This window comes from Streptomyces sp. NPDC031111, from assembly GCF_055570675.1.
Window position 1 is genome coordinate 57,228 of the sequence record NZ_JBVIGS010000022.1, and the last position, 55,302, is coordinate 112,529.

Below are 55,302 nucleotides of genomic sequence, written 5' to 3' on the forward strand. Positions count from 1 at the left end.
CGGCGGAACCGAACCGGGCCGGCTGCGCCGGCCCGGTTCGAACACCAGCGGTACGACGCTAGCGGCCGATCTTGTCCAGCTCGGAGAGGTCCTCCTCGGAAAGGGGGAGTCCCGCGCCCGCGACGTTCTCGCGCAGGTGCGTCACCGACGACGTGCCGGGGATCAGCAGGATGTTCGGTGACCGCCGCAGCAGCCAGGCCAGGGCGACCGACATCGGGGTCGCGTCCAGCCGTGCGGCGACGGCCGTGAGCGTCGCGGACTGGAGTGGGCTGAAGCCGCCGAGCGGAAAGAAGGGCACGTAGGCGATGCCCTGCTCGGCGAGTTCGTCGATCAGCTCGTCGTCCTGGCGGTGGGCGAGGTTGTACATGTTCTGCACGCACACGATCGGTGCGATCGCCTGTGCCTCGGTGACCTGTTCCGGCGTCGCGTTGCTCACGCCGAGGTGCCGGATCAGGCCCTGCCTCTGGAGTCCGGCGAGCGTCTCGAAGGCCTCGGCGAGCGAGCCGGGCCGGGGGCCCTGGGCGTCGCCGAGCCGGAGGTTGACCACGTCCAGCGTGTCGACACCGAGGTTCTCCAGGTTCTCCTCGACGGCCCGGCGCAGGTCTTCGGGCCGCCGGGCCGGGGGCCAGCCTCCCCGCTCGTCCCGGGTCGCGCCGACCTTGGTCACGACGTGCAGTGAGTCGGGGTAGGGGTGTAGCGCCTCGCGGATCAACTGGTTGGTGACGTGCGGCCCGTAGGCGTCGGCGGTGTCGATGTGGGTGATGCCGAGCCCGACGGCCTCGCGGAGGACGGCGAGTGCTCCGTCGCGGTCGGCGGGCGGGCCCATGACCCCGGGGCCGGCGAGCTGCATGGCGCCGTAGCCGAACCGGGTGACGGTCAGGTCGCCCAGGGCCCAGGTGCCGCCGGGAAGCGAGGCGGAGGGGGTGCTCGTGCTCATACCGTGCCTTTCGTATCGCGCCAGATCGTGGTCTCTGTTGGCGCCTTGCACCACTATTGGTGTGCAGCTTTCGGACGGGAAGTAGGCACTTCGGAGTGCGTAGGGCACCCGCGGGTGAGAGGAGCGGTGGATGGCGACGAAGACGGCGACCCAGCGGAGGGCGGAGGCCAAGGCGGAGTACGACGCCTTCCTGGCGGCCTGCCCCAGCCGCAAGCTGCTCGACCGGATCTCCGACAAATGGGTCGCGCTGATCCTCTCCGCGCTCGGCGGCAGCGCGCACGAGCCGGGCACCGACTGCTCCGGCGAGCCCCGGTCGATGCGCTACTCGGAGCTGCTGCGTCTGCTGGCCGGCGTCAGTCAGAAGATGCTCACCCAGACGCTGCGCTCCCTGGAGCGCGACGGCCTGGTGTCCCGCACCGTGACACCGACCGTGCCCGTCACGGTCTCCTACGAGCTGACCGAACTCGGCCTGTCACTCCGCGAATTGATGCGCGGCCTCAAGGCCTGGGCCGAGCTGAACATGGACGATGTGCTCGCCCACCGCGAGACCTACGACAGCCGCGCCGCAGGAGAGAGCGGTACCTGACGACGTCCGTTCTGCGGCTGTCGCGCCTCGGTCAGGCGCGGGGCCGCGGCACCGTGGCCAGTTCGGCCCACACGATCCGTCCGGTCCGGCCCGGAGCGCGGGTGACCGCCCAGTCGCTGCTCAGGGTGTCGACCAGAAGCAGGCCGCGGCCGCTCTGGTCGTCCGGGCCCGGGCGGCGGAGCATGGGCAGCTCCGTGCCGCGGGCCTGGTCCTCGACCTCGATGCGGAACCGGTCCCCCAGCACACGCAGTCGGCAGACGATCCGGTCGCCGGCCGCGTGGGTGAGCGCGTTGGTGACGAGCTCCGAGGCCACGAGGACAGCGTTGTCGCACACCTCGTCGGCGACGCCCCGCGCGCGGAGCAGCTCGCGCACGCCGGCACGGGCGGTACGGACGGAGGCGGGGGTCGCCGGCAGGTCGAGCGTGCGGGTCCTCGTCCGGGTCGCGGCCTCGGAGGGCCCGGAGGCGAGACGGCCGGGGCCGTCCGGCTGGGGGAGTGGAGCCGCTGGATCGCCTCCGGGCGGTCTGGGGGAGAGCTCGTGCCCGGCAGGGTGCAGTGGCCTGGATAAGGGAAGCCGAGCCATCGCCTGGGCCTTTCTTCTACCTGCGCATGGGGGGTTCCGTCATGCACCGGCCGTGGTCGATCGGCCGGTCCGACACGGCCCTTCAGCGGGCCGGGGGGACGGTGCGACCACTCTGGCACCTGTCAACGGCGGCTCGCAACCGGCAAGTTGAAAATTGCAATCGGCTACGTGCATGCTGCTTCCGCCGACGAGTGATCGAAGGTGTCCGTGCCGGGCGATCGCATGAGACGGTGAGCCCGGAACACCGGATGCGAGGGGGCAGGACGTGACCGCGGAGACCGACTGGGGCGGTGCCCCCTCCGTCCTGCGCATGATCCTCGGCCGACAGCTCGAGGAGTTACGGACCCGGGCCGGTCTCACCTACGAGGAGGCGGGCGCGGCCATCGGCGTCAGCCACTCCACGATCCGCCGGATGGAGGCCGCCAAGGTGGCCCGGCTCCGGCTGGCCGACACCGAGAAGCTGCTCCGCGTCTACGGAGTGACGGACCAGCAGGAGATCGACACCTTCCTGAAGTCGGCCCGTGAAGCCAACAAGCGGGGCTGGTGGCACACCTACCGCGATGTCATGCCGGACTGGTTCGCCGCCTATCTGAGCCTGGAACAGGCGGCCCTGCACATCCGCGCCTACCAGAGCCAGACCGTCCACGGACTGCTCCAGACGGAGGCGTACGCCCGCGCGCTGCTGGGCGCCGCCAACCCGCACGCCCCGGCCGGGGCGACCGAGCGGCGGGTCGCCCTGCGGATGCGCCGCCAGGAACTGCTGCGGCGCGAGACCCCACCGCGGGTCTGGGTCGTGATGGACGAGACGGTGCTCCGCTGGCCGGTCGGCGGCCCGGACGTGATGCGCGCCCAGATCGACCACCTCATCGAACTGCACCGACTGCCCCAGGTCACCCTCCAGATCATGCCGTTCGCCAACGGCCCGCACCCGGCCATGCGCGCCGGATCCTTCCAGCTCTTCCGCTTCCGGGCCCGTGAACTGCCCGACGTCGTCTACCTCAACGGCCTGGTCGGCGCCGTCTACCTGGACAAGGGCGACGACGTCGTGGTGTACCGCGAGGCCCTCGACCGGGTCGGCGCCCAGGCGACACCCACGACCAGGACCGAGGCCGTCCTCGACCGCATCCGCAAGGACCTCTGAACGGCGCCGCCGCCCCCAACACGCCCCAGATCCACGACTCCAAGGAGACACCAAGGTGCCCGAGACCGGATGGTCGGCCGACCGCATCGACACCGAGAACGCGCACTCCGCGCGGATCTACGACTACATCCTCGGCGGCAAGGACTACTACCCGGCGGACCAGGAGGCCGGCGACGCCATGGCCCGTGAGTGGCCCGCCCTGCCCGTCCACATGCGTGCCAACCGGGACTGGATGAACCGGGCGGTCCGCTGGCTCGTCGAGGAAGCGGGGATGCGCCAGTTCCTCGACATCGGCACCGGCATACCCACCTCCCCGAACCTCCACGAGATCGCCCAGTCCGTGGCCCCCGAGTCTCGCGTGGTCTACGTCGACAACGACCCCATCGTCCTCACCCTCTCCCAGGGACTCCTGGCCAGCACGCCCGAGGGAAGGACGTCGTACATCGAGGCCGACTTCCGCGACCCGGCGAGCATCCTGGACGCCCCCGAACTGCGGGAGACCCTCGACCTGGACCGGCCGGTGGCCCTGACGGTCATCGCCATCGTGCACTTCGTCCTCGACGAGGACGACGCGGTCGGCATCGTCCGGCGGCTGCTGGAGCCGCTTCCCGCGGGCAGCCACCTCGCCATGACGATCGGCACGGCGGAGTTCGCACCCGAGGAGGTGGGGCGGGTGGCCCGCGAGTACGCGGCCCGCAACATGCCGATGCGGCTGCGCACCATCGACGAGGCCCACGAGTTCTTCGAGGGCCTCGACCTGGTCGAGCCGGGCATCGTCCAGGTCCACAAGTGGCACCCGGACGGCACCGGCGAACAGGGCATCCGTGACGAGGACATCGCGATGTACGGAGCGGTCGCCCGCAAGCCGTAGCGTCACGCGTCCGGACCGGGGTGCCCGTACGGACCGCGGGCCCCGCGCCGTCACGAACCCGCGCGGAACTCGTCGGCCGTCATCCGCCACACGACCTCGATGCCGATCTCCCCGGGCGCCGTCGGCCCCTCGGGCGTCGGGCGGCGTTCGACCTCCGTGAGTCCGGCGCGGCGGGCCACGCCGGCGCTCGCCGGGTTGGCGGCGTCGTGCCGGATCTCGATATGACTCACCCCGTCCAGCCGGAAGCCCTGCCGGACCAGCGCCGAGACGGTCATGGTGGCCAGCCCGCGCCCGGTCCGGCGGGGGTGCAGCCAGTAGCCGATGTCCAGTCCGCCCGGACCGATGCGCCGGTAGAGGCCGCAGCTGCCGACCAGCGCGCCGTCCGACGTGATCCCGTAGGCGTAGGCCTGCCCGCTCTCCCACTGCTCCTGGTTCCGTTCGAGGAACTCGGCCAGCTCCTCCCGGCTCGGCGGGTCGGACGCCCAGGGCATCCACGGCAGCAGATGGTCCAGCGACTCGCGGATCACCCGTTCCAGGGCGTCGAGATCGCCCGTACGCCAGCGGCGCAGCACGACCCGGTCGAAGGGGAGGACGTCGGCAGGCTCTCGCATGATCAGATGTTCTCCCGGGCCACCGTCCCCACGTCAACCGACTATCGCCTCCCGGGCGGGGGACGCGCGGTGGACCGGGCCGTCCGTCGCCGACAGCCGGCCGCCGAGGCCGCCGTGCCGCAGGAGCAGTATCTCGGAGGCGATGGACAGTGCCGTCTCCGCCGGACCGGCACCGCCCAGGTCGAGCCCGGCCGGCGAACTGAGCCGCGTCAGTTGTTCCCGCCGCAGTCCCGTGGCCGACAGGGACGCCCTGCGTCGCTCCACGCTGCGCCGGGAGCCCAGGGCCCCGACATAGGCCAGGTCCATCCGCAACGCGGCCTCGAGCAGGGGAACGTCGAACTTCGGGTCGTGGGTGAGCGACACGACCACGGTTCCGCTGTCGGTCCGCCCCGCCGCCGCCTCGGACGCCAGATGGCGATGGGGCCAGTCCACGACGACCTCGTCGGCGTCCGGGAAACGCTCGGGCGTGGTGAACACCGGTCGCGCGTCGCACACCGTGACCCGGAAGCCGAGCAGCGCGCCCTGGCGGGCGAGGGCCGAGGCGAACTCGTTGGATCCGTAGACCAGCATGCGGGGCGGGGGCGCCAGGCAGTTGACGAACACCCGGGGGCCGCTCGCGGGGTCGCCGTCGGCGGACTCGGTACGGACCGTGCCGGAGCGCCCCCGCGCGAGCAGGCCCCGGGCCGCACGGGCCGTGCTCGCGTCGAGGGCGGGGTCCCCCGTACTCCCGCTCGTGCCTCCCTCCCAGCACACCAGGTGCGCCCCGGCGCGTACGGGCCCGCCACCCTCTACGACCGTCGCCACGGCGGCGGCGCCCCCGGCCCGCAGCTGCCGCAGGAGGACGCCCAGTTCGGGGAAGGACTCCCGGTCGACGCGCTCGACGAACACCTCGATGGTGCCGCCGCAGGTCAGGCCGACCGCTTCGGCGTCGTGGTCGCTCACTCCGTAGCGTTCCAGCACCGGATCGCCGTCCTCGACGGCCTGCTGTGCCAGGTCGTACACGGCACCTTCCACACAGCCGCCCGACACGCTGCCGATGACGGTCCCGTCCGGAGGGCAGATCATGACGGCTCCCGGCCGGCGGGGCGCCGAGCCGTACGTCGACACCACCGTGGCGAGCCCGCAGGGTGTGCCCGCCTCCCAGAGGCCGTGGAGACGCTCCCACTGGGCGTTCGTCACGCTTCCCCACCCCTGATGATCTTGTCCTGGGTGATGGGCAGGTCGCGGACGCGGCGGCCGGTGGCGTGGTGGACGGCGTTGCCGATGGCGGCGGTCATCCCGGTCATCGGTGTCTCCCCGAACCCGCGCGCGCCGAGGGAGTCGCGGTTGGCCGGGTCCTCCTTGTCCACGAAGCCGATGTGGATCTCGGGGATGTCGGCGTTGACGGGCACCAGGTAGCCCGACAGGTTCGGGTTGACGATCCGTCCCTGGTACGGGTCGACCATGGTGTGCTCGGACAGGGTGAAGCCGACCGCCCACACCGCGCCGCCGATCGCCTGGCTGCGCAGCGTCCTGCGGTTGAGCACCGTGCCGGCGTCGAAGACGCCGTGCATGCGGGTGACGCGTACCTGGCCGAGCCGAGGGTCGACGCGTACCTCGGCGAAGACCGCCCCGGTGGAGTAGCCGGGCGGAATGACAACGGGTTCGGCCGTCGCCTCGACGGGCTCGCCGTGCCGGGTGACGACCGAGCGGACGCTGTCACGGAGCCTGGGCCGGCTGGTGTCGTACAGGAACCCGCTCTCGACGGTGATCCGGTCGGCCGGGAGGCCGTGGAGCGGGGAGCGCGGGTCCGCGACGGCGATGTCGATCAGGGCCCCGCGGGCCGCGCCGCAGGCCCGGTTGACGGCGGCGCCGACACCGGGGGCGGTGGCGGACGCGGCGGAGGCGAAGGCGAACGGGAAGTCGGTGTCCCCGAGTTGGAACTCGACGTCGTCCAGCTCCAGCCCCAGGCTCTGCGCGGCCACTTGGGACATCACCGTGTAGGTACCGGTTCCGATGTCATGGGTGGCGACCTGGACCACTGCCCTTCCGTCGGCGGAGAGCACGACCCGGGCGCCGGCTCCCGGGCGGCCGCCGGCCGTGTGCGCCGCGGTCGCCATGCCCCAGCCGATCAGGGTGTCGCCGTCGCGCATCGACCCGGGGCGCGGATCGCGCCTGCTCCAGCCGAATGCGGCGGCACCGCGCCGGTAGCACTCCTTCAGGTGCTTGCTGCCGAAAGAAGCGCCGTTGTCCGGGTTGACCGTGGCGTAATTGCGCAGCCGCAGCTCGATGGGGTCCATGCCCAGTTCGTAGCTCAGTTCGTCGAGAGCCGTTTCCAGGCCGTGGGAGGCGACGACCTCGGGTGAGCGCATATTGCTCGGCGCGGGCAGGTGGAGCTTCACCGCCTGCTGGGCGACATGGACGTTGGGGCAGGCGTACAGCATGCGGGTGGGTTCGCTGGTGTTGAACAGCAACTCCTCGGTGCGGCTGACCTGGGAGGTGGTGACGTGGTCGATGGCCGTGAGCGTGCCGTCCCGCTTGGCTCCGATCACGAACCGCTGATGGGCCTCGGGGCGGTGGCCGTTGTTGGTGTAGGTCTGGGCACGGGAGAGCACCAGTTTGACCGGACGTCGAAGCTCGCGGGCGATGGCAGCGGTGATCAGGGTGTGCGGCCACACCGGGCCCTTCGCTCCAAAACCTCCGCCCAGGAACGGGGACAGCACGCGGATGTTGTCGCGAGCCACGCCGAGCGCCTCGGAGAGGCTGAGCCGGGTGGCGTTGATGCCCTGGGCGGTCTCGTGCACCGTCAGCTTCGCGCCGTCCCAGACGGCGGTCGTCGCCGACGGCTCGATGGGATTGTGGTGGTGCATGGGAGTGGTGTAGCTGACGTCGATACGGACGTCGGCCTGGGCCAGCCCGGCCTCGGGGTCCCCTCGGGTGATCTCGTTGGCACCCTCCAGACCCGTCTCCGGCACGAACGCCTCGTCCATGGCGTCGGAGAGGGAGGCCTGGGGTGTGCGCGCCTCATAGGAGACGTCGACGAGTGAGGCGGCGTGCTGGGCCTGCTCCAGCGTCTCGGCCACCACATAGGCCACGGGCTGGCCGTGGTGGTGGATGTCCGCGTCTTGCAGGGGGACGACACGTTTCCAGTACGCCGCGCCGACCGAGGTGGGTACGGCGATCCGGGGCATGTTCCGGTGGGTGAAGACGGCGACCGCACCGGGCGAACGCTCGGCGTCCCGGGTGTCGATGCCGGTGACGCGCCCGTGGGCGACGGTGCTGAGTACGAGGAAGCCGTGCAGGGCGCCACGGACCTGAGTGTCCGCAGTGTAGGTGGCCGCGCCGGTGACCTTGGCGCGTCCGTCCACCCGGGCTATGGGGCTGCCGACGATCGGGCTCATTTCCGGCCTCCGAGGTCCTCGAGGATGTCGGCCAGGGCACGCTGCACCAGCTCTACCTTGAACGCGTTGTGCTCGCGCGGCCGCGCGCCCTCCACCAAGGCCCGGCCGGCCGCCGCGATGGTGGATGAGTTCAGCCGGTGACCGCGCAGGGCCTCCTCGGCCCCGGGCGAGCACCACGGCCGGGTGGCGATGCCGCCGAAGGCGAGCCGGACACCGGTGACCACCCCGCGCTCCTGGGTGAGGGCGGCGGCCACGGAGACCACGGCGAACTCGAATGTGGCGCGGTCGCGCAGCTTGAGGTAGCGCGAGCGGGCCGCAATGCGGCTCTCGGGTATCTCGACGCCGGTGATGAGTTCGCCGTGCCGCAGCGCGGTCTCCTGGTGCGGGGTGGAGCCGGGCAGCCGGTGGAAGTCCCCGATGGGGATGGACCGGCGGCCGTCCGGGCCGAGGGTGAGCACCGTGGCGTCCAGGGCGCTCAGGGAGACGGCCAGATCGGACGGGTGGACGGCGATGCAGTGGTCGCTGCCGCCGTGGATGGCGTGCCAGCGGTTCTGTCCGTCGAGGGCGGGGCAGCCGCTGCCGGGCTCGCGCTTGTTGCACGGGCTGCCGGCATCCCGGTAGTACCAGCAGCGGGTCCGCTGCATGAGATTCCCGCCGATGGTGGCCCTGTTGCGGATCTGCGGGGAGGCGGAAGCCAGCAGCGCTTCGGAGACGACGGGGAACCGCTCACGGACCACGGGGTGTTCGGCGACCTCACCCATCCGGGCCATCGCCCCGATCCGCAGTCGGCCCCTGCTCACACCGATGTCCGACAGGTCCAGTCCGTTCACGTCCACGACGAGGTCCGGGGCGAGGACGCCGTCCTTCATGAGATTGGTCAGTTCGGTCCCGCCACCGATGAACGCGCCGCCGGGGTGGCCCGCGACCAGGTCGACGGCGTCGGAGACACGTGACGCCCGTGCGTAGTCGAAGAGCTTCACTGGTTGGTTCCCTTCGCCGCGTCGCGCACCGCTTCGACGATGTTCGGATAGCAGCCGCACCGGCACAGGTTGCCGCTCATCCAGTCGCGGATCTCGGCGTCCGAGCCCGCGTGGCCCTCCTGGATGCAGGCGACGGCCGACATGATCTGCCCGGAGGTGCAGAACCCGCACTGGAAGGCGTCACGCCGGATGAACGCCGCCTGGACGGGGTGCAGTTCGTCCCCATCGGCCAGACCCTCGACCGTGGTGATGTCCCGGCCGTCCTCCATGACGGCGAGTGTCATGCACGACTTGACCCGCTCGCCCTCGATGAGGACGGTGCAGGCGCCGCACTCGCCGCGGTCGCAGCCCTTCTTCGGCCCTGTCACACCCAGACGCTCACGCAGTGCGTCGAGCAGGGTGACGCGGGCTTCGACCGTGAGGTGCCGCCGGACTCCGTTGACGCGGAGTGTCACGTCGGCCCTCGGGGCCGGGGACGGCGGGGTGATGTCCGCGCCCGCGGGTCGGGCGAGCGCCGGCGGAGCGATGCCGCCCGACGCGGCCACGGCGGCACCGACGGCGCCGGCCTTGAGCACGTTGCGCCGACTGTGCTGGTCGGTTGGGGGGTCGTCATGATGGGACACGGTGAGTGTCTCCTCGTGAGTAGGTGAGGGCGGGTCTGTGTGGTCCATGGCTCCGACCGCTGGTGCGGGCCCGGTCAGCGCTCGCTGATCTCGACCCGGAGGATGCGGTCGTCGCCCGCGCGTGGTTCGGTGCCGCCCCAGGTGGCGCGGTCGGTGTTGGAGGTGACGAGCCACAGGGCTCCGTCGGGGGCGACCTCGACGGTGCGGATGCGGCCGTAGTCGCCCTCGAAGTGGGCGATCGGGTCGGCGGTGGCGGCCTCGCCGGCGACGGGGAGCTGCCAGAGCCGCTGACCCCCGAGGGCGCCGATCCACAGCGACCCCTCGGCATGGGCGACCCCGGAGGGGCTGGCGTCGTCCGGGTGGATCACCGCGATCGGCTCCTCGCCCCTCGACCCCTCCGTGCCCTCGGTGTCCGGCCACCCGTAGTCGGCGCCGGCCCGGAGCACGTTGACCTCGTCCCAGGTGCGGTGCCCGAGTTCGGACGCGTACGCGGTGCCGTCCGGCCCGAACGCGATGCCCTGCACGTTGCGGTGACCGCTGGAGTAGACCGGCGAATCCCCCGGGTTGTCCTCGGGTACGGAGCCGTCCACCGCGATGCGCAGGATCTTGCCGTTGAGGGAGTCGTCGTCCGCCGCGTTCTCGGGTTCGAAGGCGTCGCCGGTGCCGATCCAGAGGTGGCCGTCCGGTCCGATCTCGATCCGGCCGCCGTGGTGGCGGTCGGCGGTCCGGATGCCGTCGAGCAGCACCCGCTCGATGTCGAGGGAGCCGTAGTCCTCCGCGATCGTGAGGGCCACGACGCGGTTCTCCCGCCCTCCGGACACCGAGGCGTAGACCGTGCGGTCGTCCGCGAAGCCGGGCGAGGCGGCGATGCCGAGCAACCCTCCCTCCGAGGTCGCGTTCACACCGGGTACGACACCGACCGTCCGTGCCCGTCCGCCGTCGGCGGGGACGCGCAGGATCTCGCCCGTGATCCGTTCGGATACGAGTGCCGATCCGTCGGGCAGGAAGGTCAGTCCCCAGGGCGCGTCGAGTCCGGTGGTCAGCTCGGTGGGCTCACCGGGCGTCGCGACCTGGCCCCCGCCGGACGGGGCAGCGGTCGTCGGCAGCGATGCCGTCGGCCGCCGCGGCTCGTCGGACGATCCGGTGCAGCCGCTCGCCAGCAGGCCGAGACACAGGATGCCGCTCGCCAGGCTCACGGCCGTCGCGCGGGCCCGCGGGACGACGTTCATCGCTTCGGCTCCGGTGTCCGGGCGCGGCCCCGTCGCCGCACGATCAGCACGGTTGCCATCTCCGTCCCCCCTCCTTCCGCCGTCCCTCTCTCAGGCCATTCCGCCGTTGACGTGGAGCACCTGGCCGTTCACCCAGCGCGCGGGGCCGGCGAGGAAGGCCACGGCCTCCGCGATGTCCTCCGGGGCGCCCAGCCGCTGCATCGGATTGGCCTGGGCGATCTGATCGACCGTCTCCTGGCTCTTCCCGGCCAGGAACAGCGGCGTCGCCGTCGGGCCGGGAGCGACGGCGTTGACCGTGATGTTCCGGCCCCGCAGCTCGCGGGCGAGGATGAGGGTCAGGGCCTCGACCGCGCCCTTGGACGCGGCGTAGGCGCCGTAGCCCGGGAACTGGAGTCGCGTCACCGAGGTGGAGAAGTTGATGATCGCCCCGCCCTCGCGGACGCGCCGCGCGGCGAGCTGGTCGACGACGAACGTGCCGCGCACGTTGGTGCGCTGGACGCGGTCGAAGGTCTCCAGGTCCATGTCGGCGATGGGGGAGAGCGGCATGATGCCCGCGGTGTGCACGACGACGTCGACTCCGCCGAACTCCCGCTCCGCGGTGTCGAAGACGGCGGTCATCGCCGTCTCGTCCGCGACGTCCCCGCCCGCGGCGACGGCTCGGACGCCGGCGCGGGTGAGCGCGGTCGCCGTCTCCTCGGCGCGGTCCTTGGCACCCGCGTAGTGCACGAGAATCGAGAAACCGTCCGCTGCCAGGCGCTCGACGGCCATCTTGCCCATGCCGCCGGAGCCGCCGGTGACGACCGCGACGCGACCTGTGGTGTGTGCCATGGCCCGGACCTCCGTATGATTGATATGGACGAGCTGTCCACTAATTACGGTACACAGAAATGTACAACCAGTCCACAAAGGAGGTTGGTCATGGCGGAGAACACGGCCACACGCCGGGGGCGAGGCCGCCGACCGGCCGCGGAGGTGCGCGCCGCCGTACTCGAGGCGGCGGGCCGCATCCTGCTGAGGGACGGCCTGCGAGCCGTCACGTTCGACCGCGTCGCGACGGAAGCCGGGTCCAGCAAGATGACCCTCTACAAGTGGTGGCCGTCGCCCGGCGCCCTCGCGGCCGAGGCGTACTTCGCGCAGAGCAGGCCGGTCCTGAGCTTCGCCGACACCGGTGATCTGCGCGCCGATCTGATCGCCCAGCTCGGCTCGTTCATCCGCTGGATGACGGACGAGGGTGTGACACACCCCGTGCTCGAGCTCATCGGTGCCGCCCAGATGGACCCGGACCTCGCCCGCGCCTGGTCCGAGAGCTACGCCCAGCCCCGCCGCGAACTCGCCCGCGTCCGTCTGCGCACCGCTCAGCAGCAGGGGCAGCTGCGGGAGGACGCCGACCTCGACATCATCGTCGACCACCTGTGGGGCGCCTGCTACCACCGGCTCCTCGTGCTGAAGGTCCCCCTCGACGACTCACTCGCCGAGCGCCTCGTCGACCAGGCGCTCCGCGGCGTCGCGCCGTGAGGCGCCCGAGTCCTTCCGGTACCGGGAGCGCTGCTCGGGCGCACCGGCCGCGGCGCGGGCGTACCGGCGCGCAAGGAGCGCGAAGGCGTCCTTGAGCTCCGGTGGGCCGACGACCTCGATGCCGGCGTCGAACCGGCCGACGGCGGCGGCCAGGGCGGGCCACGACCAGGAGCCGAGGACGAGCCGGCAGCGGTCCGGCCCGAGTTCCTCGACGACGGCGTCGTGGGCGTGGCGGGAGACCGCGGCGGCGGGCAGGTCCAGGATCACCTCGCCTCGGCAGGGCCACTCGCCCGTACCGTCCGCGCCCCGGAACCTGCCGGTGACGAAGGCGGCCACGTCGCCTCCGGGCAGTTCGCGCGGAGTGAAGCGGGGACCCGTCGGCGTGCGCGGAGTGATCCGGTCGGCGCGGAAGATACGCCAGTCGGCGCGGTCGAGGTCGAAGGCGACGAGGTACCAGCGTCCGCCCCGGCTGACGAGATGGTGCGGCTCCACCCGGCGCGGCGGGCCGGCGTCGACCGCGGAGCCGTAGTCGAAGCGCAGCACCTCACGGGCGTGGACGGCGGCGCCCAGCGTCATGAGGAGCGCGCCGTCGACGGCCGGACGGGGCGCGTCGGGGGACGGCTCGACAGCGTCGACCCGCAGGGTGTCGACGCGATGGCGCAGCCGCGCGGGCATGACCTGCCGGACGGTGGCCAGCGCGCGGGCCGCGTCCTCCCGGATGCCGGCACCCGTCGCGGCGGCGGTCCGCAGGGCGACGGCGAGGGCGACGGCCTGCCCGTCGTCGAACAGCAGCGGCGGCAGCCGGGTGCCGGCGTCCAGCCGGTATCCGCCGTCCGGGCCCTTGAACGCCGCGACGGGATAGCCGAGTTCACGCAACCGGTCGACGTCGCGGCGCACGGTCCGCGGGCTCACGCCCAGCCGCTCGGCCAGCAGCGCCCCCGGCCAGTCACGGCGCGCCTGGAGCAGCGAGAGCAGGGACAGCAGTCGGGCGGAAGTCTTCGGCATGACATCGATGCTGCCCCGGGAAGAGGACACATCCTGACCGCTTCCCCTGCGACGGTTCTCCCGTGTCCGACCACGACGACCAGAAGGACCCGATCTCCGTGACAGCCACCACCACGCCCCGGCCCGCCCTCGACGCCGAGCGGGCCGACCTGCTCGACGCGCTCGCGACCGCGCGGGCCTCCCTGACCACCACCGTGCGCGGACTCGACGACGAACAGGCCGCCGCGCGCCCCACGGCGAGCGCGCTGTGCCTGGGCGGACTGATCAAGCACGTCGCGTCCATCGAGGAGGCGTGGATGGCGTTCGTCACCGAGGGCCCCTCGGCGATGCGCCACGACCTGCCCGACGGCGTCACCTGGGCCGACCTCGCGGCCGGCACCGCACGCGAGTTCCCGCAGTGGGCCATCGACCACCAGAACAACTTCCGGATGCTGCCCGGCGACACCCTGGACGGCATCCTCGCCCGCTACGAGCGGGTCGCCGCCCGCAGCGAGGAGATCGTCGCCTCCGTACCCGACCTGTCGGCGACGCACCCCCTGCCCGAGGCGCCCTGGTTCGAGCCGGGTGCCGTGCGCAGCGTGCGCCGGGTGCTGGCACACCTCGTCGCCGAGACCGCGCAGCACGCGGGCCACGCCGACATCCTGCGGGAGACGCTCGACGGACAGACGTCCACCTGACCGTCACCGCACACACCGGACCGGACGGACGGACGACCTCCGTCCGTCCGGTCCGCCACCCCGAATCCGCTACCGAAGAGAACCCATGACCCCGCTCACCACCCGGGCGCTCAACCGTGCGACGCTGGCCCGGCAGTCGCTGCTCGACCGCGCCCGCACACCGGTCCTGGACGCCATCGGCCACCTGTGCGGCCTCCAGGCGCAGGAACCCCAGGAGCCGTTCGTCGGGCTCTGGTCGCGGCTGGCGGCCTTCGACCCGGCCGCGCTCTCGGACCTGCTGCGGGAGCGGCGCGTCGTCCGGGCCCACCTCATGCGCCGCACCGTCCATCTCGTCACCGCCTCCGACGCCCTCGCCTGGCGTGCCCGCCACGACGCCATGCTGCGCCAACGGGTCCTCGGCGTGTACCGCCGCGAGCTCGCCGGAGTGGACCTGGACGAGCTCGCCGCCGCGGGCCGGGCGGTGCTCGCCGAGGGCGTGCCGCGCTCCATGGGTGAACTGGGGCGCGCGGTCGCCGGGCGCTGGCCGGAGCCGACGCCGCGGGCCCTGGGCGAGATGCTGGTCGGCGCGCTCCTGCCGGTGGTGCAACTGCCGCCCCGAGGACTGTGGCGGACGACGGCGGGGGCGCGCTACGAGCTGCTGGCGTCCTGGCTGGGCCGCGACATCGACCCACTGCCCGAGGACGCCTCCGACCCGGTGGGCCGGACACTGGTACGCCGCTACCTCGCCGCGTTCGGCCCCGCCGCCTCGGCCGACCTGCGCGCCTGGTGCGGCCTGGCCGGGCTGCCGGCCGCCGTCGCCGCCGTACGGGAGGAACTGGTCTCCTTCCGCGACGAGCGGGGACGGCACCTCCTGGACCTTCCCGACGCGCCGCGCCCCGACCCCGACACACCGGCCCCCGTGCGGTTCCTGCCGGCCTTCGACAACGCGATCCTCGGCTACCACGACCGGAGCCGGATTATCGATGACGCCCACCGCGGCCTGTCGGTCGCCGGCGAGCGCGTCGTCCTGGTCGACGGCCGGGTCGCCGCCACCTGGACCGTCGCCGACGGAGCCATGACGGTCACGCCGCTGCGCCGGCTGTCCCGGGCGGACCGGACCGATGTCGCGGAGGAAGGGCGGGCGATGGCCGCCTTCCTCTCCGGCGACGGCGGTCCCCGCGTACGGATCACCGACTGACCGCACCCGACGGGCGCGGTCCGGCGGGGTCAGCGTGCGTGCTGCTGTCCGACGAGGACCGCTGTCAGCAGTTCGGGATCGAACACCGAGACATCGGCGAGCCGGGTGGGGGCGGCGAGGGAGTTGAGCATGGCCTTGGTGACCCGCACGGCGGAGGCCGGCCGCCGCAGGACGGGCTTGGCCCAGGCCATGACGGCCGCGTCGAGCGCGTCCGGCGACACGACCTTGTGCAGGACCGACAGACCGAGGGCCTCCTGGGCGTCGAAGACCCGTGCGGTGAGGATCAGTTCGCGCACACGGGCCACGCCCACCTCACTGATCAGACGGGGGAGCAGCCCGCCCCAGGCGGGCGGCACTCCCAGGGCGAGCTCGGGCAGCCGGAAGGTGGCGGTGTCGACGCCCACGCGCAGATCGCAGGCGAGGACGAGGCCGACACCGGCGCCGACGGCCCTGCCCTGGACACGGGCGATGGTGACGGCCGGATTGGCGGTGAGGGCCTCGCACACCCGCAGGGCCTTCGCACCGGAGACGCGGATGCCGCCACCCGCGGGATCGTCCGCGAGGTGCCGGGGGAACTCGCGCCGGTCGCCGCCCAGGCAGAACTCCTCCCCGGCGGCGGCCAGCACCAGCACCCGTACCGCGGGATCCTGGTCGTCGAGGACGGTGAGGAGGTCGTCCAGCATGGCGTCGCCGACGGCGTTGCCCTCTTCGGGAAGGTTCAGTTCGACGGTGAGGAGAGGACCCTGCCGGTAGGTGCGCAGGGTCTTGAGTATCCGGTCGGCGGGGAGTCCGGCGAGGGGCTGGGCGTTCATTTCGTCACCTTCAGTGAAGTGATACGGCGGAAGACGAGGCGGGAGTTGTCAAAAGTGGGGGGACCGACCGGCCGGAGGGTGGGGAAGCGCTCCAGCACCTGGGCGACCATCTCGCGCGCCTCGAAGCGCGCGAGGGCCGCGCCGAGGCAGTAGTGGGGGCCGCTGCCGAACGTGATGTGGCCGCCTCCGCGCAGGATGTCGAAGACATGCGGGTCCGGGTTGCACCGGGGGTCGTGGGCCGCCGAACCGTACAGGATGTGGACGGTGGTGTCCTTGGCGATGGGCGTGCCGGCGAGGACGGTGTCGTCGGCGGCCACATGGGAGTTGAGCCAGACCGGGGGGTCGTAGCGCAGGGTCTCCTCCACCAGGTCCTCGATGTGCTCCGGGTGGGCCCGCAGCCAGTCCGCACGGGCGGGCTCCTCGGTCGCGAATCGCACCGCGTTGGTCAGCAGCACCGCGCTGGTCTCCAGCGACGCGATGGTGATGAACATGGTCAGGTGGTAGATCACCCGGGCCGCGGCGGCAGGGTCGTGCGGATACTGGGCGTCCCAGTAATGGATCCAGCCGGTGAGGACATCGTTGCCGGGGTGCGCCCGCCGGTCGCGGATCAGTTCACCGAAGAACTCCCGCATCTCCAGGGTGGCCCGGCCCGCCTGCGCCAGTTCCTCCTTGGTGGGCAGCAGTTCCTGGGCGTAGGCCTGCCGGTGGGCGAAGTCCAGGATGTGCGCGTGGTGCTCCTCGGGGATCCTGAGCCACTCACCGACCGTACGGACGGGGAGGAGTTCGGCGACCGTCCGGACGAAGTCGGCCTCCCCTTCGGCACGCAGGCGTTCCTCCAGGTCGTCCAGGAAACCGGAGACGAGCGCGGCGATCCGCGGACGCATGCTCTCCAGGGTGGCGCGGTCGAACGGGTTGCCCAGGGCGCGGCGCTGACACGTGTGCGTCGGGGCGTTGATGCGGGACAGGGTGCCCGTCAACTCCTGGGTGGCGAGTTCCTGCCAGCGCCTCGGGTCGGGCTGCCGCTCCTGCCACGCGAAGTCCGGCACCAGCCAGTTCCTGCCGCGCAGGACCTGGCTGCATGCCTCGAACGAGGTGACGAAGTACGCGCCCCAGGGGGCGCGTACCACGTCCCCCAGGGCGCGTAGCCCCTCCCACACGGGGAGGGGGTCGGCCTGGCCCTCGGCCGAACGCAGGTGACGGAGGAGGGAGATGACGGCTCGGCGGTCGTTGATCGTCCCGCGTATGTCGCCAACGGCGGTCACGTGGAGCTCCTTCGGATGGACGCTACCGTTACCGCCGGAACCTACCCCTCCACCCACCTGCGTCATGTGTCGTTGTGTGTTGTACCTGTCACATGCCGTGCCATCAGACACGGAAGATGTCCAGGAAGCTGCTCCAGAACCCCTTCCTTCGCGCAGGGTCCTGCCGGGCCGGCCCGGACGCGGCCGCCGGCGTGGGCTGAGCACTCGGAGCCGAGGTCCGGTCCCGGAGCGCGGCCGCCGTGCGGGTGGCCGGTGTGGGACTGAACGTCACGGGCAGCGCGACCAGGGCACGGTGGAACGGCCCGGGCCGCCACTCGAGTTCCTTCTCCGGCACGGCCAGGGTGAGGTCGGGCAGCGCGTTGAGCACCCGCTCGATCGCGGTGGTCGCGATGACCTGCGCCGGGTCCTTGGCGGGGCAGGCGTGCGGTCCCGCGCCCCACGCCAGGTGGGCGCCCTTGCTGTGCGCGCGGCGGGCCTCCGCCAGCGCGGGGTCGCCGTTGGCGCCCGCGAAGGAGATGACGACCGGGGTGTTCGCCTCCGCCACGTGGCCGCCGAGATCGACGTCCTGCACCGGGTAGTGGGTGGCGTAGTTGGCGATCGGCGTCTGGTTCCACAGCACGTGGTCGAGCGCCTCCTCGATCAGCATGCCGCCCGACCCGGACAGCAGCAGCATCAGCGTGCTGCTGATGAGGCTGCGCTCGGGTTCGATGCCGGCACCCATCAGCAGCACCAGCTGGTCCTTGAGCTCCTCGTCGGTCAGCCCGGCCGGGTGCTGGATCAGCCAGGAGGTGACGTCGTCACCGGGCTGTCGCCGCTTGAGCGCGATCAGCTCCATGAGGCAGGCGGTGAGCTCCTCGTTGGCGCGGATCGCGTCCCTGCCGTCGAAGATCGCCGACATGGAGGTGGTGATGGTGTCACCGATGTCCGCCGGGCAGCCGAACAGCTTGTTGAACAGCAGCAGCGGCAGCAGCTTGGCGTAGTCGCTGAGCAGATCGGCCCGGCCGCGCTCGCTGAACTGGTCGATCAGGTAGTCGGCGATCGGCTCGACGTCACGCCGGATCCGCGTGGTGTTGAGCCGGGCCAGACTGTCCACCACGGCCTTGCGCAGCCGCAGGTGCACCGCGCCGTCGGTGAACAGACAGCTGGGCCGGTACGCCATCATCGGCAGCACCGGGCTGTCCAGGCCGACGCGGCCCTCGTTCAGGGCCTTCCAGCGGCGGGCGTCACGGGCGAACAGCTCCGTGTTCTGAAGCACCCGCAGCGCCATCTCGTGCCCGACGACCAGGGTGGCGTCCACACCGGGAGCGAGTTCGACCGGACCGGCCGGGGCCTGTTCGCGCAACCGGTCGTACACCTGGTGGGGATCGGTGGCGAACCCCGCGTCGTGCATGGGGCATCTGCCGGCGGTCGCCGCAGACGTGGAGTGAGGATCCATGAAGTCTTCCTTACTGGTCCGGGGACCGAAGTCCCCGGGCCGGGCGGACACGAGGAGGTCAGGCGGCACGCTCGAGCAGGTGCCGCACCAGCGCGATCAGCGCCTTGGCGGAGGACTGCTGATCGCGGGCGTCGCAGTAGACGACGGGGGTGTCCGGGAGCAGGTCGAGCGCCTCCCGCACCTCCTCCTCGCCGTAAGTGGCGGCCGGGTCGAAGCAGTTGACGGCGATGGCGTACTCCAGGCCGTACCGCTCGATGAGGTCGATGACGGGGAAGGTCTCCTCCAGTCGCGCCGGGTCGACGAGGAGCAGTGCCCCGAGCGCGCCGCGGGCCATGTCCTCCCAGAGCTGCATGAAGCGCTGCTGTCCCGGGGTGCCGAAGAGGTAGAGCACCAGGTCGTCGCTCAGGGTGAGGCGGCCGAAGTCCAGGGCCACCGTGGTGGTGGTCTTGTCCGCCACCCCCCTGAGGTCGTCGATGTGGACGGACGCCTGGGTCATCTTCTCCTCGGTGCGCAGCGGAGTGATCTCCGACAGCGAACCGATGAAGGTCGTCTTGCCCACGGCGAAATGCCCGACGACCAGGATCTTGGCGGCGTTGGTCACCGCGCTGGAGACGTAGATGGACTTCTGGGCCGTCTCAGCCGATGAGGGATTGGAGTCCATTCAGAACCTTCTCGAGGGTCGCTCTGTCAACGTTCTGGGCCCGGGGCGGCTCGGCCCTGCGCAGCAGGTGCCCCTGCTCCGATAAATCGGTGAGCAGCAGCCGGGCCACCCCTACGGGCAGGCCGAGGTGACCCGCCACCTCGGCGACCGACAGGTAGCCACCCGCGCACAGCTCCCAGATCGCCCTGACCTCGGGACCGGCCCCCAGCGGAAGCGTCCGCTCGGGAGCCAGGGTGACCAAGGTGTGCAGCGCCAGTTCATCGGAGGACGGCAGGCTCCGCCCGCCGGTGATGACGTAGGAGCGGACGAAGTCACTGGTGACGGGTGCGTCCTCGCCGGGCGTCGTCATGCGCCGCCGCCGTGGTCGGAGCGCGGCGCCACGCTCATCGCCTTGCTCAGCGCCGTCACCGTCTTCTGCATACGGAACGACATGGCCTCCATGTCGACGTCCAGCGCCGCCGAGACCGCCAGGTAGGCACCCTGTCCCGCGGCGATCAGGAAGATCCAGCCGCCGTCGTACTCCAGCAGCGTCTGCTTCCAGATGCCGTGCCCGGCCCCGACGAAGCCAGCGACTGCCCGGCTCAGGGACTGCATGGAGCTCATCGCGGCGGCGTTGGTCTCCGCGTCGTCGCGTGAGATGTCGTCCGAACGCTGCAACAGCAGGCCGTCACCGGAGACGAGGACCGCGTGGCGGGCTCCACGCACCTCGAGCACGTCGTTCAGCACCCACGACAGGTCGGTGTTCACTGGTGGTCAGGTCCTTCCGTGGTGTTCGTGTTCCGCCCGAGCTGGGTTCCGCGCGCGAACGCCCCCAGGCGTGACGCGGTCACCTCACCGGTCGACTCGGACGTCTGCTCATCGAGGGCGGGCTCCGGGGCCGGCACCACCGAGATGGGCCCCTGACGCCGGCGGCGCTTGGGCAGCCCGCCGGAGGTCGTGCCGACCACGTGCGACGGTCCCACCGGGACGGGCGCCAGCCGCTGCGGCGCGCTCTCCGCCCCCGCGTCGCCGGTCTCCCTCACGGGCTCCGCGGGCGCGACGGACTCGGCCGCCAGAAGGCTCTCCGGTACTCGGATCACTGCGCGCACTCCGCCGTAGGGGGACACCGAACCGACCGAGACCGTGAAGCCGTAGCGGGCGGCGAGCATGCCGCACACCGCGAAACCGAACCGGGGCGGGTCGCCGAGACCGGTGATGTCCACGGGGCCGTCGGCGGACAGCAGCGTCGCGGCCCGGTCCTTGGTCTCCTGGTCCATGCCCAGACCGGCGTCGTCGACGATGAAGCACACACCGGTCGGCACGGCCTGGATGTTGACCTCGACCGGAGTGCCCGGGGCGCTGTACGTGGTCGCGTTGTCCAGCAGTTCGGCCAGCACCACCGCCACCGGCTCCACGGCCTTGCTGGTGACGCCGACGCTCGCCTGCGCGTGGATGCTCACGCGGTCGAAGTCCTTGATGCGCCCCTGCGCGCTGCGAGCCACGTCGTAGACGGTCGCCACGCCCTCGCGCCGGCCCAGCCAGCCGCCGCACAGCACCGAGATGCCCTTGGCCCGTCGGCTGAACTGGCTGCCGGTGTGGTCCACCGACATCAGATCGGCCAGCACCTCGGTGTCGTCGCCGTACTTCTTCAACAGCCCGTCCAGCAGCAGCTGCTGCTCCTCGGCGAGCGACTGGAGCGTGCCCATGGCCGACTTCAGCACGGCCTTGGTCGCCGACTCCGCGTCCGCCCGCACGTCCGCGAGGTCACCGCGGTGCTGCGTGTCCAGGGCGGCGATGTGCCCCTGGAGCTGGTCGATCCGGCCCTGGGCGTTGCCCAGTCCCGTCTCCAGGTCCTTCTTTGTTCTTCGGAGCGCCAGATTGGTTCTCCGGGCCCGCTGCACTGCGAACGCAGCAGCGACGAGCACCACAATCAAGATCCACAGCAGTGGATCCCCGGTCAATGACGTCATGAGACTCTCTTCAAGTCGCATCGCGCCGGGAGTGCGGGACGGTCCGCGCATGCGTGGGACGGGTCCGGGCCGTGGAACGGCGCGGGCCTGCGGCGGACCAAGCCTCAACTCCTCAGCGATGGGGCCTTAGAGACTGTCCCCCGTACGCGTTCATGACGCGCCGCCAGCCTACTGAAAGTTCGATGATCTTATCAGGTCGGTAGGGGTAACCCGCCGGTTCCGGGCGGGACTTGGTGACCCTCACGAGACCCACACACCGCGCCGCGGTCCGATGTCGCGGAGTTCGTGTCGTTGTCGCGACATGTCCCATCCGTGCGCGTGGACACCACGGAAACGTGGGGCGACGACACGCATGCGGCTCGCCGGGGTCGGCTGTGAACCGCCGGGCGGGCCTCAGCCCGTGCTGAGATCCCGCAGCATCCGCCGCTGGTGACGGTGACCGATCGTCTCGAAGCCGGCCACGGTGACGAACGGGGCCAGCATCACCACCAGCAGGCACACCGCCGTGCCCACCCCGGCGGCGGCGAGGAGCACCGCGGCGGCCAGCACCGCGAGGGTCAGGGAGATCAGCAGCAGATGGAACCGGTCTCCCGCGGACAGCAGCAGGGTGTGCAGCAGATAGACCATCAGCAGATAGAGGCCGACCGGCAGGGCCAGCGACAGCACCACGGCCACGGCGCCGATCTTCGCGTGGTGCTCCATGTACAGGCCCGCCACGTGCAGCCCCGCGCCCGCTCCGGCGATGCCCATGAACAGAGGGATGTGGCCGTACCCGAAGAGATACCCGCGGCTGCGGCGATGCACCAGGATGTCGCCGAACGGAGTGGAGAAGTACACCCACCACATGCCGAAGGTCAGCCCCACACCGGCGACGACGACGGCGACCGCGTTCGCGCTCCAGTCCGTCCCGGCCTCGCCCCCCAGGAGATCACCGGACGAGGCGACGGTGCCGACCACCGACTCGCCGAGCGTGATGATCGCGAACAGGCCGTACCGCTCCGCGACGTGGTGCGGGTGCCAGGGGGTGCCGCCCGCGCGGCCCTGCGCGAGCAGCGGCAGCACCAGTTCCATGACCCCCAGCACGGCGAACGCGACGAACGCCACCCCGAGCGTCGGATGCGTGAACCCGACGGCGATCCAGCCGAGTTGGACCAGCACGGTCCACCGGATGTTCCGCATCCCCACGACATGGAACGGGGGAGACTCCCGGGCCGCACGCCACCATTGCAGCACCATGGCGACCCGCATCACGACGTACCCGATCACCATGGCGCGCAGTTCGAGGTGCTCGCCCTCCTCGATCGAGTGGAACATCCCCGGCAGGCCCAGCGAGAAGACCACCACACCGATCATCTGCACCATGGTCAGCACACGGTAGAGCCAGTCGTCGGTGGCGAACGCGGAGGCGAACCAGCTGAAGCTGATCCAGGCGACGCTGATCGCGAACATCGCCAGGGTGAAGGCGGTGACGGCCTCGAGGGCGTGATCCTCCGCGACCATCTCCGCGAAGTGGGACGCCGCGGTGCCCACGGCCACCACGAAGGTCAGATCGAACAGAAGCTCGAGAGGGGTGGCGGCCCTGCCCCGTTCGTTCGGATCACGGCCCGTCATCGGCCTCCGGCTGTGCGCCAGCCTGCCACCGCCGACCGGGCTGATGTGTTCGGCGTCACTCATGGGCAGCATGATGACGCATGGGCCCCAGGCCCTGGAGCAGGCCGCTCCAGTGGCTCCGGAAACGGGTCGGGCCGAGCAGGACGATCACGTTCCGGTCACCTGAACACCCACCGCCACGGCGGGCCGCAGGGCCGCTCGGCGCGGGCCGATGGGACGGACGGCCCTCGCCCCCCGCAGCACCGCGACGGACGCTGGAGACCACGGGCAGCCCCCTCCACACCGGAGGTTCCCCGGAGAGCGAGGAGCCACAGTGCAGACCGAGGAGATCGACGCCACCGCGCTGGAGACGTTGCTGGCCGCCGCCGTGGCCGCGCCGTCGATCCACAACACCCAGCCCTGGCGCTTCGGCTTCGACCTGGGCAGCCGCGCGGTCACCGTCCACGCCGACCGCAGCCGGGCCCTGGCCCTGGCCGACCCGCACGGGCGCGCCCTGCACCTGTCCGCCGGCTCGGCCGTCCTCAACCTACGGGCCGCCGCCGCCCACCTGGGCTGGGAGCCCGTACCGCACCTGCTGCCGCACCCGGACGATCCGGATCTGCTGGCCACCGTGCAACTGACGGTCACCACGGACCCCTCGCCGGCCTACCGCGCGCTGTACCCGGCGGTGGCACGGCGCCACTCCAGCCGGATGCCGTTCACCGGCCGCCCGGTGCCCGAGCCGGTCGTCGCCGACATGGCCGCCGCCGCACGGGCCGAGGGAGCGCACCTGTACGTCCCGGACATCCTCCAGACGCGCCGGCTGCTGCGGGTGACGTCGGCGGCCGAACTGCGCAACAGCACGGACGAGGCCCGTACGGCCGAGAGCCGCGCCTGGGTCGCCCCGCCCGGTTCGAGCCCGTACGGCATTCCGCTCACCACGTCCCGCCCGCTGGACGCCGCAGGGCGCATGCCGATGCGCGACTTCACCGGGCGGGTGCCCGTGCCGGGGCGGCCCCGGATGCGCTTCGAGCGGCACGCCCAGGTCGCCCTGCTGTGGACCGTCGGCGACCGCCCGCGCGACTGGCTGGCGGCGGGTCAGGCGCTGGAGCGGGCGCTGCTGGTGGTCACCGCGCACGGAGTGCGGACCTCACTGCTCCACCAGGCCATGGAATGGCCCGACCTGAGGGAGGCCATGCGCGTCCCCGGCACCAGGTGGTGCCACCCGCAGGTGCTGATCCGCTTCGGCTACGGCCCCGAGGCCAAGGCCACCCCGCGCGCCCCGGTTCACCCGCCCGGTGCCGCCCGCCCGAACTGATCCGTCCGACGGGCTGGGACCGGCCCGTGCCCCGGCCGGACGGGTGCTGCGGCCGGGGCACGGGCGTGGGGCGGGTCAGTCGCGGGTGACCTGGGGAGCGATGTCCTCGGCGAAGCCGCGGGCCGGGACGGTGGGCTTGACGGTGGCCGGGCCGGAGCCGCAGAACGAGGCGTCCAGTGTGCCGCCGAGGGTGGCGTTCACGGTTCCGTTGTTGGAGGTGTTCGCCAGGGAGGTCATGCTGCGGGTGCCGTCACTGGTGGTGAAGGCGTAGGTGTAGTAGCCCTGGACGGTGCCGGTGTGGCCGTAGACGGTGGTGCCGCAGGAGAGCTTCCGGGCCCGCAGGCCCAGCCCGTAGGACTGCTTTCCGTCCGCGGTGACCGGGACCATGGTGGTCATCTCCTCCAGTTGCGCGGCGGGCAGGAGTTCGCCGGACAGCAGCGCGGAGAAGAAGCGGTTGAGGTCCTTCGCGTTGGAGATGACCGCTCCGGCGGACTGGGCCCAGGAAGCGGTCTGTTCGGTGGAGTCGACCAGCGGCAGGGTGGTGTCGTCCGGGCGGAGGTAGCCGCGGGCGTAGGAGCCCGAGAGGGCCGTCCGGGGGTGGACGTAGGAGGTGTTCCGCAGCCGCAGTGGCGCGAAGACGCGCTCCTGGTACTGGGTGGCGACGGGGGTGCCGGTGAGGTGCTCGATGAGCTGCCCCAGCACGACGAAGTTGGTGTTGGAGTAGCTGTACGCGGCGCCCGGTTCGTTGTTCAGGGGGCGCTCGGTGGACAGGTCGATGAGCTCCTGGTAGCTGAAGACCTTGTTCCGGACCGCCTCGAAACCGGGGACGGTGTTGTAGAACATGTCGTTGGTGTAGTCGTACAGCCCGCTGCGGTGGCTGAGCAGGTGCCGCACGGTGATGCGGTCGTCGGGCAGCGGTACGGGCAGGTAGCGGTTGGCCGGGGCGTCGAGGTCGACGCGTCCCTCGGCGGCGAGTTGGAGCAGCACCACCGCGGTGAAGGTCTTGCTGACGCTGCCCACGCGGAACCGGCGGCCGGTGTCCATGCCGGTGTGGGCGCCGGTGTCGGCCTCCCCGGTGGCCACGTGGTACCGGGTGAAGCCTTCGTCGATCCGGGTGAGTGCTCCGGGAGCGCCTTGGGAGAGAGCCGTGTTGTGCACGGTGCGCACGGCGGTGAGGTCGGGGGCGGGAAGGGAGGAGCCGTCGGCGAGGGCCGGGGAGGCCCCCAGAGTGACGATCAGGGTGGAGCCGGCGAGCACCAGGCTCACATCTTTGATCCGCATCCGCATCTTTCCTGATTGTGGGGGAATCGGGATGCCCCCACGACCCCGGATCGGCTCAACTCCCCCTGTCCGCAGGGAAGTCGGATGAGTCACCGGGGACCGGGGCGGCACCGCAGGCATCGTAGTGCACGGATCAGTACTCCCGGCCGATGCCGGGCCGCCCGGGTGGGCCGGTCCGAATCGACGGAATGCTCAAGACAGTGTGACGGGAGGCATCACACTGTTGGCGGAACCGCGGGAAGAGAGTCAGGAGCGCTTGGCGCGGTACAGACCCCGGCCGCTGCGCAGGATGCGGGAGGTGCCGACGAGGCGGTCGAGCGTGCTGCGTACGGCGTTGATGGTCCCACTGTCGGTGTCACGGCCGAGGGCCGCCGCCACATCGCGGGCCCGTACGTCCACGTCTCCCACCGTGGCGAAGTAGTCGAGGATCTGCTCGGTGAGCTTGCCGTACTTCTTCTGCCCGTCCGTGTCGGCGGGGGCGGCGGAGGTACGGCGGACCTGGGCCGGAGTCTTCGTGGTGACGTCCGTGGACGTGGACGCGGGGGAGGGCTCGGTGTCCGCCGGGGCCCCGCCGGCCGCCGGGTCCCGCATGAGGACCTGGAGGGCGCTGAGAGCCCGCTGAACGGAGCCCAAGTGGGCCACGACGGCGGCCAGTTCCCTCTCCAGCGCCTGCTTCTGCATCTCCAGGCGGTCCAGATCCTCCTGAAGGCTTTCAGCGGTGACCTCGATGTTGTGCGCCGCGCGGGTCCCAGAGACCATGTGTTCCCCTATTCTCAATCCTTCCCACTGCATCATAATCCCCGCGCGGGGGACCGTGTCAGCTCCGGACAACCCCGCGTCGTCGCCCCTGACGATCGTGTGACGGTACGTGCGACGCTACTTGCTGAGCCAGAGGTCGGGCCCGAACACCTCGTAGTGGACGTCCCTCGGGCTGAGCCCCTGGGTGAGCAGGTCGCCGCGTACGGCCTGCATGAAGGGCAGCGGGCCGCACAGGAAGGCGCTGACACCGTCCCGCAGCGTCAGCCCGGTCACGTCCGCCCGGCCGGCGCGGACGTGGGGCGTCAGCGGCTCCTCCGGCGACTCGTACCACAGGTGCAGTGCGGCGTTCGGAAGCCGGCCGACGAGTTCCTCCATCTCCAGACGGTGTGCGTGGTGGGCGGGGGAGCGGTCGGCGTGGAGGACGGTGACGTGACGCTCGGCCGAGGTGTCGACGAGATGGTCCAGCATCGACAGCATCGGGGTGACGCCGATGCCGGCGGAGGCCAGCAGCAGCGGGCTGTCGCCCCCGGGAAGCACGAGGTCGCCGAAGGGGCGGGAGACCTCCAGGGTGACGCCCGGGCGGGCATGGGCGTGCAGCCAGGACGACACCTCCCCCTCGGGTGCCCGGCCGTCGGCGGAGCGCTCCCGCTTCACGGTGATCCGCCAGGTCTTGCGGCCCGGGGCGGTGGAGAGGCTGTACTGGCGTATCTGCCGGGCGCCGTCGGGGAGCTCGACCCGGACGCTGACGTACTGGCCGGGGGCGAACGGCTCGGTGGGCTCGCCGTCGGCCCGGCGCAGTTCGAAGGAGGCGGCGTCGATCGACTCCTCGACGCGGTCGGCGATCTCCATGTCCTGCCAGACGGCGCCGTCCTCGACGCCCGCCCCGGCGTACAGCCGTGCCTCCATGGCGATCAGCGCGTTGGCCATGAGCCAGTACACCTCGTCCCAGGCGGCAGCCACCTCAGGGGTGACGGCGTCCCCGAGCACCTCGCCGACCGCCCCCATCAGGTGCCGTCCCACCAGGGTGTACTGGTCGGATGTGATGCCCAGGGAGGCGTGCTTGTGCGCGATGCGTCCGAGTATGGCGTCCGGACGCTCACCGGGCCGCTCGACCAGTGTGGTGGCGAAGGCCGCGACCGCCCCGGCGAGGGCTTCACGCTGTGTGCCGCTGGCCTGGTTCGCACGGTTGAAGAGCGTGCGCAACAGCTCCGGGCGCTCCTCGAACATGCGGCGGTAGAACAGCTCGGTGATGCGGCCGAGGGAGGCCCCGACGACGGGCAGCGTGGCGCGGACGACCGGGACCGACTGGCTGGAGAGCATCCTGTGGCTCCTTCAGGGAGTACTAACGTGCTTCGTTGATCGCACAACGGCATGCTAGTTAATTGGTATCTCAGATTCCTATTTAAAAGAGTGTGATCTGCACGACTCTCCCGTGCCTCGCCTCGGCTCCCCTGTCACACCTGAGCGGAGCGACCGGTCTCTCATGCGTAGGACCGTGATGCGTGCGGACGAGGAGGGCCGGCCGTGGACTGGCGTGAGAAGGCGAGCTGCCGGGACGCGGACCCGGACCTGTTCTTTCCCATCGGCAACAGTGGCCCGACGCTGCTGCAGATCGACGCGGCGAAGACGGTGTGCCATGGCTGCCCCGTCATCGAGGAATGCCTGGTCCGGGCCCTCGGGGCCGAGCCCGTCGAGGGGATATGGGGCGGCACCACCGAAGGCGAGCGCCGCGCCATGAGACGCCGACTGGCCCGCACTTCCGGGACCACGGCCGCCCCGGCGTGATCGGCACCCCCCGTGGGCCGGGCCGCTGTCACAGATCCGCGCCGCACCCGGTCAACACGGAAAGACACCATGGTGGATCCACGGAAGGTGCGACACAGTGTCGGACAAGCACGCAGGACACATGCACGGCGCCGGTGAGCAGGGCGAGCAGGCGAGCTGGATGAAGGCGGCCCGGATGATCCAGGACGCCTCGCCGATCACCGTCCCCGAGGGCGCGTCGGCGATGACCATCGAGGTCGAGTGGGAGCCCGGCGACCCCGGAACCCCTCCCCACCGTCACTCGGGCCCGGCGTTCGGCTACGTCGTCGAGGGCGCCGTCCGCTTCGAACTCGAGGGCGAGCCCGAGCGTGTGGTGGAGGCCGGCGGGACGTTCTGGGAGCCCGGCGGCGACGTCATCCACTACCAGGACGGCAACGCGCTGACCGACGCGCGCACCCGGTTCGTGGTGACCATGATGTGCGCGCCGGGCAAGCCCATGCTCGAACTGGTCGACGAGGAGGAACTGTCCCGGCGGGCCCATCTGCGCGCCCCGCGCCCCACCGGCTGAGCCGTGGCGGGTCCCCGCGAGACCACCGGCCCCCGTCCCCTCCGGCAGCGGAGGGGACGGGGGCCGGTTCACTGTCCTGGGGCTGGTTCGCCCTCACCGGACCGACAGGTGCCCGGCAGGGCGGATCAGCCGAACTGGCCGGGCTGGTAGTCGCCGGCGGGCTGCTGGTTGATGACGTTGATGCGGTTGTAGGCGTTGATGATGGCGATCAGCGAGATCAGCGCGGCGAGCTGGTCCTCGTCGTAGTGCTTGGCCGCGTTCGCCCACGCCTCGTCGGTGACACCGCCCGCGGCGTCCGCGATGCGGGTGCCCTGCTCGGCCAGCTCCAGAGCGGCGCGCTCGGCGTCGGTGAAGACCGTGGCCTCGCGCCACGCGGCCACCAGGTTGAGGCGCTGCTGGGTCTCGCCCCCGGCGGCGGCGTCCTTGGTGTGCATGTCGGTGCAGAAGCCGCAGCCGTTGATCTGGCTCGCGCGGATCTTCACCAGTTCCTGGGTGGCGACCGGCAGTGTCGAGTCGTGCACCACCTTGTTCGCCGTGTTGATGTGCTTGAGCACCTTGCCCGCGAGGGCGTTGCCGAAGAGGTTGATACGAGCGTCCATGGTGTGAGCCATCCTCCGTAGTGCGGTTACACCCTGATGACCGGAACGACCATGCGACGTGTGACACCCATGGATGTGACGTGCGTCTCATCGTTCGGCGCCGGGCTCCCGTGACCGGCCTGTCACTTTCCGGCACTTGACGGGTGCGGGCGCTGAAAATATCTTTCAGCCTCAAGTGACGTACCAGAAAGAAAATTTCGAAACCGGAGGAGGCATGAACCTCGTGCCCGCCGCAGACGCCGTGGGGAACGGCCGGTTGCGTGAGCAGTTGGCCACGATGACCACGGAGGCGTACCGCCCCGAGCTGGCGGACATCGACCGCCTGCCCACCCTCGACATCGCCCGCTTCATGAACGCCGAGGACGCGACCGTCACCACGGCCGTCGCGGCACAACTCCCCGCGATCGCCACCGCGATCGACGCCGTCGCCGAACGGATGGCCCGCGGCGGCCGGCTCGTCTACGCCGGCGCGGGAACGGCCGGCCGGCTCGGCATCCTCGACGCCTCCGAGTGCCCGCCCACCTTCAACACCGACCCGTCCCAGGTCGTGGGCCTCATCGCGGGCGGCCCCGCCGCCCTGGTCACGGCCGTCGAGGGCGCGGAGGACTCCGAGGAGGCCGCCCGCCGGGACCTGGACGCCCTGAACCTGACCGGCGACGACGTGGTGGTCGGGATCTCGGCCTCCGGACGCACCCCCTACGCCGTCGAGGCGGTGCGCCACGCCCGCTCGCGCGGTGCCCTCACCATCGGGCTGGCCTGCAACGCGGACAGCGCGCTCGCGGCGGCCGCCGAGCACGGCATCGAGGTGGTGGTGGGTCCCGAGACCCTGACCGGCTCGACCCGGCTCAAGGCAGGCACCGCCCAGAAGCTGGTGCTGAACATGCTCTCCACGATCACCATGATCAGACTGGGCAAGACCTACGGGAACCTGATGGTCGACGTCCGCGCCTCCAACGACAAGCTCAGGGCACGCGCCCACCGGATCGTCGCCCTCGCCACCCAGGCCCCCGACGACTCCATCGAGACGGCACTCGCCGACAACGACGGCGAGGTCAAGAACACCATCCTCACCCTGTTGGCATCCGTGGACGCACCGACCGCGGCCCGCCTGCTCCAGGACGCCCACGGACACCTGCGCAGAGCCCTCGAAGCCGCAGCTGCCTGACGCAACAGCCGCAACTCACAGCAAGGCATGACCGCACCATGAGCGAAGAGAACAAGCATCACGCCACCGCTGCCGCCATCCTCCCCCTGGTCGGAGGCGCGCAGAACGTGACGTCGGTGGCCCACTGCATGACCCGCCTCAGGCTGGGGCTGCACGACCGGTCCCTCGTCCAGGACGAGCGACTCAAGGCACTTCCGGCGGTCATGGGGGTCGTCGAGGACGACACCTACCAGATCGTGCTGGGCCCCGGGACGGTGGCGCGGGTCACCCCGGAGTTCGAGGCGCTGGTCGAAGCGGAGAGGGCCGCGGCCCCGACGGACGCCGCCGCGCCCGCCGCACCGGAGCCCGGGGCCGAGCCGGTGACCGCCGAGGAGCTCGCGGCGCAGGGCGCCGCGCTCCGGGCCGAGCGGAAGGCGAAGAACTCCACGCCGTTCAAGCTGTTCCTGCGCCGGATCGCGAACATCTTCGTGCCACTGATCCCCGCGCTCATCGGCTGCGGCATCATCGCCGGCCTCAACGGCCTGCTGATCAACCTGCAGTGGCTGCCGGGAGTCACCCCGGCCCTGGCCGCCATGGCGTCCGGGTTCATGGCACTGATCGCCGTCTTCGTCGGCTACAACACCGCCAAGGAGTTCGGCGGTACGCCCATCCTGGGCGGCGCCGTCGCGTCGATCATCGTCTACGCCGGAGTGGCCAACGTCGAGGCGTTCGGCCAGCATCTCTCCCCGGGACAGGGCGGTGTGCTGGGCGCCCTGGGCGCCGCGTGGCTCGGGGTGCAGGTCGAGAAGTGGTGCCGGCGCCGGGTCCCCGAGGCCCTCGACGTCCTGGTGACACCCACCGTCACGGTGCTGGTGGCCGGACTGGCCACGCTGTTCGGTCTGATGTTCCTCGCCGGAGAGGTGTCCACCTGGATCGGTGACGCCGCCGACTGGCTGCTGTCGCACGGCGGCGCGGGCGCCGGGTTCCTCCTCGGCGGACTGTTCCTGCCGTTGGTCATGCTGGGTCTGCACCAGGCACTGATCCCCATTCACACGACCCTCATCGAAGGGGCCGGCTTCACCGTCCTGCTGCCGATCCTGGCGATGGCGGGCGCGGGACAGGTCGGCGCGGCGATCGCCATCCACCTCCGGCTGCCCCACAACACCCCGATCCGGACCACCATCAAGTCCGCGCTCTGGCCCGGGTTCCTCGGTGTGGGGGAGCCCCTCATCTACGGCGTGTCGCTGCCCCTGGGGCGCCCGTTCATCACGGCCTGCACGGGCGGCGCCTTCGGCGGCGCGTTCGTCGGCCTCTTCAACCAGCTGGGCACGGACGTCGGTTCGACCGCGATCGGCCCCTCGGGCTGGGCGCTCTTCCCCCTCCTCGACGGCAACCACGGCCTGGGCCGCACGATCGCCGTCTACGCCGCCGGACTGGTCGTCGGTTACGTGGCGGGCTTCCTCGCGACCTACTACTTCGGGTTCACGAAGACCATGCTCACGGAGCTCAACGCGCCGCCCGCCGCCGCGACGGAGGACAGGCCCGTGCCCGCCGAGCGGGTCGCCGAGAAGGTCTGACCGACGGCCGCGGGACCACCCCGTACGACGACTCCGCCCGCCCCTCGCAGGAGGGGCGGGCACAAGGCGGGCACAAGGTGTCACGGACGCCCGGGGTTCCAGGAGCGGAGCTTGTCGGGGTTGAGGACGACCCACACCTGTACGACGTGGTGACCGGAGACGTCGAGACCGATGACCGCGGCCACTCGGCGGTCGTAGCGGACCACGAGACCCGTACGTCCGTTGACGGAATGGGCGTCCAGGGTGGTCCGCGGGCGGCGGGCCAGCAGTCTCAGCAGGCTGCGGGCGACCAGGGTGTTGCCGTGCACCGGCCTGACCAGCGCCCGGACCTTGCCACCACCGTCGAAGAAGGCCGTCGCGTCGGGCGCCAGCAGGGACGCGAGGAGTTCCTCGTCCCCCGTGGCACAGGCCCGCCGCACGGCGCCGGCCACCGCGTCGTGCTGCCGCGGCGTCGTGGGCCGCGCGCGGCGGGCCCGCAGACTGTCGCGGGCCCGTTCGGCCGGCTCGGCGCACTCGGGCTCGGTCTGCCCGACGATGTCGGCGACCGCTCCCGGAGCCATCCCGAAGACGTCGTTGAGCACGAACGCGGCCCGTTCTGTCGGCGACAGGGAATCCAGCGCGTTCAGCAGAACGCCGCTGACCTCCTCCTCCAGCATCCTGCGCGGCTCCGAGCGGGACCTGTCCCACTCGGGCAGCGCGAGCCGGGACAGGCAGATGCCGCCGACGACCCTCGTCAGCCAGGAGCGCGGCACGCCGACCCGCCTCCGCTCGCCGTCGGACAGCTCGTACCAGCGCCGGTAGGCCTCGTCCACGACGCTCTCGGCGTCACGGCCGCTGCCCAGCATCCAGTACGCGACATCCAGCAGATGCCGCCGCTCGTCGAGCAACTCCGCGATCGGCACGCCGTCATCGGCACGGTCCATACCGCTACCTTCCTCTCATCCGACCCCACACCGCCCGGTCACCGGACGTGGATCTTGTGACATCGGACCCGGACCAACGACGACGGCCCCGCCGGCGGAGTGCCGGCGGGGCAGCCGTGGGAGGCGGGGGAAGACGGTTCGCCGCGGCTCTCAGGGTGCCGTCGACCGGGACATCAGCCGAAGCGTGGCCGACACCGCCCGCATGTGCTCGTCGAGCTCCGCGAGCGCACGCCGGATCTCGGTGACCCGGGCCTCGAGTTCGGTGGCCTCGGCCATCAGGGACACGACGGCGGCGCCGACGGTTCCGCGGTCTTCGGTGGCTGACATCGTCACACGTCCTTCTCGTGGTCCGGGGCGGGCAGGGATCCGTCGATTTCGAGGAGCCCTTCGAAGGAGCCGGATTTCCCCCGCGCATTCGACATCACGGCGTGCGCAGGGGGCCGGAATGCGAACCGATATTCCGTCTCGGGGCCGCCCCCGGCGCACGTCACTGCTGCTGCGCGAGCCAGTCGGAGAAGCGGGTCTCGGCGATGCGCGCGTCGGGACCGGGCAGCAGGGTGTCCTCCCGCAGCTCCGCGCCGAAGTACCGGGCGTGCGGGTCCGTCACGACCGTGCGCGGGTCGTTCTTGGCGGCGAGGCCCTCGCGGATGAGCTCGTCCAGCTGGAACGCCTCGGGGCCGGCGACCTCCACCACGCCGTTGACGGGCGTGCCGACGGCCGTACGGCCCACGGCGGCGGCCACGTCGTCGGAGTGGATGGGCTGGATCCCGACCGGGGCGAGACGCACGGTGTCGCCCTCGGTCGCCGCCTCGGCGATACCCTTCATGAACTCGAAGAACTGCGTGGCGTGGACGATCGAGTACGCGATCCCGGACTGCTTGATCAGCTCCTCCTGCGCCTGCTTGGCACGGAAGTAGCCGCTCTCCTGGAGCCGATCGGTGCCGACCACCGAGAGCGCCACGTGATGGGTCACGCCGGCCTCCGCCTCCGCCTTGAGGAGGTTGGTGGTCGAAGTGTGGAAGAACTCCATCACGGCGTCGTCGGCGAACGAGGGCGAGTTGGACACGTCGACCACGACGGAGGCGCCCCGCAGCACCTCGGCCAGCCCCTCACCGGTCAGCGTGTTGACGCCGGTGTTCGGCGCGGCCGGCACCGCCTCGTGGCCATGCGCGTTGAGCTTTTCGACGAGCTTCGAGCCGATGAGCCCGGTACCGCCGATGACTACGACCTTCATGACGGGGTTTCCTCTCGGATGTTTCGGTGTCTGCACTGGGAATGACCGGACGAGGACCGCATGTGTGACAGGCGTCCGGGGGAATCCTGGAATTTCTTTTCCCGGATCACTCGGCGAGCTTTCCTTCGGTCGAGACGTCCTCCATCAGGGAGGCGATCTCGCCCGGAATGGGGGAAATGCTTTCGCGGGTGACGCCGGTCGTCGGCGACCAGACGAGATTGACCCGCAGCGCCGGGTCCATTTCCGGGAAGTCGCTGCGGTTGTGGCAGCCGCGGGTCTCCCGGCGTTCGAGTGCCGCTTCGAGCGTGGCCCGGGCGGCGAGCGCGGCGGACTTGAGGTCGAAGGCGTGCGCGAGATCCTGGAAGCCGGCGATGTCGGGGTGGACCCCGACGTCCTCCATCCGCTTCTCGATCGCGGTGAGCTCCGCCAGCCCGGTGCGCAGGCTCTCCTCGTCCCGTACGACGCCTGCGTGCTCCGTCATGGTGTTGCGGATCGCCCGCTGCAACGCCCGGACGTTCTCCGGACCGTCGGCGGCGAGCAGGTCGTCGACCTCGGCCCGGGCCTGTGCCACCGCCGACGCCGATCGCGGCTGCGCGGTCAGCGACTCCGAGTAGGCGGCGGCCGCCTGCCCGGTGATCCGGCCGTACACCAGCAGCTCGATGAGGCTGTTGCCGCCGAGACGGTTGGCGCCGTGCAGCCCGCTCGACGCCTCACCGATGGCGTACAGGCCGCGGACGTCGGTGCTGTGGTCCTCCGGGCGGACCCAGACCCCGCCCATCGAGTAGTGCGCCGTCGGCGCGACCTCGATCGGGTCACGGGTGATGTCCAGCATCTGGAGGTCCAGCAGCGTCTGGTAGACCCGGGGGAGCCGGTTCATGATCGTCTGCCGGGGCAGGTGGGAGACGTCGAGCCACACCCCGCCCTTCTCCGTGCCGCGGCCCTCCTTGATCTCCGTGTAGGAGGCCAGGGCGACCCGGTCACGGGTGGACAGCTCCATGCGCTCGGGGTCGTAGCGGTTCATGTACCGCTCGCCGAGCGCGTTGCGCAGGATGCCGCCCTCGCCGCGTGCGGCCTCGCTGACCAGCGTGCCGGCCGCGTTCTCCGGCTCGATGATGCCCGAGGGGTGGAACTGGACCAGTTCCGGGTCGCGCAGCCGGGCCCCGGCCTCCACGGCGAGCCGGAAGGAGTCACCGGTGTTCTCGTCGCGCCGCGACGACGTGCGCCGCCAGATCCGGGTGTGACCGCCCGCCGCGAGGATCACGGCGTCGGCGTGGATGAGGTAGCGCGTACCGTCCGTGAGGTCGAACCCGTACGCGCCGAACACGGCGCCCTCGTGCGTCAGGATCCGGGTGATGTACACGCCGTCGAGCACCGGGATGTCGAGCTGCTCCGCCCGCCTGATGAGCGTGCGCTGGATCTCCAGCCCGGTGTAGTCGCCGGCGAAGGCGGTGCGCCGGAACTTGTGCGCGCCGAAGAAGCGCTGCGAGATACGGCCGTCCTCCTCCCGGGCGAAGGCCATGCCGTAGCGCTCCAGGTCGTCGATGCCGAGCGCGGCGCCCCGGGTGACCATCTCGGCGGTGCGGGGGTCGCCTAGCAGGTAGCTCTCCTTGAGCGTGTCCGCCGCGTGCTGCTGCCAGCTGTCCTCGGGGTCCATCGTGGCCAGGGCCGCGTTGATCCCGCCGGCGGCGAGCGAGGTGTGGGCGTCCTCCTTGGGGCGCTTGCCGACGGCGAGGACGTCCACGCCGGCCTCGGCCAGCTCGATCGACGCCCGCAGGCCGGCTCCGCCGGTGCCGATCACCAGCACCATGGTGGAGAGACGTTGTTCGGTGGCAGCCACGATTGCTCCGATCGTTGAGGGGTTCACCCCTGACGACCGGATGACCGAGGCCGTTGTGACACCCGCCGCCAGGAGGACGTGTGATTCCCGACCTCCACGTCCCGAGACGGCGGGCGCCCACTCGCGTGTGACAGCCTTATGACACTGCCCGGGGCGCGAGTGTGATGGTCGTCGGTGTGCCCCGGACGGCCATCTTGGCGCAGGGGCACAGCGAGTCCGCTGGCTCCAGCAGCGGCTCGGCGATCTCGGGGTCGGCGCCCCGCCACCCGACCACCAGGTCGACGCGGAGGAGATGGCCGCCGTCCGCCGGATCCGGGCCGAACGCCACGGAGATGTCGGCGGGATCGAGTTCTTCCTGCCGCGCCACCAGGCTCAACGCCCGGTGGAAGCACGCCGCGAAGCCCGCGGCGAACAACTGCTCCGGATTGGTCCCGTGGCCGTCCCCGCCGAGTTCCGCGGGCGGACGCCCCTTGTGTGACAAGGGGCGGCGGTACGGCGGTTCAGCCGCTCAGGGACGACACATAGGGGGACAGCTTGTCGGGGTTCATCACCCACATGATCCGGTCGATCCCGTCCGCCGACACGTCCACGGACAACAGCGCCACGGCGTCCTCCCCGACCGAGACGAGCACGGCCGGCCTGCCGTTGGCCTCGACCCACCGTGTCCGCGCCGGCGGCCAGAACCGCGGCGCGAAGGCGGCGAGGTACTTGGACACGTGGTCGCGTCCCACGACCGGGATCTTCGAGGCGCCCCGGATGCCTCCGCCGTCCGAGTAGCTGACGACATCGGCGGCGAGAACCTCTTCCAGCACCGCCAGATCGCCCGTCTGCGCGGCGGCGAGGAACACTTCCAGCAGGCGCCGGTGATCGGCTGGGCTGACCGGTTCCTTGCGCTCGGCGGCGAGGTGCTTGCGCGCGCGGCTCACCAACTGCCGGGTGTTGGCCTCACTGGTCTCCAGGATGTCCGCGACCTGCTTGTAGGGGTAGTCGAAGGCCTCCCGCAGCACATAGGCCGCCCGCTCCAGCGGGTTGAGCCTCTCGAGCAGGAGCAGAACCGCCATCTCCAGCGCCTCGGCGCGCTCGGCCCCCATCTGCGGGTCCTGACTGGTGTCGACCGGTTCGGGCAGCCACGGCCCGACATAGGACTCCCGGCGTACCCGCGCGGACTGCGCGACGTTGATGGCCAGGCGTGCGGTGATCGTGGTCAGGAAGGCCGTGGGCTCGTGGACGGCGGAGCGGTCGGTGTTCTGCCACCGCAGCCATGCCTCCTGGAGGACGTCCTCGGCCTCGGCGGCGCTGCCGAGCACGCGGTAGGCGATCCCGAACAGTTGGGGGCGTGCCGCGATGAAGTCCCTCGTCGCCTGCTCAAGGGAATCGGTGTCGTCCCCAGCGTGCATGGTCGTCCCTTCCGGCTCCGGCGCCACCATGCTACAAGCCGCTCCAGCAGGGTGCGCCCGGGCCCGTGGGAACCGGCACACTGCCACGGACCATGCAGAACACACCGTGTTACCTCCGCGCGCCCTGTCACAAACAGGCGGTGTGCCCGGTCATACCCGGTGACGCGGGCGAACCAGTCGAACGCCGCGGTGGGAGAGGGTGAACCATGAAGGGTGGCCGCAGCACGGCAGACGCACGCGGGGACGGCACACGAGCACGTCGCCCCGCGTCATCGATCCGGCCCGCGGGGCGGACCGTGTCGGCCCCGGGGGCCGGCCGATGAGCACCATCGCGTTCCTCAACATCGCCATGCACGGGCACATCAACCCGACGCTGCCGGTCGTGGCCGAACTCGTACGCCGCGGCCACACCGTCACGTACCACACCACCGCCGCCTTCGCGGACGAGACAGCGGCCGTCGGCGCGACCGTGTTCCTCTACCCGGGGGACGGCCCACCGCTCACCGGCCCGCCCACGCCCGTCACCCTGCTGGACGGCCTCGCCCGCACCGCCGTCGGCCTGCTGCCCGCCGTGCTCTCCGATCTGCGCGATGTCCGGCCCGACCTGATCGTCCACGGAGCGGCCTGCCCGTGGGGCCCGGTCGCCGCGAGCGAACTCCGCGTACCGGCCGCATCGCTGTTCACCACCATGGCGTTCAACCGCCATGTGCCCAGCCCCAGCCGCGCCACATGGCACCTGCTGACCGCGGCCGCCGCCCGGCCCCGCAACCTCCGGGGCTACCTGCGCTCCCGATGGCGGCTCTCCCGCCGCTACGACACCCGCCGGCTGCCCCTGATCGACCTGGTGAACGCGCGCCAGCCGCTCAACCTCGTCTTCACCTCGCGTGCCTTCCAGCCCGGCGCCGACTCCTTCGACCGGTCGTACCGGTTCGTCGGCCCCAGCGTCGGCGCACGCCCGCACGACCCGTCGTTCCCGGCCGACCGGCTGCGACCACCCGTGCTGTACGCCTCGTTGGGCACGGTGTTCGACGCCGCCCCGCGCGTGCTGCGCAACTTCGCCACCGCGCTCGCACCACTGGGCGGCACCGTGGTCGTCGCCACCGGACACACCGACCCGGCCCTGCTGGACCCGCTGCCGGACAACGTGCTCGCCCGCCGCTTCGTCCCGCAGCCGGACGTACTGGCCCGCGCCGCGCTGTTCGTCACCCACGGCGGAATGAACAGCGTCAACGAGGCCATGTACGCGGGAGTGCCCATGCTGGTCGTACCGCAGGGCGCGGATCAGCCGCTGGTGGCCCGGCGGGTCGTCGAACTCGGCGCCGGCCTGTCAATCCGTACCGAGGACGCCTCCGCCGAAGCCGTGCACACCCTCGCCCGGCGCCTGCTCACCGAACCCCGCTTCCGGGACGCCGCCGCCGCGCTGAGCGTCGCCCAGCGCGAGGCGGGCGGCAGTGCGCGCGCCGCCGACGGACTGGAGGACCACCTGCGCCGGACCAGGGAGTCGGCCCGGCCGGCCCCGGCGAACTCGCCACAGGAGAGCTGAGCCGTGTCACCCGCCGTTGTCGCCCTGGTGATCCTCGCCGGATTCTCCGAGGCCGCCGGGCGGCTGCTGCCCCTGGTCGCCCGCCGGCGCCGCGTGTCGCGGCCCATCGTGGCCGGGCTGCTGCTGACCGGAACCGTCGTGGAGAGCGTCGTGATCGCGCTGTGGCCACTGACCGCCTGGACCGTCGCCGAACTGATGCTCTCCGTTCCGGTGTCCGACGGCGAAGCGCCATCCTGGACCGCCGGCCAGGTCGCCCCGTTGCTGCTCTGCGCCGTCATCGCGTTCCCGCTGCTCGGGCCGCTGCTGCACCTGCTGCTCCTGGTGGGGGTCGGGTCCGGTCTCGTCGGACCCCTCGCCGGGGCGACGGGGCTCGGTTGGTGGGCCGCCGCGGGCTGTGTCGCCCTGGCCGGAGTCGGGCTGGCCGCCGCCGTCGAACTCGTCCGCCGTCTGGTCGCGCGGATCAGCGCCGCGGGAGTGCGGGAGCTGCCGGCATGACCTGGTTCCCGCTCGTCGCCCTGGTGCTCGGCCCCGTGCTGCTCGCCGAAGCCCTGCTCGCCCGCTACGAGGTGCTGGTCTACACCGCCGGCTGGCGGGCGCCCACCACCGAACTGCCCCCGGGCATGCCCTACGCCCGGGGCGCGGACCCCGCCCGTCCCCCGGCCGCCTACCTGGTCTACCTGGACGGCATCGGCAAACGGCGCTTCACCGACACCCGCGACGGGGGCCAGCTGGTCAAGGCCCTGATCGCCGCGGCGCCGGAACTGCGGGTGCTGGGACAGGTGCAGCCCTACTCCCCGCTGGCCGCCCCGCTCGCCAACCGGCCCGTGTGGGTGTGGATCCGCCGGCACGTCGGGATCCTGCTGTTCCTGCACAACGTCATGCAGATCTTCGTCGCCGCCGACCGCCGGTACCGCCCCCTCTACAATCGCGCCGTCGGAGCCCAGATCGCCAACCAGCTGAGGCTCGCCGGCTACCGGCCGCGCTGCGGCATCCCCGTGGTCCTGCTCAGCTACAGCGGGGGAGCCCAGGTCGCGACCGGAGCGGTGGACGAACTGCGCGCCCAACTGGACGCCCCGCTGCTGCTGATCACGCTCGGCGGGTTCCACAACGGCGCCAACGACCTCAGCCGCGCCGATCACCTGCATCAGCTCACCAGCGCGCACGACCGCATCGAACGGGTCGGCACCTGGATCTTCCCGCAGCGCCGGCCGCTGTTCCGGCGCAGCGGCTGGAACCGCGCCCGGCGCGCCGGAAAGATCACCGTGCACCGGCTCGACCCGGCCACCCACCTCGGGCGGCGCAGCTACATCAGCCCGGAGTCGTACCGCCCCGACGGCCGCAGCCACCTCGACCACACCACCGACACGGTGCTCGCGCTCATCCGTTCGACGAGCCCGGCTCAGCCGCGCTGAGCCGGCGCCGCGCCGGGTGCGAAGGTGCCCGCGTACCCCCATCTGCCCGTAGTCTGACCCGAGTTGATGTTCCGGGTTCCCGGGGGAGGCGCGGGTGCAGGGGGAGTGGGCCGGGGCGGTGGCCGCCGTACCGCCGGGCGGCCGGATCGGGCCGTACACCGTACTGGCCGAACTGGCCAGCGGGGGCATGGGACGCGTCTATCTGGCCCGTTCGCCCGGTGGCCGCACCGTGGCCGTCAAGACCCTGCTCGCGACGGCCGACCGGGAACCGGCCGAGGCCGACCGGCGTCGCTTCGCCCGAGAGGTGGCGCTGGCCCGCCGGGTGCGCGGGGCGTACACCGCGAGTGTCGTGGACGCGGACCCCGACGCCGCCTCTCCCTGGATGGCCACGGAGTACGTGGCGGCGCCCTCACTGGGCGAACTCGTCGAATCCTGCGGCCCGTTGCCGCCCGCGTCCCTGTACTGGGTGGCGGCGGGCATGGTCGAGGCACTGATCAGCATCCACACCGCGGGCCTGGTGCACCGGGACGTCAAGCCGTCCAACGTCCTGCTGCCGGAGGACGGCCCCCGCCTGATCGACTTCGGTATCTCCCAGGCCACGGACCTGACCCGCACCAAGGCCGCCCTGGGCACCATTCCCTTCGCCGCGCCCGAGCAGGCGCGGGGCGAGCCGACGACCGTCGCCTCGGACGTCTTCTCGCTCGGCGCGACCCTGTTCCACCTGGCCACCGGCCGCAGCCCGTACCGAGGCATGGGGGAGGGCACCGCGTTCGAGCAACTGGTCCGTGCCGCCGAGGGCGACCTCGACCTGGGCCGGCTGCCCGCCGAACTCGATCCGCTGATCCGGCCGTGCCTCGCCGTCGACCCCGCCGGACGCCCCACGCCGCAGGACCTGTTGCGGGTGTGCGGCGAGACCCTCGCCCGGCGCCCCGAGGCCCATGGCGCCGCGGACTGGCTGCCGGCCGAGTGGGCCGACGCCATCGAGCGGTTCCGGCGGCGCCGCGTCGAGGAGGCGAACGCGGCCCGGTTGCGCTTCGACCCCGAAGCACCCACCACCCGCACCCCGTCCGGCCCGCCGCCCTCCACCCGTCGGCTCCCCGGCATCCCGCGTCGCGGCGCGAGAGGACTGCTCCTCGGTCTGGCGGCGGTCGTACTGCTGGCCGGCTACCTCGTGTTGAGGAACACCTTGGACGACGAGGGCGGCGGCGGGACGGTGCGGGGCCCGGCCCAGGACCTGCGGCTGACCCTGGTGGAGGCGAGCGAGCAGGGCAAGTGCACGGACGCGTTGCCACCGCCCACGTTCGTCTCGGTGGACGGGACGTCGTGCCACTCCGTGTCGACCCGGGCCGAGGACCGGATGAACGTCGAGCGGCTGCGGGAGGTCAGCACCACCATGCGCGACGGCTCCTGGCTGATCCTCATGACCTTCGACGAGGAGGACGCCCGCCGCTTCGAGGAACTGTCGGGGCGGGCGGCGGAGCGCCCGTCGCCCAGGAACCAGATCGCCATCCTGCTCGGTGACCGCCTGCTCAGCGCCCCCGCGGTCGCCGAGGCCGTCTCGGGTGGCTCCGTGGAGATCGCCGGCAGCTTCACCGAGGACGAGGCACGGTCACTGGCCAAGGAACTCGGCGGCGGCTGAGGTGGGCGGTTCCTCCCCGCGCCCAGGAGTGAAGTGCCCCCGTCCGACCCCGCCCGTCGCGCGGAATTCGTGGACTCGCCGCTCACTTGACGTTCCGTCGGCCCGGACCCGACCGCACCATGAACAGACCGCGCCGCCGCTGAGCCCGTTCAGTGCCGGCCCCGTCCTCACCCGACCTGGAGAGCGCATGAAGCCCAGACCCGTACGTCCTGTCCGCGCCGGAAGGACCGCCGCCGCCGTGCTCACCGCCGTCCTGCTGGCCACGGCCGCACCGGCGACGGCCGCCGACAGCCCCGGATCCCCTGCCCCGTCGGTCCCGCTGCGGGTGGCGACCTACAACATCCACGCCGGAGCGGGCCAGGACCAGGTCTTCGACCTCGACCGCACCGCCGCGGCCATACGGGATCTGCGCGCCGACGTCATCGGCCTCCAGGAGGTCGACGTCCACTGGGGCGCCCGGAGCGGCTTCGTCGACGAGGCACGGGCACTGGCCGAGAGACTCGGCATGCGGGTGTACTTCGCCCCCATCTACGACCTCGACCCGGCCACCCCGGACGGCGAGCGCCGGCAGTACGGTGTCGCCGTGCTGAGCCGCTACCCCGTGCTCGCCGCCGAGAACCACGAGATCACCCGGCTCTCCACCCAGACACCCGATCCGGTGCCCGCACCGGCCCCTGGCTTCGCCGAGGTGGTGGTCAACGTACGGGGCGCGCACGTGCACGTCTACAGCACACACCTGGACTACCGGGCCGATCCGTCGGTCCGAGAGGCCCAGGTCGCGGACATGCTCGACGTGCTGGCCGACGACCGGGGCCCCAAGGTCCTCGTCGGTGACTTCAACGCCGAGGCGACGGCCCCCGAGCTGGCGCCGCTGTGGCGGTCGCTGCGGGACGCCGCACCCGACGGCGGCGCGACCTACCCGGCGACCGACCCGGTCAAGCGCATCGACCTGGTCACCGTCTCCTCCGACATCGCGGTGACGGGCGCGCGCACGGTGGCGACCCAGGCCTCGGACCACCGGCCGGTGGTCGCGGACCTGAAGGTCCACCGACGCGGTCGCTGAACCGGCTCACCCCTCCTCGGAGACGCTCATCTCGCCCAGCAGCGACCAGTCGTCCTGCGGCACCGACGCGTTCACGATCCGGGGAGTCTCCGCCAAGTACGACGGCAGGGTCCGCTGTGCGGTCCGGAAGTGCCCGGACTGCACGTGGGCCGCTCCCGCCTCGTCGTCACGGAAGGCCTCGACCAGGACGTACTCCGTCGGATCCTCGACGCTGCGGGACCAGTCGAACCACAGGCATCCCGGCTCGTCCCGGGTGGCCGCGGTGAAGTCGCCGGCGATCCGCGGCCACGCGTCGGCGTACTCGGGACGGACCCGGAACTTCGCGGTGATGAAGATCATCGGACCTCCTCGCCGGCGGCACCGGGCTCCGTGCCGCCCTGGAGACGTTCAAGGTCGGTGGGGCGGACCTGGATCGCCACCATGGCGATCAGCGCGGCGAGCACGGCGAAGATCGCCGCCATGATGAAGGCCGCCGAGACACCCGAGGTGAGCACCTCGTCCGCCCAGGGCGGTGGCAGCTCCCCGGTGCGCCGGAACTCCGCTCGCTCGGCGGGGGTCGCCTGCCGCAGGAAGCGCGGGACCTGCTTCGCCGCCTCGTTGCTGCTCGCCGTACCGAACATCGTGACCAGGATGGACAGGCCGAGCGAGCCGCCGACCTGCTGGGTGGCGTTGAGGAGACCGGAGGCCGCGCCGCTCTCCCGGGCGGGCACGCCGGACAGGGCCATCAGCGTCAGCGACACGAACTCCATGCCCATGCCGAGGCTGAAGACCAGCATGGGGCCGAGGACGCTGCCCGCGTAGGTGGAATGGATGTCGGTCAGCGTCAGCCAGGCCAGGCCCGCGGCCGCCAGGATGCCGCCCCCGACCATGAAGGGTTTGGGCCCGTACACGGGCAGGAACCGTGAGGTCAGTCCGGCACCGATCGCGATGACCGCGCTGACCGGCAGGAAGGCGAGTCCGGCTCGCAGGGGGCTGAAGTCGAGCACGTTCTGCACGAAGAGCGTCAGGAAGAAGAACATGCCGAACATCGCCGCGGCCAGGCACAGCATGATGCCGTACGTGCCCGCGCGGTTGCGGTCGGCGAACATGTGCAGCGGTGTGATCGGCTGCCGGGACCGCCTCTCGACCAGCACGAACCCCGTGAGGACGACGACCGCCGCGATGAACGAGGCCAGCGTGAGCGCGTCCCGCCAGCCGTCCTGCGCGGCCCTGATGAACCCGTAGACCAGAAGCACCATGCCCGCCGTGGAGGCCAGCGCGCCGGTGAGGTCGAAACGCCCCGGGTGGCGCTCGGACTCCTTGATCCAGCGCGGTGTGGCGAGGGCGATGAGGAGGCCGATCGGCACGTTGACGAAGAGCACCCAGCGCCAGTTCAGCCACTCGACGAGCACCCCGCCGGCGAGCAGTCCGATCGCACCGCCGCCCGCCGACACCGCGGCGAAGACCCCGAACGCCCGGTTGCGTTCCGGCCCTTCGCGGAAGGTGGTGCTGATCAGGGCGAGGGACGTCGGCGAGGCGATGGCACCGCCGACGCCCTGGAGGGCGCGGGCGGCGAGGAGTTGGCCGGAGTTCTGGGCGAACCCCCCGAGCAGGGACGCCAGTACGAAGAGCAGGACGCCGAAGATGAAGACGCGCCGTCTGCCGAGGATGTCACCGGCCCGGCCACCGAGCAGCAGCAGACCGCCGAAGGTGAGGGTGTAGGCGTTGACCACCCACGACAGGCTGGTGGTGGAGAAGCCCAGGGAGCGCTGGATGTGCGGCAGCGCTATGTTCACGATGGTGATGTCCAGTACCACCATCAGCTGACACGATGCGATGACCAGCAGCGCCATCACGTTCCCGCCGCCGCCGTGGCGGGCGGCGTTCCGCGGTGCCGCGGCCGATCGCGGGCTGCTTGCGGTCATACCGGGTCGCCCTTTCGGGAGTCCACCGTTCGACCGTACGCGCGCGTCCTCGCGGCCACCACTCGATCACGGGTTCGGTGCGATCGGTGGGGGACGACGAGCGCCGTTCGGCGTCCCCCACCGGATCACCACAGGGTCAACTGCCCGTCACTGACGCCCGTCTCGGCGCTGCACATACAGGCGGCCGCCCTTCCGGCCGGTCCACTCCAGCCGCACGACACCGGGCACGGCGGAATCGGCGACGCGCTCCGGGTGCTTCCAGTGGCCCTGGGCCGGATTGCGGAAGAACGTCGCCCACAGGCCGCCCTTGTGGTCCTCGAAGAAGTTGTTGTGTCCCGCGCCGACCCCCGCGGTCCACCGCTCGGAGTACGGTCCCTCGAAGTGGTCGGAGACGGCGACGACCGCGTCGTACTGGTACTGCACACGGCCCGTCCCGGGCGGGTCGTAGGCGTTGCGCGTGCTCCCGTAGGCATCGACCGAGGTGCGGTCCCACGCGGCGTGGACCAGGTAGTACTTGCCCTTGTACTGGAACACGTACGCGCCCTCGAGATACGGCTCGGGGGAGTAGGGCGTCTGCTGGAACTTCGGGAGGTCCGTCGTCGTGACGATGTCCTCCATGTCGTCCCGGAACTTGGCGTAGAGGTCGTTGTGCAGCACGAGCCACGCGTCGTCGCCCTCGCTGTAGAGGCCGCCGTCGATGTGGTAGTAGGCGCCGGGCTCGATGAACGTCGGCCCCCCGATGAACGATTCGCCGAAGGGCTTCTCCAGGTTCCCCTCGATCAGCCGGTACGGGCCCTCGACACCGCCCTCGCTGACGAGCATGAACGAGCCGACCTTGCGGGAGTGATCGCCCATGCACGCGACGATGTACCAGCGTCCCTTGAAGTGGTGCACCTCCGGTGCCCACGCGTTGCCGCGCTTGCCGAACCGGTCGTCGTGCCAGTACTCCTGCCAGGGCGCGACGACGGTACGGCCCGGCCGGTTCTCCCCGACGAACTCGGGCGACCACACCTTGCCCTTCTCGGCGTCCGGCCGTATCCCGGTCGTGTCGGCGAGTCTCCACGGCCCCTCGAGCGAGGGCGCCACCCAGACGAAGATGCCGTCGTTCCACGGGCCGGCCGCTTCCAGACCGGGCACCCGGCTGGTGCCCGTGGCCACGTAGACGGGGCGGCCGTCGACGACGAAGCAGTTGACGTAGGTGTCCCGCATCCACACCCGGCCGAGTTCCTCGTCCCGGGGGCGCAGCTCCAGCGGGAGCACGAAGGAGTTGTCCTCCCGCGGCCACAGGTCCAGCCGGGTGTCCGCGACACCGTAGGGCTCGGGGTCGGGCCAGTTCGGCGGCTGACGCCGCGCCGACGCGGCCGGTGCCGGGGCGGGTGCGGCCGCCTGCGCGGTCGTCGTGGGAAGGGCGGCCGCCGCCCCCACGCCGGCGGCACCGGCCAGCAGGGAGCGTCGGCGCAAACGGTTCTGGGCATCGGCCATCAGTCGCGTTCTCCTTCGTCGTCCCCGCCCGGAACCCAGGGGGCAGCTCAGGGCGAGCTGCGCGGCGGGGGTATGGCGCACAGCATGCGAACGCGCGTGCATTTACGTCAACACCTCGGACGAATAATCCCGGCGGCCCCGCAAGATCAGGGCTTTGGCCACCAGGGATTATGAACGATTCGTTTCAGGTTTTTGTCGGAGTGTTGACGGAATAACTCGGCCTCCCTACCTTGACCGGCATGCAGATGCCCAGCGGAGTGCACGCACTGGTCAGGCGGACCCATGAGGAACGCGTCCTGCGTGCGTTGCAGGAGAACGGCGCCATGAGCCGCGGCGAGATCGCCCGGGTCGTGGGACTGTCCCGCACGACCCTCTCCGAGATCACGGGGAGCCTCTTGCAACGAGGCGCCATCGTGGTCGTGGACACCGACGCGTCCCGGCGCGAGGGCAGTGGCCGGCCGGCCGAGCGGCTGGCGCTCGACCCCGCGTCGGCCCAGTTCATGGGCGTCGACTTCGGCCATCGACGCGTCCATGTCGCCTTCGCCGACGCCTCGCACGAGATCATGGCGTCCGGCGCGACCCGCTACGACGACACGACGCCCTGGCAGGAGCGGACCGAGCTCGCCCTCGCGCTGGTGGAACGGCTGACCGCGGAGGCCGGTGTCCACTACGGGGCACTCCAGGGCATCGGCATCGGCGTGCCGGGACCCTACCCGGCGCCGGAGGGGGCGGCCCGGCCCCGCACCTCCCCGCTCGGCACGGTGCTCCGCCCGGCCCCGGACGGCGTCGACGTCGCCTTCGCGGAACGCTTCGACGCACCGGTGATCGTCGACAACAACACACGTCTGGCCGCCCTCGCCGAGGCCATCAGCGGCGCCGACAGCGTCGCCGACCTGGTCTACGTACGGCTGTCGGACGGTGTCGGCGGCGGACTCGTCGTCGGCGGGCACCTGGTGACCGGTTCGTCCGGACTGGCCGGCGAGCTCGGGCATGTGACCGTCGAACCGGCGGGCCGGCCGTGCCGGTGCGGCAAACGCGGCTGTCTGGAGACGGTCGCCTCGGTCCCCGCGATCCTCGCGGCCTGCTGGGAGTTCGGTCTGCCGCTGGAGAACCTGCGGGAACTGGCGGACGCCGTGGCCCGTGCCCATCCCGTCGCCGACCGGGTCCTGCGCGAGGCGGCCGGCGCCCTCGGGCGCGTCGTCGGAGCCGCGACGATGACCCTCAACCCCTCGAAGGTCGTCATCGGCGGCGAGATCACACAGGTGGCACCCGTCATCGTCGAGCAGGTCGCCGCCACGCTCGCCGCCGACCTCTTCCCGACCGCGTCGGCCGGTCCCGTCGTGGAGGCCGCGCGGCTCTCCGACGACGACGGCGCCATCGGCGCCCTCGCCGCCGTCTTCCACAACTCCCCACTTCTGGCCAGGTACCCGGAGACCGCCGACGTGAAGGCCGGCACCGGTGCCCGTGATTCCACCACCGAAGGAGCCGCCCATGTCCGTCCTTGACAAGCAGGGCGCCGGAACAACCGAGCAGACACCCCCGGCCTCGGACGACACCGGCACCCCGGAGAGCACGAAGACCGGGGCGGAGCGTCGGCGGCCGGACCGGCGCGGACTCCCCCTCGTCCTGAACGCCGTGTCCATCGCGCTCGGCATCGCGCTGTGGTGGGCCCTGGCGGCCGCCGGCTTCAAACTGCCGACGCCGCCCGAGGTGGTCTCCCGGGCGGGAACGCTGATCGAGGACGGGACGCTCGGCGAGGACATCGTCGCCAGCCTGACCCGCGTGCTCATCGGCTTCGCACTCGGCACGGCCGCGGCCGTCCCCGTCGGCTTCCTCATGGGCTGGTACGGCATCGCGCGCGGCCTGATGGAACCGTGGATCCAGTTCTTCCGAACCGTCCCGCCACTGGCGATCATCCCGCTGGCCGTGGTCGTCATGGGCATCGACGAGACCCCGAAGATCTTCGTCATCTTCCTCGCCGCGTTCCTCGCGTGCGTGATCTCCACCTTCCAGGGCGTGGTGAACGTCGATCGCACACTGATCAACGCGGCCCGGGTCCTGGGAGCCAAGGACGCGGTCATCTTCGCCCGCGTGGTGGTGCCCGCCTCCACCCCCTTCATCCTCGTCGGCATGCGGGTCGGCCTCGGCTCGGCCTGGGCCACCCTGGTCGCCGCCGAGCTCATCGCAGCCCAGGAGGGCCTCGGCTACCGCATGCAGAACGCCCAGCTCTACTACGACCTGCCGACCATCTTCGTCGGACTGATCTCGATCGGGATCCTCGGTCTGCTCATGGACCGGATCCTGCTCCTCGCAGAACGCAAGCTCACCGGATGGCAGGAACGCCGATGACCAGCAAGCCCGCCAAGATATCCGTCCAGGGCGTCACCAAGACGTTCGCCCTGGGCCGCGACACCTTCACCGCACTCGACGACGTCTCCCTCGACATCGCGGAGCACGAGTTCGTCACCGTCGTCGGCCCCTCGGGCTGCGGCAAGAGCACCCTCATGAACATCCTCGCCGGGCTGGAGACACCCACGGCCGGCCGTGCCCTGGTGGACGGCGCGCCCGTGTCCGGACCGGGACCCGAACGAGGGGTGATCTTCCAGCAGTACGCGCTCTTCCCCTGGCTGACCGTACGTCAGAACGTGGAGTTCGGGCTCCGGACCACGGGCGTGCCCAAGGCCGAACGCCGCAGCAGGGCGGAGCACTTCATCGAACTGGTCGGACTCGAACGGTTCGCCGACGCGCTCCCGAAGACCCTGTCCGGCGGCATGCGCCAGCGCTGCGCCATCGCCCGCGCCTACGCCGTCGACCCCTCCATCCTCCTCATGGACGAACCGTTCGGCGCCCTCGACGCACTGACCCGGGTCAAACTCCAGGAACAGCTGCTGCGGACGTGGAGCCAGGACAAGCGCACGGTGCTGTTCATCACCCACGACGTCGACGAGGCGGTGTTCCTCGCCAATCGTGTGATCGTCATGGCCGCGCGCCCCGGGCGCGTCTACGACGTCATCGAGGTCGATCCCGCCGTCCGACGTGACGAATCGTTCCGCCTCAGCTCCGAGTTCGCCGCCCTGCGCAACCGCGTGTGGCACTCCGTCTACCACCAGGAAGGCCGCACGGCTCACGCGGCCGCCGGCACCGCGACCACCTGACCCGGAAAGGGACCAGCACCATGCCACCCTCTCTCACCCGCAGACACCTCACCGCCGCGCTCGCCGGCGTGGCCACGATGGCCCTGCTGACCGCCTGCGGCAGCGGCGGCTCCTCCGGCGACTCGGGCGACAAGGTCCGCTTCGGCTACATCGGCGACTTCAACGGCGCCAGCCTCATCGCCATCGCCGACGCCAAGGGCCTGTGGAAGAAGCACGGACTCACGGCGGAGAGCAAGGTCTTCACCAACGGGCCGCTTCAGATCCAGGCGCTCGGCACGGACAACCTCGACTTCGGCTACATAGGACCGGGCGCGATGTGGCTCCCCGCCTCGGGCCAGGCCAAGGTCGTCGCGATCAACACCCTCGGCAACTCCGACCGGGTCATCGCCCAGCCGGGCATCACCTCGATGCAGCAGCTCAAGGGCAAGACCGTGGCCGTTCCCGAAGGCACCTCCGGCGACATGATCCTCTCGCTCGCCCTGGAGAAGGCGGGCATGACCAAGGACGACCTCAAGATCGTCCCGATGGACCCGTCGACCATCGTGTCCGCCGTCTCCTCCAAGAAGGTCGACGGCGCGGGCTTCTGGTACCCCGCGACGGCCACCATCAAGAAGCAGGTCCCGGACCTGGTCGAACTCGCCAAGAACACCGACTTCGAGGACGAGGTCTCCTTCCCCACCGCCTTCGTGGCCGGCAACAAGCTCGTGGCCGACAACCCGGAGAAGGTCAAGAAGGTCCTCGCCGTCCTGCGCGAGGCCATCGCCTTCCGCTCCGAGCACACCGACGAGGCCATCGCCCTCACCGCCGAGAAGCTGAAGATCCCGGCCGACCAGGTGAAGGCCGACGCCGCCAACAACAAGGTGCTCAGCGTCGAGGAGCTCGACAAGCTGACCCAGGACGGCACCGTCGACAAGTGGCTGAAGGGCATGAACGACTACTTCGTCGACGCGGGCAAGCTCAAGCAGCCCGTCGACCCCAAGAAGTACTACACCGGCGACCTCTTCATCGGAGCAGGTAAGTGACCCAGTCCGGCACGTCCAGGAAGAACATCCTCTTCCTCATGACCGACCAGCACCGGGCCGACACCCTCGGGTCGTACGGCAACCCGCTGGCCCGCACCCCGGTGCTCGACGAACTCGCCGCCACCGGCACCCGCTTCGACCGCTGGTACACCCCCACCGCGATCTGCACGCCGGCCCGGGCCAGTCTGCTGACCGGGCAGGCCCCCTTCCGGCACAAGCTGCTCGCCAACCACGAGCGCAACGTCGGCTACCTCGAGGACCTGGCCGAGGACCAGTTCACGTTCTCCCACGCCCTGCGGGAGAACGGCTACAACTGCGGCCTCATCGGCAAGTGGCACGTCGGCACCCGGCGGACGGCGGCCGACTACGGCTTCGACGGCCCCGAACTGCCCGGCTGGCACAACCCGGTGGACCACCCGGACTACCTCGCCTACCTCGACGAGCACGGGCTGCCGCCGTACGAGATCAGCGACCGCATCCGCGGCACCCTGCCCAACGGCGGCCCCGGCAACCTCCTCGCCGCCCGGCTGCACCAGCCCGTCGAGGCCACCTTCGAGCACTACCTCGCCACCCGCGCCATCGAGAAGCTGGAGCAGTACGCCGCGGACTCCCGGGAACGCGAGCAACCCTTCTTCCTCGCCCTGCACTTCTTCGGACCGCACCTGCCGTACATCCTCCCCGACGAGTACTTCGACCTGGTCGATCCGGCCGACGTGGAACTCCCGCGGTCCATCGCGGAGACCTTCCAGGGCAAACCCCCGGTCCAGCGCAACTACAGCGCGCACTGGACCTTCGACACCATGCCGATCGAGACCACCCGCAAACTCATCGCGGTCTACTGGGGCTACGTGGCGCTGATCGACATGCAGATCGGCCGGGTCATGGAGGCCATGCGGCGCCTCGGACTGACCGACGACACCGCCGTGTTCTTCACCTGCGACCACGGCGAGTTCACCGGCTCCCACCGGCTGCACGACAAGGGCCCGGCGATGTACGAGGACATCTACCGCACGCCCGGTCTGCTCCGGGTCCCCGGCGCACCCGGAGGCGTCGTACGGAACGAGTTCGTCAGCCTGCTCGACTGCACGGCGACCATCCTCGAACTGGCCGGCATCGACTCCAAGCCCGCGGTCGACTCGCGCAGCCTGCTGCCGCTCGTGCACGGCGAGGAGACGGACTGGGACGAGGACATCGTCTGCGAGTTCCACGGCCACCACTTCCCCTACCCGCAGCGCATGCTGCGCGAGGACCGGTACAAGCTCGTCGTCAACCCCGACTCGGTCAACGAGCTCTACGACCTGCACAACGACCCGGACGAGCTGCAGAACATCCACGACCACCCCGAACAGGCGGAGGTCCGCTCCCGGATGACCCGCCGGCTGTACGACGTACTGCGGGAGCGCGGCGACAACTTCTACCACTGGATGACGTCGATGTACGACGTCGGCGAGGTGGGCCACGACCCCACCCTCAGCGGCCTCGACGAATCCACCTACCAGCCCTGTCCGGCACCTGGAACCCCATGACCCACCAACGCCCCGCCTGCTGCACCCCGGCCGGCACGCCGGTCACCCTCACCGGGCCGGCGCCGGCCGCGGTACCCGTCGGAGCGCGCTCGACCCGCGGGCAGGTCCGCCTGCCCGGGGGCGAGTTCGCCATGGGCGACGCCTTCGACGAGGGATACCGCGCCGACGGCGAGACCCCCGTCCACCCGGTGCGCCTCAAGCCGTTCCACATCGACGAGACCGCCGTCACCAACGCCCAGTTCGCCACCTTCGTCAAGGCCACCGGTCATGTCACCGACGCCGAACGCCACGGATCCTCGGCCGTCTTCCACCTCGTGGTCGACGCCCCCTCCGCCGACGTCCTCGGCGACGCCGCCGGAACCCCGTGGTGGATCAACGTCAGGGGGGCCCACTGGCGCCGCCCGGAGGGCGCCCGCTCCGACATCAACGGCCGGCAGAACCATCCCGTCGTCCACGTCTCGTGGAACGACGCGACCGCCTACGCCCGGTGGGCGGGCAAGCGCCTGCCCACCGAGGCGGAGTGGGAGTACGCGGCCCGCGGCGGCCTGGCCGGACGCCGCTACGCCTGGGGCGACGAACTCACCCCCGACGGCCGCTGGCGCTGTAACATCTGGCAGGGCCGCTTCCCCCAGGTCAACACGGCCGAGGACGGCCATCTGACCACCGCGCCCGTGAAGGCCTACCGCCCCAACGGATTCGGCCTGTGGAACACCGCGGGCAACGTGTGGGAGTGGTGCTCCGACTGGTTCTCGCCCACCTATTACGCCCACTCGGCCCCGGAGGACCCGCACGGCCCCGAGACCGGCACCGCACGGGTCCTGCGCGGCGGCTCCTACCTCTGCCACGACTCCTACTGCAACCGCTACCGGGTGGCCGCCCGTTCCTCCAACACCCCGGACTCCTCCTCGGCCAACCTCGGCTTCCGCTGCGCCAACGACGCGGCCGGGACGCCCCGGTGAGCGCGGCCGCTCAGGACAGTACGGGCATGATCCGCTCGTGGATGAGGCGCAGTTGTTCGTCGGCGTCCGCCACCCCCTCCAGGTCCCGGCCGGTGAAGGCCCGCACCAGCCGCCGGTCCGTGAGGGCGCAGATGACGTGGTTGACGCCGCTGGGCGCGATCTGCGTGCGGATCTTCTCCGCGCACTCCTCGGGGGTGCCCGCGACGGACAGGCGCTCGGCGACCCGGGGAGAGGTGAGTTCGATGCCCCTCGCCAGATCACCCGCGCCGATCGCCTCGATCACGGGTTTCAGCTCGGCGGGTTCCACACCGTTGCGGAGCAGTTGCTCCTCGGGCATGGAGGAGGCGTAGATCCCCACCATGCTGCGGGCCGCCTCCTTCGCGAGCCGGGAGTCGGGTCCGGTGGCGAACACCACCCAGGCGCCGATGTCGAGGGAACGCCAGTCCTTGCCGGCCCGCTCCGCGCCCGCCCTGATGTGGCGCACCGCGTACTCGTACGCCTCCGCGGTGTAGCTCAGCGCGTGGTGGCAGCCGTCGGACAGTTCGCCGGCCGCCTCGAAGGACTTGGGCCCACGCATCGCCCCGAGCTTCAGCGGCACGTGCCGCTGCACCGGCCGGGCGAAGGTGAACAGCCCGTCGTAGGAGTAGAACTCGCCGCGGTGGGTGATGGTCCCCTCGTCGAGCAGCGTCCGCACCACGTGCAGGGCTTCCTTGACGCGGGACAGGGGACGGGTGCGGGTCCAGTCGATGCCGTACTGCGCCAGGAGGCCGAAGTTGCCGCTGGACAGCACGGCTTCGGCGCGGCCCTCGGAGAGTTCGTCGAGCGTGGCGAGGGCCTGCGCGATCAGCGTGGGCTCCCGCAGGGTGACGGGGGAGACGCTGGGCCCCAGGCGGATGCGGCGGGTCTGGCCGGCGGCCGCGGCGAACAGCAGCCACAGATCCTTGTGCCAGGTCTCGTCCGCGGCGTAGCAGGCGTGGAAGCCCAGCTCGTCGGCGAGTCTGATCGACGCCAGCGAATCCCGCAGCGGATAGTCGGGTAACAGGGCGTAGCTGAACCTCATGAGCACGTCCTCTCGGATCCGGTCCGGACGGTCAACGACCGACCAGTGTCCAGCCCGGTCCCACGAGTGGCCAGGGTGCGCACACGGACGATCAGGAACGTACGGCCCACACGCCTTGCCGCTTCTATCGAATTTCGATAGCTTCCCATCGTGATTCGATCGATGCCCGCAGCGGCCGCCACCTCCCACCACCCCGGAGACACGGACAGCACGGATGTGCTCGTGGTCGGGGCCGGGCTGGCCGGCCTCCATGTCGCCACACTTCTCGCCCGGCAGGGCCACGACGTGCTCCTGGCCGAACGACGGAAAGATCTCGGCCGGGCCATCCGCACCACGGGGATCTTCGTGCGGAAGACGCTCGACGACTTTCCGCTGCCCGCCGAGCACCTGGGACCGCCGATCCGGCACGTGGCGCTCTACCCGCCCGGCATGCGCCGCCCCGTCACACTGGTCAGCGACCGTGACGAATTCCGGGTGGGCGACATGGCCCCGCTGTACGAGGCGTCGGCCGCGGCCGCCGTCGACGCGGGCGTGCGGCTGGCGCTGGGCACGCGCTACGCCGGCCGGAACGGCGACACCTTCCACCTGACCGGCCCCGACGGGCCGATCCCGGTCCGGGCCCGCTTCGTCGTCGGCGCCGACGGAGCGCGTTCCGCGGTCGCCCGCGACCTCGGCCTCGACCGCAACCGCCGCCTGCTGGTCGGTGCGGAAGAGGTCTTCGACGTGCCGGCCGACGGGGAACCGCCGACCTTCCACTGCGTCCTCGACCCCTCGCTGGCCCCCGGTTACCTGGCCTGGGTCGTCAACGACGGGCAGCACGCCCATGTCGGCGTCGCCGGCTATGCCGACCGCTTCCCCGAGGGCCTGCGCCGGGCCCAGGAACGATTCAGCAACTCGGCCCCCGGGCTGGCCGGCGTGGACCGGCCCGCAGCGGTCGAACGACGCGGCGGCCCGATCCCGGTGGGCGGCGTGCTGCGCCGCATCGCCTGTGCCGAGGGACTGCTCGTGGGCGATGCCGCGGGCGCGGTCTCACCGCTCACCGCCGGCGGTCTGGACCCCTGCCTGAGACTCTCCGAACTGGCCGCCTCCGTCCTGGACGACGCGCTGCGGTC

55 protein-coding genes (1 of these 55 cut by a window edge) are annotated in these 55,302 nt (G+C 71.4%); 23 read left to right on the top strand and 32 right to left on the bottom strand.

Going from position 1 to position 55,302, the window contains the following annotated elements; genetic code table 11:
- Positions 1-58 precede the first annotated feature (58 nt).
- Positions 59-937 carry an aldo/keto reductase family oxidoreductase gene (locus ACZ470_RS33845; RefSeq protein ID WP_468433520.1) on the bottom strand — a complete coding sequence of 293 codons (879 nt, stop codon included), beginning with the start codon at positions 935-937 and terminating at the stop codon, positions 59-61.
- A 130-nt stretch (positions 938-1,067) separates the two neighbouring features.
- Between ACZ470_RS33845 and ACZ470_RS33850 the strand changes: the two genes are divergently transcribed.
- Positions 1,068-1,523 (top strand): winged helix-turn-helix transcriptional regulator, encoded by a 456-nt coding sequence (locus ACZ470_RS33850; RefSeq protein ID WP_468433522.1) that lies wholly within the window; start codon positions 1,068-1,070, stop codon positions 1,521-1,523.
- A 31-nt stretch (positions 1,524-1,554) separates the two neighbouring features.
- On the opposite strand, the gene ACZ470_RS33855 is transcribed toward ACZ470_RS33850, so the two are convergent.
- Positions 1,555-2,106: an ATP-binding protein gene (locus ACZ470_RS33855; protein ID WP_468433524.1), complete on the bottom strand. Its 552-nt coding sequence runs from the start codon at positions 2,104-2,106 to the stop codon at positions 1,555-1,557.
- A gap of 265 nt (positions 2,107-2,371) precedes the next feature.
- Here ACZ470_RS33855 and ACZ470_RS33860 point away from each other — a divergent pair, with 265 nt between their 5' ends.
- Both ACZ470_RS33860 and ACZ470_RS33865 read left to right on the top strand, forming a co-directional pair.
- Positions 2,372-3,247, top strand: coding sequence for a helix-turn-helix domain-containing protein (locus ACZ470_RS33860; protein WP_468433526.1), 876 nt, complete (start codon positions 2,372-2,374; stop codon positions 3,245-3,247).
- Between the two features lie 55 nt (positions 3,248-3,302).
- A complete protein-coding gene (locus ACZ470_RS33865; RefSeq protein ID WP_468433528.1) occupies positions 3,303-4,118 on the top strand; it encodes an SAM-dependent methyltransferase in 816 nt (271 codons plus the stop codon).
- A gap of 50 nt (positions 4,119-4,168) precedes the next feature.
- Here the strand turns inward: ACZ470_RS33865 and ACZ470_RS33870 are convergent, their stop codons facing one another.
- The 7 genes from ACZ470_RS33870 to ACZ470_RS33900 form a co-directional block, all read right to left on the bottom strand.
- Positions 4,169-4,729 (bottom strand): GNAT family N-acetyltransferase, encoded by a 561-nt coding sequence (locus ACZ470_RS33870; RefSeq protein ID WP_468433529.1) that lies wholly within the window; start codon positions 4,727-4,729, stop codon positions 4,169-4,171.
- A 33-nt stretch (positions 4,730-4,762) separates the two neighbouring features.
- The gene (locus ACZ470_RS33875) at positions 4,763-5,908 is read right to left on the bottom strand and encodes an XdhC family protein (RefSeq protein ID WP_468433531.1); all 1,146 of its coding nucleotides are present in this window, start codon (positions 5,906-5,908) and stop codon (positions 4,763-4,765) included.
- Positions 5,905-8,109 carry a xanthine dehydrogenase family protein molybdopterin-binding subunit gene (locus ACZ470_RS33880; RefSeq protein WP_468433533.1) on the bottom strand — a complete coding sequence of 735 codons (2,205 nt, stop codon included), beginning with the start codon at positions 8,107-8,109 and terminating at the stop codon, positions 5,905-5,907. The genes ACZ470_RS33875 and ACZ470_RS33880 overlap by 4 nt, the downstream gene beginning before the upstream one ends.
- Positions 8,106-9,089, bottom strand: a complete 984-nt coding sequence (locus ACZ470_RS33885) for an FAD binding domain-containing protein (protein ID WP_468433534.1) — start codon at positions 9,087-9,089, stop codon at positions 8,106-8,108. Before ACZ470_RS33885 ends, ACZ470_RS33880 begins: the two co-directional genes overlap by 4 nt.
- Entirely contained in the window at positions 9,086-9,712 is a 627-nt protein-coding gene (locus ACZ470_RS33890; protein ID WP_468433536.1) for a (2Fe-2S)-binding protein, read from the bottom strand. Before ACZ470_RS33890 ends, ACZ470_RS33885 begins: the two co-directional genes overlap by 4 nt.
- A 74-nt stretch (positions 9,713-9,786) precedes the next feature.
- Positions 9,787-10,941 (bottom strand): PQQ-dependent sugar dehydrogenase, encoded by a 1,155-nt coding sequence (locus ACZ470_RS33895; protein WP_468433537.1) that lies wholly within the window; start codon positions 10,939-10,941, stop codon positions 9,787-9,789.
- Positions 10,942-11,031: 90 nt separating this feature from the next.
- A complete protein-coding gene (locus ACZ470_RS33900) occupies positions 11,032-11,769 on the bottom strand; it encodes an SDR family oxidoreductase (RefSeq protein ID WP_468433539.1) in 738 nt (245 codons plus the stop codon).
- A 90-nt stretch (positions 11,770-11,859) separates the two neighbouring features.
- On the opposite strand from ACZ470_RS33900, the gene ACZ470_RS33905 reads away from it, so the two are divergent.
- The gene (locus tag ACZ470_RS33905; protein ID WP_468433541.1) at positions 11,860-12,456 is read left to right on the top strand and encodes a TetR/AcrR family transcriptional regulator C-terminal ligand-binding domain-containing protein; all 597 of its coding nucleotides are present in this window, start codon (positions 11,860-11,862) and stop codon (positions 12,454-12,456) included.
- On the opposite strand, the gene ACZ470_RS33910 is transcribed toward ACZ470_RS33905, so the two are convergent.
- Positions 12,406-13,461, bottom strand: a complete 1,056-nt coding sequence (locus ACZ470_RS33910) for a helix-turn-helix transcriptional regulator (RefSeq protein ID WP_468433542.1) — start codon at positions 13,459-13,461, stop codon at positions 12,406-12,408. The two genes, ACZ470_RS33905 and ACZ470_RS33910, sit on opposite strands and share 51 nt — an antisense overlap.
- Before the next feature lie 98 nt (positions 13,462-13,559).
- Here ACZ470_RS33910 and ACZ470_RS33915 point away from each other — a divergent pair, with 98 nt between their 5' ends.
- Both ACZ470_RS33915 and ACZ470_RS33920 read left to right on the top strand, forming a co-directional pair.
- A complete protein-coding gene (locus tag ACZ470_RS33915) occupies positions 13,560-14,138 on the top strand; it encodes a DinB family protein (RefSeq protein WP_468433626.1) in 579 nt (192 codons plus the stop codon).
- A gap of 85 nt (positions 14,139-14,223) precedes the next feature.
- On the top strand, positions 14,224-15,315 hold the full coding sequence (locus ACZ470_RS33920) for a winged helix DNA-binding domain-containing protein (protein ID WP_468433544.1): 1,092 nt from the start codon (positions 14,224-14,226) through the stop codon (positions 15,313-15,315).
- Positions 15,316-15,344: 29 nt separating this feature from the next.
- Here the strand turns inward: ACZ470_RS33920 and ACZ470_RS33925 are convergent, their stop codons facing one another.
- From ACZ470_RS33925 to ACZ470_RS33960, 8 genes are all read right to left on the bottom strand, one after another.
- Complete coding sequence (locus ACZ470_RS33925) at positions 15,345-16,127, bottom strand: enoyl-CoA hydratase/isomerase family protein (protein ID WP_468433546.1); 783 nt, start codon at positions 16,125-16,127, stop codon at positions 15,345-15,347.
- Positions 16,124-17,389 carry a cytochrome P450 gene (locus tag ACZ470_RS33930; RefSeq protein WP_468433547.1) on the bottom strand — a complete coding sequence of 422 codons (1,266 nt, stop codon included), beginning with the start codon at positions 17,387-17,389 and terminating at the stop codon, positions 16,124-16,126. The genes ACZ470_RS33925 and ACZ470_RS33930 overlap by 4 nt, the downstream gene beginning before the upstream one ends.
- Positions 17,390-17,492: 103 nt before the next feature.
- On the bottom strand, positions 17,493-18,824 hold the full coding sequence (locus ACZ470_RS33935; protein WP_468433549.1) for a cytochrome P450 family protein: 1,332 nt from the start codon (positions 18,822-18,824) through the stop codon (positions 17,493-17,495).
- Positions 18,825-18,882: 58 nt separating this feature from the next.
- Positions 18,883-19,485, bottom strand: coding sequence for a GTP-binding protein (locus ACZ470_RS33940; protein ID WP_468433551.1), 603 nt, complete (start codon positions 19,483-19,485; stop codon positions 18,883-18,885).
- Positions 19,460-19,834 carry a DUF742 domain-containing protein gene (locus tag ACZ470_RS33945; protein ID WP_468433552.1) on the bottom strand — a complete coding sequence of 125 codons (375 nt, stop codon included), beginning with the start codon at positions 19,832-19,834 and terminating at the stop codon, positions 19,460-19,462. The genes ACZ470_RS33940 and ACZ470_RS33945 overlap by 26 nt, the downstream gene beginning before the upstream one ends.
- The gene (locus tag ACZ470_RS33950) at positions 19,831-20,232 is read right to left on the bottom strand and encodes a roadblock/LC7 domain-containing protein (protein ID WP_004921409.1); all 402 of its coding nucleotides are present in this window, start codon (positions 20,230-20,232) and stop codon (positions 19,831-19,833) included. The genes ACZ470_RS33945 and ACZ470_RS33950 overlap by 4 nt, the downstream gene beginning before the upstream one ends.
- Positions 20,229-21,434 carry an ATP-binding protein gene (locus ACZ470_RS33955; protein WP_468433554.1) on the bottom strand — a complete coding sequence of 402 codons (1,206 nt, stop codon included), beginning with the start codon at positions 21,432-21,434 and terminating at the stop codon, positions 20,229-20,231. Before ACZ470_RS33955 ends, ACZ470_RS33950 begins: the two co-directional genes overlap by 4 nt.
- A gap of 393 nt (positions 21,435-21,827) precedes the next feature.
- Positions 21,828-23,108, bottom strand: coding sequence for a low temperature requirement protein A (locus ACZ470_RS33960; protein WP_468433556.1), 1,281 nt, complete (start codon positions 23,106-23,108; stop codon positions 21,828-21,830).
- A gap of 250 nt (positions 23,109-23,358) precedes the next feature.
- Here ACZ470_RS33960 and ACZ470_RS33965 point away from each other — a divergent pair, with 250 nt between their 5' ends.
- Positions 23,359-24,342: an Acg family FMN-binding oxidoreductase gene (locus ACZ470_RS33965; protein WP_468433558.1), complete on the top strand. Its 984-nt coding sequence runs from the start codon at positions 23,359-23,361 to the stop codon at positions 24,340-24,342.
- A gap of 75 nt (positions 24,343-24,417) precedes the next feature.
- On the opposite strand, the gene ACZ470_RS33970 is transcribed toward ACZ470_RS33965, so the two are convergent.
- From ACZ470_RS33970 to ACZ470_RS33980, 3 genes are all read right to left on the bottom strand, one after another.
- Entirely contained in the window at positions 24,418-25,623 is a 1,206-nt protein-coding gene (locus ACZ470_RS33970) for a serine hydrolase domain-containing protein (RefSeq protein WP_468433559.1), read from the bottom strand.
- Between the two features lie 246 nt (positions 25,624-25,869).
- Positions 25,870-26,382: a hypothetical protein gene (locus ACZ470_RS33975; protein ID WP_468433561.1), complete on the bottom strand. Its 513-nt coding sequence runs from the start codon at positions 26,380-26,382 to the stop codon at positions 25,870-25,872.
- 117 nt (positions 26,383-26,499) lie between these two features.
- Complete coding sequence (locus tag ACZ470_RS33980) at positions 26,500-27,702, bottom strand: globin domain-containing protein (protein WP_468433562.1); 1,203 nt, start codon at positions 27,700-27,702, stop codon at positions 26,500-26,502.
- Between the two features lie 204 nt (positions 27,703-27,906).
- Between ACZ470_RS33980 and ACZ470_RS33985 the strand changes: the two genes are divergently transcribed.
- Complete coding sequence (locus ACZ470_RS33985; RefSeq protein WP_468433564.1) at positions 27,907-28,167, top strand: WhiB family transcriptional regulator; 261 nt, start codon at positions 27,907-27,909, stop codon at positions 28,165-28,167.
- 160 nt (positions 28,168-28,327) lie between these two features.
- Positions 28,328-28,714, top strand: a complete 387-nt coding sequence (locus ACZ470_RS33990; protein WP_468433628.1) for a cupin domain-containing protein — start codon at positions 28,328-28,330, stop codon at positions 28,712-28,714.
- A 125-nt stretch (positions 28,715-28,839) separates the two neighbouring features.
- On the opposite strand, the gene ACZ470_RS33995 is transcribed toward ACZ470_RS33990, so the two are convergent.
- Complete coding sequence (locus tag ACZ470_RS33995) at positions 28,840-29,313, bottom strand: carboxymuconolactone decarboxylase family protein (protein ID WP_468433566.1); 474 nt, start codon at positions 29,311-29,313, stop codon at positions 28,840-28,842.
- 214 nt (positions 29,314-29,527) lie between these two features.
- On the opposite strand from ACZ470_RS33995, the gene murQ reads away from it, so the two are divergent.
- Entirely contained in the window at positions 29,528-30,478 is a 951-nt protein-coding gene (murQ, locus tag ACZ470_RS34000; protein ID WP_468433568.1) for an N-acetylmuramic acid 6-phosphate etherase, read from the top strand.
- 38 nt (positions 30,479-30,516) lie between these two features.
- Positions 30,517-32,034 carry a PTS transporter subunit EIIC gene (locus ACZ470_RS34005; RefSeq protein WP_468433570.1) on the top strand — a complete coding sequence of 506 codons (1,518 nt, stop codon included), beginning with the start codon at positions 30,517-30,519 and terminating at the stop codon, positions 32,032-32,034.
- 80 nt (positions 32,035-32,114) lie between these two features.
- Here ACZ470_RS34005 and ACZ470_RS34010 read toward each other — a convergent pair whose 3' ends face one another.
- From ACZ470_RS34010 to ACZ470_RS34035, 6 genes are all read right to left on the bottom strand, one after another.
- Positions 32,115-32,957 (bottom strand): sigma factor, encoded by an 843-nt coding sequence (locus ACZ470_RS34010; protein ID WP_468433572.1) that lies wholly within the window; start codon positions 32,955-32,957, stop codon positions 32,115-32,117.
- 150 nt (positions 32,958-33,107) lie between these two features.
- A complete protein-coding gene (locus tag ACZ470_RS34015; protein ID WP_468433574.1) occupies positions 33,108-33,284 on the bottom strand; it encodes a hypothetical protein in 177 nt (58 codons plus the stop codon).
- 160 nt (positions 33,285-33,444) lie between these two features.
- Complete coding sequence (locus ACZ470_RS34020) at positions 33,445-34,191, bottom strand: SDR family oxidoreductase (RefSeq protein ID WP_468433575.1); 747 nt, start codon at positions 34,189-34,191, stop codon at positions 33,445-33,447.
- 106 nt (positions 34,192-34,297) lie between these two features.
- Positions 34,298-35,998, bottom strand: a complete 1,701-nt coding sequence (locus tag ACZ470_RS34025; protein WP_468433630.1) for an L-aspartate oxidase — start codon at positions 35,996-35,998, stop codon at positions 34,298-34,300.
- Between the two features lie 166 nt (positions 35,999-36,164).
- Positions 36,165-36,509, bottom strand: a complete 345-nt coding sequence (locus ACZ470_RS34030; RefSeq protein WP_468433577.1) for an OsmC family protein — start codon at positions 36,507-36,509, stop codon at positions 36,165-36,167.
- Positions 36,510-36,528: 19 nt separating this feature from the next.
- Entirely contained in the window at positions 36,529-37,425 is an 897-nt protein-coding gene (locus tag ACZ470_RS34035) for an RNA polymerase sigma-70 factor (RefSeq protein WP_468433579.1), read from the bottom strand.
- A 319-nt stretch (positions 37,426-37,744) separates the two neighbouring features.
- Between ACZ470_RS34035 and ACZ470_RS34040 the strand changes: the two genes are divergently transcribed.
- The 5 genes from ACZ470_RS34040 (at position 37,745) to ACZ470_RS34060 (ending at position 43,082) form a co-directional block, all read left to right on the top strand.
- Positions 37,745-38,968, top strand: coding sequence for a macrolide family glycosyltransferase (locus ACZ470_RS34040; RefSeq protein ID WP_468433580.1), 1,224 nt, complete (start codon positions 37,745-37,747; stop codon positions 38,966-38,968).
- A 3-nt stretch (positions 38,969-38,971) separates the two neighbouring features.
- Positions 38,972-39,463, top strand: a complete 492-nt coding sequence (locus ACZ470_RS34045) for a hypothetical protein (RefSeq protein ID WP_468433582.1) — start codon at positions 38,972-38,974, stop codon at positions 39,461-39,463.
- The gene (locus ACZ470_RS34050; protein WP_468433584.1) at positions 39,460-40,380 is read left to right on the top strand and encodes a hypothetical protein; all 921 of its coding nucleotides are present in this window, start codon (positions 39,460-39,462) and stop codon (positions 40,378-40,380) included. The genes ACZ470_RS34045 and ACZ470_RS34050 overlap by 4 nt, the downstream gene beginning before the upstream one ends.
- A 94-nt stretch (positions 40,381-40,474) precedes the next feature.
- Entirely contained in the window at positions 40,475-42,019 is a 1,545-nt protein-coding gene (locus ACZ470_RS34055) for a serine/threonine-protein kinase (RefSeq protein WP_468433586.1), read from the top strand.
- Positions 42,020-42,206: 187 nt separating this feature from the next.
- Positions 42,207-43,082 carry an endonuclease/exonuclease/phosphatase family protein gene (locus ACZ470_RS34060; protein WP_468433588.1) on the top strand — a complete coding sequence of 292 codons (876 nt, stop codon included), beginning with the start codon at positions 42,207-42,209 and terminating at the stop codon, positions 43,080-43,082.
- Between the two features lie 6 nt (positions 43,083-43,088).
- Here ACZ470_RS34060 and ACZ470_RS34065 read toward each other — a convergent pair whose 3' ends face one another.
- From ACZ470_RS34065 to ACZ470_RS34075, 3 genes are all read right to left on the bottom strand, one after another.
- Positions 43,089-43,421 carry a putative quinol monooxygenase gene (locus ACZ470_RS34065; protein WP_468433590.1) on the bottom strand — a complete coding sequence of 111 codons (333 nt, stop codon included), beginning with the start codon at positions 43,419-43,421 and terminating at the stop codon, positions 43,089-43,091.
- Positions 43,418-44,914, bottom strand: a complete 1,497-nt coding sequence (locus tag ACZ470_RS34070; protein WP_468433632.1) for an MFS transporter — start codon at positions 44,912-44,914, stop codon at positions 43,418-43,420. The genes ACZ470_RS34065 and ACZ470_RS34070 overlap by 4 nt, the downstream gene beginning before the upstream one ends.
- A gap of 219 nt (positions 44,915-45,133) precedes the next feature.
- Positions 45,134-46,468 (bottom strand): family 43 glycosylhydrolase, encoded by a 1,335-nt coding sequence (locus ACZ470_RS34075; protein ID WP_468433591.1) that lies wholly within the window; start codon positions 46,466-46,468, stop codon positions 45,134-45,136.
- A gap of 239 nt (positions 46,469-46,707) precedes the next feature.
- On the opposite strand from ACZ470_RS34075, the gene ACZ470_RS34080 reads away from it, so the two are divergent.
- The 6 genes from ACZ470_RS34080 to ACZ470_RS34105 are packed head-to-tail and all read left to right on the top strand — an operon-like array spanning position 46,708 to position 53,130.
- A complete protein-coding gene (locus ACZ470_RS34080; RefSeq protein ID WP_468433592.1) occupies positions 46,708-47,973 on the top strand; it encodes an ROK family transcriptional regulator in 1,266 nt (421 codons plus the stop codon).
- The gene (locus ACZ470_RS34085; RefSeq protein WP_468433594.1) at positions 47,960-48,817 is read left to right on the top strand and encodes an ABC transporter permease; all 858 of its coding nucleotides are present in this window, start codon (positions 47,960-47,962) and stop codon (positions 48,815-48,817) included. Before ACZ470_RS34080 ends, ACZ470_RS34085 begins: the two co-directional genes overlap by 14 nt.
- Positions 48,814-49,623: an ABC transporter ATP-binding protein gene (locus tag ACZ470_RS34090; protein ID WP_468433596.1), complete on the top strand. Its 810-nt coding sequence runs from the start codon at positions 48,814-48,816 to the stop codon at positions 49,621-49,623. Before ACZ470_RS34085 ends, ACZ470_RS34090 begins: the two co-directional genes overlap by 4 nt.
- A 20-nt stretch (positions 49,624-49,643) precedes the next feature.
- Complete coding sequence (locus ACZ470_RS34095; RefSeq protein ID WP_468433597.1) at positions 49,644-50,645, top strand: aliphatic sulfonate ABC transporter substrate-binding protein; 1,002 nt, start codon at positions 49,644-49,646, stop codon at positions 50,643-50,645.
- Positions 50,642-52,171, top strand: a complete 1,530-nt coding sequence (locus ACZ470_RS34100) for a sulfatase-like hydrolase/transferase (RefSeq protein WP_468433599.1) — start codon at positions 50,642-50,644, stop codon at positions 52,169-52,171. Before ACZ470_RS34095 ends, ACZ470_RS34100 begins: the two co-directional genes overlap by 4 nt.
- On the top strand, positions 52,168-53,130 hold the full coding sequence (locus tag ACZ470_RS34105) for a formylglycine-generating enzyme family protein (RefSeq protein WP_468433600.1): 963 nt from the start codon (positions 52,168-52,170) through the stop codon (positions 53,128-53,130). The genes ACZ470_RS34100 and ACZ470_RS34105 overlap by 4 nt, the downstream gene beginning before the upstream one ends.
- Positions 53,131-53,140: 10 nt before the next feature.
- On the opposite strand, the gene ACZ470_RS34110 is transcribed toward ACZ470_RS34105, so the two are convergent.
- Entirely contained in the window at positions 53,141-54,190 is a 1,050-nt protein-coding gene (locus ACZ470_RS34110) for an LLM class flavin-dependent oxidoreductase (protein WP_468433601.1), read from the bottom strand.
- Positions 54,191-54,352: 162 nt separating this feature from the next.
- On the opposite strand from ACZ470_RS34110, the gene ACZ470_RS34115 reads away from it, so the two are divergent.
- Positions 54,353-55,302, top strand: partial view of an FAD-dependent oxidoreductase gene (locus ACZ470_RS34115; protein ID WP_468433634.1) — the 5' portion only. 289 nt of this gene lie beyond the right edge of the window; the window shows 950 of its 1,239 coding nt (coding positions 1-950); its start codon is at positions 54,353-54,355; the stop codon falls past the right edge of the window.

Bases quoted from the DNA above. Each gene is read 5' to 3' on its own strand.
- ACZ470_RS33945 (WP_468433552.1), bottom strand. From the start codon at position 19,834: ATGACGACGCCCGGCGAGGACGCACCCGTCACCAGTGACTTCGTCCGC.
- ACZ470_RS33870 (WP_468433529.1), bottom strand. From the start codon at position 4,729: ATGCGAGAGCCTGCCGACGTCCTCCCCTTCGACCGGGTCGTGCTGCGC.
- ACZ470_RS33910 (WP_468433542.1), bottom strand. From the start codon at position 13,461: ATGCCGAAGACTTCCGCCCGACTGCTGTCCCTGCTCTCGCTGCTCCAG.
- ACZ470_RS33980 (WP_468433562.1), bottom strand. From the start codon at position 27,702: ATGCTCTCCAGCCAGTCGGTCCCGGTCGTCCGCGCCACGCTGCCCGTC.
- ACZ470_RS34020 (WP_468433575.1), bottom strand. From the start codon at position 34,191: ATGAAGGTCGTAGTCATCGGCGGTACCGGGCTCATCGGCTCGAAGCTC.
- ACZ470_RS34005 (WP_468433570.1), top strand. From the start codon at position 30,517: ATGAGCGAAGAGAACAAGCATCACGCCACCGCTGCCGCCATCCTCCCC.
- ACZ470_RS34025 (WP_468433630.1), bottom strand. From the start codon at position 35,998: ATGGTGCTGGTGATCGGCACCGGCGGAGCCGGCCTGCGGGCGTCGATC.
- ACZ470_RS33975 (WP_468433561.1), bottom strand. From the start codon at position 26,382: ATGGTCTCTGGGACCCGCGCGGCGCACAACATCGAGGTCACCGCTGAA.
- ACZ470_RS33925 (WP_468433546.1), bottom strand. From the start codon at position 16,127: ATGAACGCCCAGCCCCTCGCCGGACTCCCCGCCGACCGGATACTCAAG.
- ACZ470_RS34085 (WP_468433594.1), top strand. From the start codon at position 47,960: ATGTCCGTCCTTGACAAGCAGGGCGCCGGAACAACCGAGCAGACACCC.
- ACZ470_RS34095 (WP_468433597.1), top strand. From the start codon at position 49,644: ATGCCACCCTCTCTCACCCGCAGACACCTCACCGCCGCGCTCGCCGGC.
- ACZ470_RS33995 (WP_468433566.1), bottom strand. From the start codon at position 29,313: ATGGACGCTCGTATCAACCTCTTCGGCAACGCCCTCGCGGGCAAGGTG.
- ACZ470_RS33850 (WP_468433522.1), top strand. From the start codon at position 1,068: ATGGCGACGAAGACGGCGACCCAGCGGAGGGCGGAGGCCAAGGCGGAG.
- ACZ470_RS33990 (WP_468433628.1), top strand. From the start codon at position 28,328: ATGAAGGCGGCCCGGATGATCCAGGACGCCTCGCCGATCACCGTCCCC.
- murQ (WP_468433568.1), top strand. From the start codon at position 29,528: ATGAACCTCGTGCCCGCCGCAGACGCCGTGGGGAACGGCCGGTTGCGT.
- ACZ470_RS34080 (WP_468433592.1), top strand. From the start codon at position 46,708: ATGCAGATGCCCAGCGGAGTGCACGCACTGGTCAGGCGGACCCATGAG.
- ACZ470_RS33940 (WP_468433551.1), bottom strand. From the start codon at position 19,485: ATGGACTCCAATCCCTCATCGGCTGAGACGGCCCAGAAGTCCATCTAC.
- ACZ470_RS34065 (WP_468433590.1), bottom strand. From the start codon at position 43,421: ATGATCTTCATCACCGCGAAGTTCCGGGTCCGTCCCGAGTACGCCGAC.
- ACZ470_RS34110 (WP_468433601.1), bottom strand. From the start codon at position 54,190: ATGAGGTTCAGCTACGCCCTGTTACCCGACTATCCGCTGCGGGATTCG.
- ACZ470_RS33920 (WP_468433544.1), top strand. From the start codon at position 14,224: ATGACCCCGCTCACCACCCGGGCGCTCAACCGTGCGACGCTGGCCCGG.
- ACZ470_RS34070 (WP_468433632.1), bottom strand. From the start codon at position 44,914: ATGGCGCTGCTGGTCATCGCATCGTGTCAGCTGATGGTGGTACTGGAC.
- ACZ470_RS33895 (WP_468433537.1), bottom strand. From the start codon at position 10,941: ATGAACGTCGTCCCGCGGGCCCGCGCGACGGCCGTGAGCCTGGCGAGC.
- ACZ470_RS33880 (WP_468433533.1), bottom strand. From the start codon at position 8,109: ATGAGCCCGATCGTCGGCAGCCCCATAGCCCGGGTGGACGGACGCGCC.
- ACZ470_RS34050 (WP_468433584.1), top strand. From the start codon at position 39,460: ATGACCTGGTTCCCGCTCGTCGCCCTGGTGCTCGGCCCCGTGCTGCTC.
- ACZ470_RS34060 (WP_468433588.1), top strand. From the start codon at position 42,207: ATGAAGCCCAGACCCGTACGTCCTGTCCGCGCCGGAAGGACCGCCGCC.
- ACZ470_RS34035 (WP_468433579.1), bottom strand. From the start codon at position 37,425: ATGCACGCTGGGGACGACACCGATTCCCTTGAGCAGGCGACGAGGGAC.
- ACZ470_RS34015 (WP_468433574.1), bottom strand. From the start codon at position 33,284: ATGTCAGCCACCGAAGACCGCGGAACCGTCGGCGCCGCCGTCGTGTCC.
- ACZ470_RS33855 (WP_468433524.1), bottom strand. From the start codon at position 2,106: ATGGCTCGGCTTCCCTTATCCAGGCCACTGCACCCTGCCGGGCACGAG.
- ACZ470_RS34040 (WP_468433580.1), top strand. From the start codon at position 37,745: ATGAGCACCATCGCGTTCCTCAACATCGCCATGCACGGGCACATCAAC.
- ACZ470_RS34075 (WP_468433591.1), bottom strand. From the start codon at position 46,468: ATGGCCGATGCCCAGAACCGTTTGCGCCGACGCTCCCTGCTGGCCGGT.
- ACZ470_RS33905 (WP_468433541.1), top strand. From the start codon at position 11,860: ATGGCGGAGAACACGGCCACACGCCGGGGGCGAGGCCGCCGACCGGCC.
- ACZ470_RS33970 (WP_468433559.1), bottom strand. From the start codon at position 25,623: ATGCGGATCAAAGATGTGAGCCTGGTGCTCGCCGGCTCCACCCTGATC.
- ACZ470_RS33935 (WP_468433549.1), bottom strand. From the start codon at position 18,824: ATGGATCCTCACTCCACGTCTGCGGCGACCGCCGGCAGATGCCCCATG.
- ACZ470_RS33955 (WP_468433554.1), bottom strand. From the start codon at position 21,434: ATGACGTCATTGACCGGGGATCCACTGCTGTGGATCTTGATTGTGGTG.
- ACZ470_RS33960 (WP_468433556.1), bottom strand. From the start codon at position 23,108: ATGAGTGACGCCGAACACATCAGCCCGGTCGGCGGTGGCAGGCTGGCG.
- ACZ470_RS34010 (WP_468433572.1), bottom strand. From the start codon at position 32,957: ATGGACCGTGCCGATGACGGCGTGCCGATCGCGGAGTTGCTCGACGAG.
- ACZ470_RS33900 (WP_468433539.1), bottom strand. From the start codon at position 11,769: ATGGCACACACCACAGGTCGCGTCGCGGTCGTCACCGGCGGCTCCGGC.
- ACZ470_RS34090 (WP_468433596.1), top strand. From the start codon at position 48,814: ATGACCAGCAAGCCCGCCAAGATATCCGTCCAGGGCGTCACCAAGACG.
- ACZ470_RS34105 (WP_468433600.1), top strand. From the start codon at position 52,168: ATGACCCACCAACGCCCCGCCTGCTGCACCCCGGCCGGCACGCCGGTC.
- ACZ470_RS33845 (WP_468433520.1), bottom strand. From the start codon at position 937: ATGAGCACGAGCACCCCCTCCGCCTCGCTTCCCGGCGGCACCTGGGCC.